The sequence below is a fragment of the Glaciibacter kafniensis genome (assembly GCF_039538945.1).
Lineage (GTDB): Bacteria > Actinomycetota > Actinomycetes > Actinomycetales > Microbacteriaceae > Cryobacterium > Cryobacterium kafniensis.
This window is the reverse complement of sequence record NZ_BAABCN010000007.1, coordinates 228,742-286,412: the sequence shown is the minus strand read 5'-3', so window position 1 is coordinate 286,412 and position 57,671 is coordinate 228,742. Positions and strand designations below refer to the sequence as shown.

At 62.1% G+C, this 57,671-nt stretch carries 53 protein-coding genes and 1 pseudogene (1 of these 54 running past the window's edge); 13 read left to right on the top strand and 41 right to left on the bottom strand.

Translation table 11 applies throughout. The annotated features are described in order from the left end of the window. The first annotated feature begins 220 nt into the window (after positions 1–220). A complete protein-coding gene (locus tag ABD791_RS12895; RefSeq protein ID WP_345067252.1) occupies positions 221–880 on the top strand; it encodes a riboflavin kinase in 660 nt (219 codons plus the stop codon). A 105-nt stretch (positions 881–985) separates the two neighbouring features. Here the strand turns inward: ABD791_RS12895 and ABD791_RS12890 are convergent, their stop codons facing one another. The 6 genes from ABD791_RS12890 to ABD791_RS12865 all read right to left on the bottom strand — a co-directional run bounded on the left by ABD791_RS12890 (position 986) and on the right by ABD791_RS12865 (position 6,248). Further along, positions 986–1,828, bottom strand: coding sequence for an NAD(P)H-binding protein (locus tag ABD791_RS12890; RefSeq protein ID WP_345067249.1), 843 nt, complete (start codon positions 1,826–1,828; stop codon positions 986–988). Between the two features lie 13 nt (positions 1,829–1,841). Beyond that, a complete protein-coding gene (locus tag ABD791_RS12885) occupies positions 1,842–3,314 on the bottom strand; it encodes an aldehyde dehydrogenase family protein (protein ID WP_345067246.1) in 1,473 nt (490 codons plus the stop codon). Further along, the gene (locus ABD791_RS12880) at positions 3,311–3,706 is read right to left on the bottom strand and encodes a carboxymuconolactone decarboxylase family protein (protein ID WP_345067243.1); all 396 of its coding nucleotides are present in this window, start codon (positions 3,704–3,706) and stop codon (positions 3,311–3,313) included. The genes ABD791_RS12885 and ABD791_RS12880 overlap by 4 nt, the downstream gene beginning before the upstream one ends. A 10-nt stretch (positions 3,707–3,716) precedes the next feature. Beyond that, positions 3,717–4,664 carry a fumarylacetoacetate hydrolase family protein gene (locus tag ABD791_RS12875; protein WP_345067241.1) on the bottom strand — a complete coding sequence of 316 codons (948 nt, stop codon included), beginning with the start codon at positions 4,662–4,664 and terminating at the stop codon, positions 3,717–3,719. A 16-nt stretch (positions 4,665–4,680) separates the two neighbouring features. Continuing rightward, on the bottom strand, positions 4,681–5,253 hold the full coding sequence (locus ABD791_RS12870; RefSeq protein WP_345067238.1) for a VOC family protein: 573 nt from the start codon (positions 5,251–5,253) through the stop codon (positions 4,681–4,683). 485 nt (positions 5,254–5,738) lie between these two features. Continuing rightward, the gene (locus tag ABD791_RS12865) at positions 5,739–6,248 is read right to left on the bottom strand and encodes a TetR/AcrR family transcriptional regulator (protein WP_345067493.1); all 510 of its coding nucleotides are present in this window, start codon (positions 6,246–6,248) and stop codon (positions 5,739–5,741) included. 43 nt (positions 6,249–6,291) lie between these two features. Between ABD791_RS12865 and ABD791_RS12860 the strand changes: the two genes are divergently transcribed. Beyond that, on the top strand, positions 6,292–7,956 hold the full coding sequence (locus tag ABD791_RS12860; RefSeq protein ID WP_345067236.1) for a 4-hydroxyphenylacetate 3-hydroxylase family protein: 1,665 nt from the start codon (positions 6,292–6,294) through the stop codon (positions 7,954–7,956). A 59-nt stretch (positions 7,957–8,015) separates the two neighbouring features. Here ABD791_RS12860 and ABD791_RS12855 read toward each other — a convergent pair whose 3' ends face one another. Then, the gene (locus tag ABD791_RS12855) at positions 8,016–8,783 is read right to left on the bottom strand and encodes an IclR family transcriptional regulator (protein ID WP_345067234.1); all 768 of its coding nucleotides are present in this window, start codon (positions 8,781–8,783) and stop codon (positions 8,016–8,018) included. Then, a complete protein-coding gene (locus ABD791_RS12850) occupies positions 8,780–9,472 on the bottom strand; it encodes an IclR family transcriptional regulator (RefSeq protein WP_345067231.1) in 693 nt (230 codons plus the stop codon). Before ABD791_RS12850 ends, ABD791_RS12855 begins: the two co-directional genes overlap by 4 nt. 295 nt (positions 9,473–9,767) lie before the next feature. Here ABD791_RS12850 and ABD791_RS12845 point away from each other — a divergent pair, with 295 nt between their 5' ends. Further along, positions 9,768–10,967 (top strand): flavin reductase family protein, encoded by a 1,200-nt coding sequence (locus tag ABD791_RS12845; RefSeq protein ID WP_345067229.1) that lies wholly within the window; start codon positions 9,768–9,770, stop codon positions 10,965–10,967. A gap of 30 nt (positions 10,968–10,997) precedes the next feature. Here ABD791_RS12845 and ABD791_RS12840 read toward each other — a convergent pair whose 3' ends face one another. After that, on the bottom strand, positions 10,998–12,281 hold the full coding sequence (locus ABD791_RS12840; protein WP_345067227.1) for a cytochrome P450: 1,284 nt from the start codon (positions 12,279–12,281) through the stop codon (positions 10,998–11,000). Positions 12,282–12,521: 240 nt separating this feature from the next. Here ABD791_RS12840 and ABD791_RS12835 point away from each other — a divergent pair, with 240 nt between their 5' ends. Continuing rightward, positions 12,522–13,784: an acyl-CoA dehydrogenase family protein gene (locus ABD791_RS12835; protein WP_345067225.1), complete on the top strand. Its 1,263-nt coding sequence runs from the start codon at positions 12,522–12,524 to the stop codon at positions 13,782–13,784. A gap of 111 nt (positions 13,785–13,895) precedes the next feature. On the opposite strand, the gene ABD791_RS12830 is transcribed toward ABD791_RS12835, so the two are convergent. The 6 genes from ABD791_RS12830 to ABD791_RS12805 form a co-directional block, all read right to left on the bottom strand. Further along, on the bottom strand, positions 13,896–15,131 hold the full coding sequence (locus tag ABD791_RS12830; RefSeq protein WP_345067222.1) for an acyl-CoA dehydrogenase family protein: 1,236 nt from the start codon (positions 15,129–15,131) through the stop codon (positions 13,896–13,898). Positions 15,132–15,192: 61 nt separating this feature from the next. Beyond that, on the bottom strand, positions 15,193–15,651 hold the full coding sequence (locus ABD791_RS12825) for a flavodoxin domain-containing protein (protein WP_345067220.1): 459 nt from the start codon (positions 15,649–15,651) through the stop codon (positions 15,193–15,195). A gap of 118 nt (positions 15,652–15,769) precedes the next feature. Further along, complete coding sequence (locus tag ABD791_RS12820; protein ID WP_345067217.1) at positions 15,770–16,840, bottom strand: cytochrome P450; 1,071 nt, start codon at positions 16,838–16,840, stop codon at positions 15,770–15,772. A gap of 200 nt (positions 16,841–17,040) precedes the next feature. Continuing rightward, positions 17,041–17,859 (bottom strand): alpha/beta hydrolase fold domain-containing protein, encoded by an 819-nt coding sequence (locus ABD791_RS12815; protein ID WP_345067215.1) that lies wholly within the window; start codon positions 17,857–17,859, stop codon positions 17,041–17,043. A gap of 24 nt (positions 17,860–17,883) precedes the next feature. After that, a complete protein-coding gene (locus ABD791_RS12810) occupies positions 17,884–18,294 on the bottom strand; it encodes a Rid family hydrolase (protein WP_345067212.1) in 411 nt (136 codons plus the stop codon). 39 nt (positions 18,295–18,333) lie between these two features. Beyond that, a complete protein-coding gene (locus ABD791_RS12805; protein WP_345067209.1) occupies positions 18,334–18,789 on the bottom strand; it encodes an HtaA domain-containing protein in 456 nt (151 codons plus the stop codon). A 232-nt stretch (positions 18,790–19,021) separates the two neighbouring features. Between ABD791_RS12805 and ABD791_RS12800 the strand changes: the two genes are divergently transcribed. The 5 genes from ABD791_RS12800 to ABD791_RS12780 all read left to right on the top strand — a co-directional run bounded on the left by ABD791_RS12800 (position 19,022) and on the right by ABD791_RS12780 (position 22,977). Then, on the top strand, positions 19,022–20,014 hold the full coding sequence (locus tag ABD791_RS12800) for a PDR/VanB family oxidoreductase (RefSeq protein ID WP_345067206.1): 993 nt from the start codon (positions 19,022–19,024) through the stop codon (positions 20,012–20,014). 34 nt (positions 20,015–20,048) lie between these two features. Then, positions 20,049–21,233, top strand: coding sequence for a Rieske 2Fe-2S domain-containing protein (locus ABD791_RS12795; protein ID WP_345067203.1), 1,185 nt, complete (start codon positions 20,049–20,051; stop codon positions 21,231–21,233). Then, positions 21,226–21,696, top strand: coding sequence for a hypothetical protein (locus ABD791_RS12790; RefSeq protein ID WP_345067200.1), 471 nt, complete (start codon positions 21,226–21,228; stop codon positions 21,694–21,696). Before ABD791_RS12795 ends, ABD791_RS12790 begins: the two co-directional genes overlap by 8 nt. A 57-nt stretch (positions 21,697–21,753) precedes the next feature. Next, complete coding sequence (locus ABD791_RS12785) at positions 21,754–22,548, top strand: LLM class flavin-dependent oxidoreductase (protein WP_345067197.1); 795 nt, start codon at positions 21,754–21,756, stop codon at positions 22,546–22,548. A gap of 123 nt (positions 22,549–22,671) precedes the next feature. Then, complete coding sequence (locus ABD791_RS12780) at positions 22,672–22,977, top strand: DUF2218 domain-containing protein (RefSeq protein ID WP_345067194.1); 306 nt, start codon at positions 22,672–22,674, stop codon at positions 22,975–22,977. 66 nt (positions 22,978–23,043) lie between these two features. On the opposite strand, the gene ABD791_RS12775 is transcribed toward ABD791_RS12780, so the two are convergent. The 3 genes from ABD791_RS12775 to ABD791_RS12765 all read right to left on the bottom strand — a co-directional run bounded on the left by ABD791_RS12775 (position 23,044) and on the right by ABD791_RS12765 (position 25,937). Beyond that, entirely contained in the window at positions 23,044–24,297 is a 1,254-nt protein-coding gene (locus tag ABD791_RS12775) for an acyl-CoA dehydrogenase family protein (protein WP_345067191.1), read from the bottom strand. Further along, positions 24,294–25,589 carry a hypothetical protein gene (locus tag ABD791_RS12770; RefSeq protein ID WP_345067188.1) on the bottom strand — a complete coding sequence of 432 codons (1,296 nt, stop codon included), beginning with the start codon at positions 25,587–25,589 and terminating at the stop codon, positions 24,294–24,296. The genes ABD791_RS12775 and ABD791_RS12770 overlap by 4 nt, the downstream gene beginning before the upstream one ends. Positions 25,590–25,718: 129 nt before the next feature. Then, positions 25,719–25,937, bottom strand: a complete 219-nt coding sequence (locus tag ABD791_RS12765; RefSeq protein WP_345067185.1) for a hypothetical protein — start codon at positions 25,935–25,937, stop codon at positions 25,719–25,721. 415 nt (positions 25,938–26,352) lie between these two features. On the opposite strand from ABD791_RS12765, the gene ABD791_RS12760 reads away from it, so the two are divergent. After that, entirely contained in the window at positions 26,353–26,925 is a 573-nt protein-coding gene (locus ABD791_RS12760; protein ID WP_345067182.1) for a recombinase family protein, read from the top strand. A 221-nt stretch (positions 26,926–27,146) separates the two neighbouring features. On the opposite strand, the gene ABD791_RS12755 is transcribed toward ABD791_RS12760, so the two are convergent. The 6 genes from ABD791_RS12755 to ABD791_RS12730 all read right to left on the bottom strand — a co-directional run bounded on the left by ABD791_RS12755 (position 27,147) and on the right by ABD791_RS12730 (position 33,045). Then, a complete protein-coding gene (locus tag ABD791_RS12755) occupies positions 27,147–27,710 on the bottom strand; it encodes a HutD/Ves family protein (RefSeq protein ID WP_345067179.1) in 564 nt (187 codons plus the stop codon). Further along, positions 27,688–28,047, bottom strand: coding sequence for a P-II family nitrogen regulator (locus tag ABD791_RS12750; protein WP_345067176.1), 360 nt, complete (start codon positions 28,045–28,047; stop codon positions 27,688–27,690). The genes ABD791_RS12755 and ABD791_RS12750 overlap by 23 nt, the downstream gene beginning before the upstream one ends. A 30-nt stretch (positions 28,048–28,077) precedes the next feature. Further along, entirely contained in the window at positions 28,078–29,349 is a 1,272-nt protein-coding gene (locus ABD791_RS12745) for an ammonium transporter (protein ID WP_345067174.1), read from the bottom strand. 95 nt (positions 29,350–29,444) lie between these two features. Continuing rightward, positions 29,445–30,683 carry an allantoate amidohydrolase gene (locus tag ABD791_RS12740; RefSeq protein ID WP_345067172.1) on the bottom strand — a complete coding sequence of 413 codons (1,239 nt, stop codon included), beginning with the start codon at positions 30,681–30,683 and terminating at the stop codon, positions 29,445–29,447. A gap of 1 nt (position 30,684) precedes the next feature. Continuing rightward, positions 30,685–31,863 carry an FAD-dependent oxidoreductase gene (locus ABD791_RS12735; RefSeq protein ID WP_345067170.1) on the bottom strand — a complete coding sequence of 393 codons (1,179 nt, stop codon included), beginning with the start codon at positions 31,861–31,863 and terminating at the stop codon, positions 30,685–30,687. Positions 31,864–31,890: 27 nt separating this feature from the next. Further along, complete coding sequence (locus tag ABD791_RS12730; RefSeq protein ID WP_345067168.1) at positions 31,891–33,045, bottom strand: tyramine oxidase subunit B; 1,155 nt, start codon at positions 33,043–33,045, stop codon at positions 31,891–31,893. A gap of 147 nt (positions 33,046–33,192) precedes the next feature. Between ABD791_RS12730 and ABD791_RS12725 the strand changes: the two genes are divergently transcribed. Then, a complete protein-coding gene (locus tag ABD791_RS12725) occupies positions 33,193–34,143 on the top strand; it encodes a LysR family transcriptional regulator (protein WP_345067165.1) in 951 nt (316 codons plus the stop codon). Between the two features lie 81 nt (positions 34,144–34,224). Here ABD791_RS12725 and ABD791_RS12720 read toward each other — a convergent pair whose 3' ends face one another. The 4 genes from ABD791_RS12720 to ABD791_RS12705 form a co-directional block, all read right to left on the bottom strand. Then, positions 34,225–35,169: a PDR/VanB family oxidoreductase gene (locus ABD791_RS12720; protein ID WP_345067163.1), complete on the bottom strand. Its 945-nt coding sequence runs from the start codon at positions 35,167–35,169 to the stop codon at positions 34,225–34,227. 14 nt (positions 35,170–35,183) lie between these two features. Next, on the bottom strand, positions 35,184–36,461 hold the full coding sequence (locus ABD791_RS12715; protein ID WP_345067161.1) for an acyl-CoA dehydrogenase family protein: 1,278 nt from the start codon (positions 36,459–36,461) through the stop codon (positions 35,184–35,186). A gap of 67 nt (positions 36,462–36,528) precedes the next feature. Continuing rightward, positions 36,529–37,698 (bottom strand): cytochrome P450, encoded by a 1,170-nt coding sequence (locus ABD791_RS12710; RefSeq protein WP_345067158.1) that lies wholly within the window; start codon positions 37,696–37,698, stop codon positions 36,529–36,531. 105 nt (positions 37,699–37,803) lie between these two features. Beyond that, a complete protein-coding gene (locus ABD791_RS12705; protein ID WP_345067155.1) occupies positions 37,804–39,480 on the bottom strand; it encodes a LuxR C-terminal-related transcriptional regulator in 1,677 nt (558 codons plus the stop codon). A gap of 246 nt (positions 39,481–39,726) precedes the next feature. On the opposite strand from ABD791_RS12705, the gene ABD791_RS12700 reads away from it, so the two are divergent. Beyond that, on the top strand, positions 39,727–40,110 hold the full coding sequence (locus ABD791_RS12700; protein WP_345067152.1) for a VOC family protein: 384 nt from the start codon (positions 39,727–39,729) through the stop codon (positions 40,108–40,110). Positions 40,111–40,284: 174 nt separating this feature from the next. Here the strand turns inward: ABD791_RS12700 and ABD791_RS12695 are convergent, their stop codons facing one another. The 5 genes from ABD791_RS12695 to ABD791_RS12675 all read right to left on the bottom strand — a co-directional run bounded on the left by ABD791_RS12695 (position 40,285) and on the right by ABD791_RS12675 (position 47,234). Beyond that, a complete protein-coding gene (locus tag ABD791_RS12695) occupies positions 40,285–41,559 on the bottom strand; it encodes an MFS transporter (RefSeq protein ID WP_345067149.1) in 1,275 nt (424 codons plus the stop codon). A 277-nt stretch (positions 41,560–41,836) separates the two neighbouring features. Further along, positions 41,837–43,384, bottom strand: coding sequence for an ABC transporter substrate-binding protein (locus ABD791_RS12690; RefSeq protein WP_345067146.1), 1,548 nt, complete (start codon positions 43,382–43,384; stop codon positions 41,837–41,839). 330 nt (positions 43,385–43,714) lie between these two features. Continuing rightward, positions 43,715–45,322: an ABC transporter ATP-binding protein gene (locus tag ABD791_RS12685; RefSeq protein WP_345067143.1), complete on the bottom strand. Its 1,608-nt coding sequence runs from the start codon at positions 45,320–45,322 to the stop codon at positions 43,715–43,717. Beyond that, entirely contained in the window at positions 45,319–46,212 is an 894-nt protein-coding gene (locus ABD791_RS12680; RefSeq protein WP_345067141.1) for an ABC transporter permease, read from the bottom strand. The genes ABD791_RS12685 and ABD791_RS12680 overlap by 4 nt, the downstream gene beginning before the upstream one ends. Beyond that, complete coding sequence (locus ABD791_RS12675; protein ID WP_345067138.1) at positions 46,209–47,234, bottom strand: ABC transporter permease; 1,026 nt, start codon at positions 47,232–47,234, stop codon at positions 46,209–46,211. Before ABD791_RS12675 ends, ABD791_RS12680 begins: the two co-directional genes overlap by 4 nt. Before the next feature lie 227 nt (positions 47,235–47,461). On the opposite strand from ABD791_RS12675, the pseudogene ABD791_RS12670 reads away from it, so the two are divergent. Then, positions 47,462–47,805 (top strand): annotated as a pseudogene (locus ABD791_RS12670) (IS21 family transposase); the annotation flags it as partial. A gap of 80 nt (positions 47,806–47,885) precedes the next feature. On the opposite strand, the gene ABD791_RS12665 reads toward ABD791_RS12670, so the two are convergent. From ABD791_RS12665 to ABD791_RS12630, 8 genes are all read right to left on the bottom strand, one after another. Continuing rightward, positions 47,886–48,506: a TetR/AcrR family transcriptional regulator gene (locus tag ABD791_RS12665; protein ID WP_345067135.1), complete on the bottom strand. Its 621-nt coding sequence runs from the start codon at positions 48,504–48,506 to the stop codon at positions 47,886–47,888. A gap of 617 nt (positions 48,507–49,123) precedes the next feature. Then, complete coding sequence (locus ABD791_RS12660; protein ID WP_345067132.1) at positions 49,124–50,671, bottom strand: APC family permease; 1,548 nt, start codon at positions 50,669–50,671, stop codon at positions 49,124–49,126. Between the two features lie 113 nt (positions 50,672–50,784). After that, positions 50,785–51,834 (bottom strand): hypothetical protein, encoded by a 1,050-nt coding sequence (locus ABD791_RS12655; protein WP_345067129.1) that lies wholly within the window; start codon positions 51,832–51,834, stop codon positions 50,785–50,787. A 1,361-nt stretch (positions 51,835–53,195) separates the two neighbouring features. After that, a complete protein-coding gene (nrdF, locus tag ABD791_RS12650; protein ID WP_345067126.1) occupies positions 53,196–54,170 on the bottom strand; it encodes a class 1b ribonucleoside-diphosphate reductase subunit beta in 975 nt (324 codons plus the stop codon). A 92-nt stretch (positions 54,171–54,262) separates the two neighbouring features. Beyond that, entirely contained in the window at positions 54,263–56,368 is a 2,106-nt protein-coding gene (gene nrdE, locus ABD791_RS12645; RefSeq protein WP_345067490.1) for a class 1b ribonucleoside-diphosphate reductase subunit alpha, read from the bottom strand. A 32-nt stretch (positions 56,369–56,400) separates the two neighbouring features. Continuing rightward, positions 56,401–56,805, bottom strand: coding sequence for a class Ib ribonucleoside-diphosphate reductase assembly flavoprotein NrdI (gene nrdI, locus ABD791_RS12640; RefSeq protein WP_345067123.1), 405 nt, complete (start codon positions 56,803–56,805; stop codon positions 56,401–56,403). Positions 56,806–56,930: 125 nt separating this feature from the next. Further along, a complete protein-coding gene (nrdH, locus tag ABD791_RS12635; protein ID WP_345067121.1) occupies positions 56,931–57,164 on the bottom strand; it encodes a glutaredoxin-like protein NrdH in 234 nt (77 codons plus the stop codon). Positions 57,165–57,594: 430 nt separating this feature from the next. Then, on the bottom strand, positions 57,595–57,671 hold the final stretch of the coding sequence (locus tag ABD791_RS12630) for an MFS transporter (protein ID WP_345067118.1). 1,363 nt of this gene lie beyond the right edge of the window; the window shows 77 of its 1,440 coding nt (coding positions 1,364–1,440); its start codon lies beyond the right edge, outside the window — the gene reads right to left on this strand; its stop codon occupies positions 57,595–57,597.

Genomic DNA, 57,671 nt, shown 5'->3' with positions numbered 1-57,671 from the left:
CACTGAACACCGTTACTCAAAATAGTAGCGCACTCGCACCCCATCGTGCCCAGCGCGCATCGAAGCAAAGTTAATGCACCCCACCCGGACCCATTCGAGAATGGTGCTGTATAATCGATTCAGTTCGTTCGAATAACGGAAAGCATGGCGAGGATGCCTTGGCCCGTACGGCCCCTCGCTGATATCCAGAGAATTTGATGGCAAGGCCGAGGAGAGACACGTGCACGTCGACGACATAATCACCATCGCAGGTGAGGTGATCCCAGGAGACCAGCGCGGTCGCCTGCTGAACTTCCCGACCGCGAACATTTCCGTCAGTCCCGACGACGTTGTGCCAGACGGAGTGTGGGCCGCAACAACCGAGATCGATGGCGTGACGTACGCCGCAGCCGTATCAATCGGGGTCCGTCCCACGTATTACGCGCCCGGCACGGGAGTGCGCCTCTTGGAAGCTCACATCATCGACTTCGACGGCGATCTGTACGGCCTCGAACTCGTCGTTCGCCTGCACGTGCTGCTCCGGCTACAGCAGCGCTTCCAAGGCTCAGAGCACCTCGTCCGCCAGCTCAAGCGCGACGTCTCCCGAACACGCAGTTGGGCAGAGAGCGTGCTTCGAGCGGCTCCGACAGAGCCGCAGCCCCATGGTCGCTGGGGACCAAACCAGCGCAAATCGCCCGGCATTAATCACGAAGCTCGCGCTGCACGGCTTACCGGCGAACGCGAGCTGCGCATTCAGAATGCTGCCGTCGAAGCGAGTCGACGCGGCGAGCTGAGCCACGACTTTGTGTCCGAACTTGCGGGCGTGCCAGCCGGACTTCTTCGTTGGCAATACCCCACCACCGATTCCTTGGCGCGTGTCGCGAGCAAACCGTCACGCTGAAGGCCGAGCTGCCATCGGCCGACGTGTGACTCCGATTGCAGCTCAGCCGGCAATGGCGAACGGGCCGCCTCGATCATCATCGAGGCGGCCCGTTCTCAGTACAGATCAGCGCAGTGCAGTGACGAGGTCAGCCGTGGGACGGCCAATCAGCCGCGTCAGATCATCGCCCGTGCGCTCAAGGAACCCCCATGCAATCGAGGCGTCGTTCGCAGCAATGAATGCTGCGACCTCGCCGGGAAAGCCATCACGAGTAAGGCGCTCGCGCAGCTCGTCCTCGCTGACCGCCACATGCCGGATCTCGGTCCCTGCGATTTTTGCCATCGCGATCGCGAGGTCCGGATATGAGAAATCGGTGTCACCAGTGAGCGACAAAGTGCGGTTGATCATCGTCTCGTCGAGAGCAACTGCCGCCAGGGCATCCGCATAGTCCTGGCGACTCGCCGCGGCAACGCGCCCTTCGCCTGTTGCAGAGACAAATTGCCCGGATTCGGCCGCGGCCATCACATTACGGCTGTAGTTCTCGATGTACCACCCGTTCCGCAGAATCATGAAAGGCACACCAGATTCGCTGACCGCGATCTCTGTCGAACGGTGATCGCTCACCAGCGGGAATCGCTCGTCGTCAGCCCGCACAACGCTGGTGTAGAGAATTCGCTCCGCCCCTGCGGCCTTCGCAGCCTCGACAACACGCAGGTGCTGCTCCAATCGGTTCTCGTCCGCGCCGCTAATGAGCACGACGGTGTCTCCCGATTTGATCGCCGACGCGACATCGCTCGCGCTATTGAGCTCGACATGAACTGCCGTGACACCGAGCACGCGCAAGGCCGCCAACCGCTCGGCATTGCGACCAGCAGCGCGAATCTCGCTCGGATCGACGCCCGCGAGCAGGAGCGCAGCGATGGCACGACGGCCAAGCTCGCCCGTGCCTCCGAAAATGACGATGCTCATACGGGTCCTACTCTCACGCTGAGATCACATTGACGGTTTTGACCCGGGTATTGGCGAGCAGGCCCTCGAGCCCGAGTTCTTCGCCGACGCCGCTGGCCTTGACACCTAGCCACGGCAGTGCGGGGTGAGGCGGCCCCCAAGCGTTCACCCACACCACTCCAACCTGAAGCTCGCGGGTGAACCTGTTGATGCGTGCTGAGTCGTTGGTCCAGAGCACCGCCGTCAGCCCGAAATCCGAACCGTTCGCCAGCAAGAGGGCCTCATCGTCGTCATCGAACGGAACGACGGTGCCCACCGGGCCGAAAATCTCCTCGCGCGCAATGGTCAAATCGTTGGTGCCGACGAAGACTGTCGGCTGCACGAAGTAGCCGGTGTCGCCGATCCGAGAACCTCCCGTTAGCAGTGTCGCGCCTTCCTCCCGTGCCGTCGCGATGTAGCCGAGCACACTGTCCAGCTGCTTCTGGCTGATCAAGGAGCCCATCTGTGTGCCGTCGCCAAGAGGGTCGCCAACCACGATCGATTCGGCGTGAGTCTTGAGCCGGCTCAGGAACTCATCAAGGATGCTCCGATGCACATAGATCCGTGACCCGGAGGCACAGGTTTGCCCCTGATTGGCGAAAACGGAGAAGGCGGCAGTGGGCACAACAGAGTCGAGGTCGGCATCCGGCCAAACGATCTGCGGCGACTTGCCGCCGAGCTCGAGCGTGACCTTCTTCAGCGCGGGGCCCGCCTGCGCGGCGATCCGTTTGCCGACGGCAGTCGATCCGGTGAACGTGATCTTCGCGATGTCCGGGTGACCGACCATTGCGTCCCCCACCACGGCGCCAGAACCGGTAACAACGTTCAGAACGCCGGCGGGCAGCCCGGCCTCGAGCGCAAGCTCGGCCAAACGCAGTGTTGTGAGCGAAGCTTCGGCGGCGGGCTTGATCACAAGCGTGTTGCCCGCAGCAAGAGCTGGGGCAATCTTCCAGGACGCGATCATCGTTGGCGCGTTCCAGGGCAGGATCGCGCCAACCACCCCGAGGGGCTGCCGAATTGTGTAGGACAAACGGTCGCCCCCGAACGGCGGCAGTGAATAGGTTGAGCCGGTGACCTTGTCTGCCCAGCCGGCGAAGTGGCGGAAGGTCTCGGCGGCGAGGGGGATCTCGCCGAAGAAGGCTTCTCCGAATGGCCGGCCGACGTCGAGCGCCTCCAGTCGCGCGAGCCCCTCGAGATCCGACTCGATGAGGTCGGCAAGTCGCCACAGAATCTTGCCGCGCTCAGCACCGCTCAGGCGAGACCACTCCCCCGTTTCGAACTGGAAGCGGGCGGCAGCGACCGCTGCGTCCACGTCATCCGGGGTACCCAACGGCAGCTCGGCAAGCAGATCTCCGGTCGCCGGGGCGTACACGCTATAGACAGCCCCCGTTGACGCTGCGCGCCACTCGCCATCGATGAGAAGCGCCTGCGGCGGAAACGAGACGCTCGGCTGAGTCGCTGTCGTCATTGCGAGGCGCCCTGTTCGGCTTCGTGCTCGGCGATGACCTCGCCGGCTATGCGGAAGGCTTCAACTCCTGCCGGGATCCCGGAGTAAACAGAGAGGTGGATAAGCGTGTCCTTAATCTCGTCGACGGTGACGCCGTTGCGCAGCGCACCTCGCATGTGGAGGCGGAACTCAGCGGTCCGCCCCAGCGTACCGATGATGGCGAGGTTGAGGAGGCTGCGGTCGCGACGGCTGAGTGCATCGCGACCCCAGGACGCGCCCCAGCAAAACTCTGTGACGAGTTCCTGAAACTCGCGGCCGAACTCGCCCGCGTTGGCGAACGAACGCTCGACGTACTCCTCGCCGACAACGGACTTGCGGATCTCAAGACCACGTTCAAAATTCGAGCTTGTCATGTGCTGCTCCTTAGCGGATCTCGTTGCGGACGGGGTTGCTCAGCGTGCCGATGCCCTCGACGGTGACATCGATGATGTCACCGTGCTTCAAGAACTCGGGCGGATTCCGCTTGAATCCAACACCGGCCGGCGTTCCGGTCGGAATGATGTCGCCCGGCTCAAGTTCAATGAACTCGGAGATGTGCTCAATGATCGTCGGGATATCGAAGATGAACTCATCAGTGTTCGCGTCCTGCTTCACAACGCCATTGATCGACGTAGTAATTCGCAGCGCGTGCGGGTCGATCCCCTCGTCGGCCAGCACAATGTGAGGCCCAACCGGGCCTGAGGCGTGAAAGTTCTTGCCACCGGTGTACTGGTTGACCCGGAATTGATAGTCGCGCACAGAAACATCGTTGAAGACGGTGTATCCGGCGACGTGTTCAAAGGCATCCGCCTTCGAGATGTGGCGGCCGCCCTTGCCAATGACAACGGCAAGCTCGCCCTCCCAGTCAACCTGGTCTGACACCGTCGGAACGATGATCGAGTCGCCGTCGGCGATCTGAGTCACCGCGAACCGGGGAAAGAGAATCGGGATCTCGGACACTTCGAGACCGGCCTCGGCCGCGTGCTTGCCGTAGTTGCGCGCCACGCACACGATCTTGGGCGGATTCGGAATCGGAACAAGGGTCTTCGTCCCGGAGCGCGGAACCAGGATTCCCGCCGCGATGGCCACGTTGGGGTCGAGTCCCTGCGCGTAGGCAACCGCCTCCTGCAACGCGAGGTAGCTCTCACGGCCGCCCTGAAAGTATGCCAAGGCGTCGGCCGGCAACACGGCCTCCACGAGGGCGCTAGCGCGCACATCGCCGGCAGCAGATCTCGACGCAACGTATGCCCTTGTCAGGTCGATGTAGTGGTCATCCTTCACCACGCCCAGCCGGTCAGAGCCCAGGTGGCGGAATCGTGCGATCTTCGTCATTGTGCAGCTTCCTTTGTCAGTTGTTCGTCTTGGTAGACAGCCGCAGCTGTTCCGCGTCGAGGTTTCCCCACGACGTATCGTCCAGGGTGAGACGAAGTCGCTCGTACTCATCGAAGTCAAAGTCGTCGAGCTCGATCTCCTGGATCTGCGGATAAACATGTACCTTCTCGTCCCAGCCGATCTGGTCGATCAGCGAGTAGAACTCAAGGATGTTTCCATCCGGATCAAGGCCATAGAAGCGCGCGTGATTGCCCGGGCCCCCGATCCGCGCATTGACGATCGGAATTCCCTCGCTTTTGAACAGGTGGTAGAGCTCCAGCAGGTCGGCGCGCGTATCGAACTCGAAGGCGATGTGGTGCAGCCCGAGCGTCTGCGCCCCTGGCGCAGGCGCAACGGGATTGCGCAACGTGAAAATCGACATCCGGTGATGGATCGTGTCTTTGTCACCGCGCACGAACGCACCGGCGAGAACGGCGGTTCCATGACCGACTTCGCTGTCGCCGTACCGGAAGATTTCCGTCAGTTTCATGCCCAGAATGCCGGTGTAGAACTCCACCGAGCGATCGAGATCCGCGACCGCGATTCCCACATGCCCCAGTCGGGCAACTTTCGCACCCATTACGCCTCCGTCCGCGAGTGACCACTGTGGCACTCGGCAAGTTTCTGTGCCAATCATATATTCCGACATTACGTTTTCGATAATCGGACTCAGCTTTACGCTAAATATACGCACTCGGATGGAGTGGGTCAAACAAGAACGAGGGAATAGGGCGCCGAATCACCGAGTGGCGCACGAAAGCAACCCACCCGCCGCCCAGTTCCCGCAGCCACCACCTCGACAAGCAGTTACACGCGCAATGAAGCGTCCGACGCGAGTACGACCGGAATTGCTTTGCGAAACCGAATATCGGGGTGACCTTCTCGGTCGCGCACGATCGATTGCCTGGGGCACTTCGATCGGGAGCATGCCTCGTCGAATAGAGGGTCGAGTCCCCTCACTACATTCCCGGTCCGATTAGGCGGCGCTAATGCGCGACGTATTGAGTCCCGGAAGATCGATTCGGCTATCGGCGCTCATCCACGAGACGAGTCGTCGGAGCAATGTGGCCGCAAGAGCGCCTCGACTTCTTCGACGCTTACAGCTATGTCGAGCATCACCGCGCGCAAGAGAACTCCTTCGATGATGACGTGGAACGCTGCCGCGCTGCGCGGGTCAGTTCGCCCGTCGAATACCCGGTCCTCAGGCCAGGTCACGGCGTCGCGCAGCGCGGGAACGTAGAGCGCGGAGAGATAGACCCTGTACTCCTGAATGAGCCGACCGCGGCCACTCCCCGTGAGTTCCGCTACATAGTGGGCGAGCCCCGTCACAATGCCGAACTCGTCGACGAGCTCGGCAATGCGTGCCGCATCTCGGGCAAGGTACTGCCCTCGCGCGTACTCGAGAGAGCTCCGCGCCAGTTCTCCTTTGTCGGAGAAGTAATAGGTGGTCAGTCCCAACGGGACTCCAGCCTCGCTTGCGGCGGATCGATGGGTCAGGCCACTGATTCCGTCACGGGCAATCACTCGAATCGCTGCGTCGACAATCAGCTGACGTCGGTCGATTCTGTCGCGCTTGTGTGGATGGGCAGTGATCGTGAGCTCCTCTGCTCGAGTCCTTGCATGTAAATCGAATTCACTCTACGCTCAGTTCCACATGTTGTACATATGTACAAGTTATCTCAAAGAGGAGTTACCACCTATGTCAGAGCCACAGCATCGAAGCGCCCCGCAGACAGGGGACGAATTTCTGCAGAGTCTGCGCGATGGCCGCGAAGTATGGATCCACGGGGAAAGGGTCGATGACGTCACGACGCACCCGGCATTCCGCAACGCTTCCCGCTCGCTCGCCGCGCTCTTCGATGCCCTTCACGACCCGAAGACTGCGCCAATACTCACTGCACCGACCGACACGGGCAGCGGCGGTGTCACACACCCCTTCTTCAAGGCCGCTCGGTCCCGTGATGACCTTCGGGCCGCGCGCGGGGCGATCGAGGCCTGGCAGCGGATGGGCTTCGGATGGATGGGACGCAGCCCTGATTACAAGGCTTCGCTCCTCACCTCGCTCGGCGCTGACCCTGAATTCTTCGGTCAATTCGCTGACAATGCCCGGCGCTGGTACACGCTCACGCAAGAGCAGGTGACCCACCTGGGCCACGCGGTCGTGCACCCGCCCGTCGACCGTGACAAAGCGGCGGATCAGGTGCGCGATGTGTTCCTCCACGTCGAACGCGAGGTTGACGGCGGCGTCATTCTCTCGGGCGCCAAAGTCGTCGCCACAGGCGCCCCCACCACGCAGTATGTCTATGTCTCTCATTCGGGCACGCCCATCACGGACGATGCGTTCGCCCTGACGTTCTTCGCCCCGCTGGACACCCCCGGCGTCAAGCTCTTCGCCCGATCGTCCTATGAGGAGAATGCGGCCAGGACCTCCACTCCGTTCGATTCACCGCTTTCCAGTCGTCTCGACGAGAACGACGCGATCCTGATCTTCGACAACGCTTTCATTCCGTGGGAGAACTTCATCGCCTATGGGGTGGAGGGGATGAACAAATTCGAGATGAACTCAGGTTGGCCCTCGCGGGCAATCTTCCAGGCTGCAACGCGCATGGGGGTGAAGCTCGAATTTCTGGCAGGAGCCCTGAGCCTCGCGCTGGACATCACGGGGGCAGGAAAGCGGCATGGTGCCCGCGCGGGCCTCGGCGAGATCATTTCCATGCGCAGCGCGGTGAATGCGATGCGCGACGGGATGATCGAGAATGCCCACCCTGCATGGGGTGGAACGCTCGACCCCGATTTCAACTATGGCGCAGCCTATGCAACCCTCGCCCCCGGATTCTTCAGCAGGGCTCGGCAGATCATTCACACCTGCGTCTCGTCCGGATTGATCTACCTCAACTCCTCCGCACTCGACTTTGAGAATCCGGAGATGAGACGCCTGCTGGATCGATTCCTGCGCGGCTCCAATGGCAATACCGCGCTTGACCGGTCGCGGACGATGAAACTGCTATGGGACGCGGTCGGCAGCGAGTTCGCGTCGCGGCACGAGCTCTACGAACTGAACTATTTCGGCCAGCCTGAATTCCTCCGCCTGGGGGCACTTGATTTCGCGGAGCAGGATGGGAGCCTCGAAATTGCACGCGATCTCGCACGGTCAGCCATGGACGAACACGACCTGAGCGGATGGACGCGGTCTGACATGATCGGAAACGAGGACATTGGCCCGCGTTCGCGCCGTTCGGTGATGCGCTACTAGTTGGTTACGTGTGGGGCGGGGACGCGTGTCCCCCGCCCCATACCTCAATTAACGAGCGGCTACGCCGCGCCGCTGCTCGAGGCGGAGAGAAGTTGGTCGGCACCACCAGTCAGCGACGGCTGACGGAGCTCGTACTCCATCTGCGTCACTGTGTTCATCAACAATCGATGCAATTCCGTCAGATTGTTCGCGCGCATCGTGGGGATCAGAACCGCGACACTGCCGACAACCCCGTCCGGGCCGCTCACCGGGGCGGCAATACCAGTGACGCCCTCCTGCAGCTCTCCGGACGTGACTGCGTAGCCAGCGCGTCGCGCCTCGGCAATACGCTCTCCCACAACGCCCAAGTCTTCGCCGGTGCCTCGCAGGGTGCGCTTCAACTCGTCATCATCCATGGCCGAAAGGATCGCGAGACCTGAGGCGCTCTGTGTGATGTCGCTGCGCGTGCCGACTTCATGGCGGGCCCGTACGTCGAAGACTGCGGACGGCACAGCTTCGTCCAGCACGATTACCGTGTCGCCGTCCACAACCTTGAAGACGACGGTCTCCCCCGTCGCCTCGGCGAGCTCTGCATCAAGGCGTCCAACCAAGGGTCGCAACTGCGGCAGCACCGCGTCGGCCATGCGCCTCATCCTCGGGGAGATGGTGTAACTGCCACCTTCGCGGCGCACGAAATCGCGTGCATACAACGTCATCAACAACCGCTGGGTGACGGTGCGGTTGATATCTAGGCGCCGCGCAATCTCCTGCGGCGTCGACGGGCCGGATGCGGCCAGCTCGGTCAACAGCGCGAGGGCCTTGTTTGCAGTCTTCGAGATCTCAGTCATTTGGAGGAGCGCCCTTCGGGTTGTGCGTTCTTGCGCTGCGCGTACCCGTCGGCGATGACGCGCGCTGTCGACAAGAGCGACGCCTTGGAAGATTCGAGCAGCTCGGCCCTCGTCTCGGGGGCGATCAGTGCGACTGAGCCGATGGCCCACCCATCTTCATCGAGGATCGGGGCGGCCAGTGCGACCATATGCGACCGTATCTGGCCAGTGGTCTGCGCATAGCCCTGAGCCCGGATCTCCTCGAGAACGCCGAGATCCTCGGGCTGTAGCAGCCGGCTGATGGCGGGGTGGCGCTGATAAGCGAGGATGGCCAGGCTCGACGCTCCACGGCTGAGTGGCTGGCGGAAACCGACTTCGTGCTCGACACGGAGTGCCCCGGTGTGCCCCAGTGCACACGCGACCACAACGCTCTGGTCACCTTCCGGGACGGAAATGATAGCCGTCTCCTGGCACAACTCTGCAAGTTCAGCCAGGGCTCCGTCCCCGACGGTGGCCAGCTCGTGCTGGAGGCCTCGCGCGAGCAGCACCAGCATTGGACCCAGCCAGTATCGTCCTCGCGGATCACGCGTCACTGCGGCGTGAACTCGCAGCGTTGCAATAATCCGATGAACCACGCTCCGACCGACATCGATCTTGTCGGCAAGCTCCGACATGGTCTGTCCGTCGTGCGCTTCCAGCTCCAGGAGCACCCTGAGGGCATAATCAGCCGTCTGTGCAGTCTCCACTGTGACCCCAACCATTCAAGATCGCCCCGCATGACGGAGCGCGCGCATCGATTACCGAGTCGCTTCTTCGCCTAATCCTAGCTGCCGTGGCGCTGAATTGTCGGGAGAGTCCACGGGTCATGAGGCGGATGCGTGCGCACACAGCGTTCGGACAGCGGAAACCCCGCGACCTCCGCTCCCGCCTGGAAGTTGCGAGCAAATGGTGATTTCGGACTCTGCTTGTCGATAACCTGAACAGGACCGAGCAAAGGGGCCTTCCATGAGTGCAGCACCGACTACCTCCGAATCACCCACGGGCGCGGCTCCCGTCGCGAAAAGTTGGTCCACCGAGGAATGGTGGCGTACCGCGCTGGGTGAATATCCGACGGGTGTGACGCTCATCACCGCGCTCGACGCCGAAGGGCAACCGGTCGGGATGGTTGTCGGCACCTTCTCCGCAGTTTCACAGCAACCCCCGATGGTCGGATACCTCGCCACGTCGACATCCGAGACCTTCGGCCACGTCATGGCCGGTGGGCGGTTCGTCGCGAGCGTCCTGAGTGCAGGGCACGAAGAGCTATGCCGGGTTTTCGCTACCAAGCAGCAGGATCGTTTCGAGCATGGTGAATGGCAGCTCACCGCCAGCGGCATTCCGCGACTCGTTGACGCGGTGGCGTGGTTCAGTGCCGACATCAACAACGTGGTCGCCGCCGGCGATCACACAATGGTCATCGGCGACGTCGAGGAGTTCGGTGTCGGAGATGGCCGTGGTGGACTGCCGTTGCTCTTTCTCAAGGGCGGCTACGGCTCCTTCCAAGTTCACTCGCTTCGCTTCGACTACCGCGAACTCGGCATCCGTCAGCGCCTCGCCGACGGGATGCGGCAATCTCTCGAGGCATTCGCTGCGCAGGAGCGCATCGGCTGTGCGCTGGCCACAGCGTCGGGTGACGCTGTCGTCATGCTCGCGGTGTGCGATTTCACTGATCACGAAGACGCGTCAACCAGGGATGGTCGCTCATTCGCCTTCGCAGCACCGGTCGCACCCGTGCTGGCAGCCTGGGCCGCACCCTCGGTACAGAAGGTGTGGATCGAGGGCGCCCGGCATTTGCTCGGCAAGGTCGACAGGCCACGCCTGGCGGAGATGCTCACCCGCGTGCGCAATCGCGGATACGCGGTCTCGTTGGGCAACGCGGTCGCTACCAGCTTCAATGCGCAACTGACCGCCAACCCCCTGGATAGGGCGACACTCGCCACCCTCTGGTCGGAAATCGACCGGGAACTCGGGAACCTCGAGCATTCACCCGCTTGGCATGAAGAGGTCAGCTCGATCCAGTTGCCGGTCTTCAACCGTGATGGCACCGCCGATATGGAACTGGTCGTGGCGTGCGAACGCGGCTTGAGCCGGGCAGACTTCGAGGCTCTTCTTGCAGGCGCGCGTGAGCTTGCTGCACGACTGAGTGCGTTGATGCCACCGGCATGACCGCGTTCGCACTGTCGCGGCGTTGACGATTCAGCGCTCCGTCAGCCGGATCTCGACGCCGCCCGTCTCGTCCAGACTGATCGACTCAATCAGGGGGAGAAGCTCCTCCAAGACGACACGAAGTTCCAGTCGAGCCAGGTGTTGGCCGATGCACTGGTGCATGCCATATCCGAAGGCGATCTGTTTGTTCGGGCTGCGAAGCAGATCAAAGGTGTCGGGATCGGTGAAGACTGCGGGGTCTCGATTGCCCGAGGGAAAATAGACGACGACCCGTTCGCCGGCCGGGAGCAACTGACCGCGCAGCACGTACTCCTGTTCGATCCGCCTCGTGAAATGCCGGATCGGCGAGACCCAGCGCAAGCCTTCGCTGACAAGCCCGGGAATACACGTGGGGTCGCGCTGAACGAGCGCGAGTTGCTCCGGCCGGGTCGCAAGAGCGAGGAGGATCCCCGCGAGCGTGCGCGAGGTCGTGGCGTGGCCCGCCGTGATCAACGAGATGTACCAGCCGTGGATCCAGGAATCCGGAAAGCGCTCCCCCGTGTGGGGATCAATTGCGGATGCGATCACCGTGGCGAAGTCATTCTTCGGCGCATCCCGACGCTCCTGGATGATGCGGTCGAACGCCGCGAAGGCGTTCCCGAAGACCTCGGCCCAGTAATCGGAGTCCTCGCCCGCCTCAGCCTCGCCGTCGCCCGGGAGCCCGCCCGCCGTCGCTGTTTCGTCGGGCATGTGTACGAGTGCGCGGTAGACCGATTCGTACGACGACGATTCACCGAGTACGCGCATGATGACGTGGAGCGGATAGGAGAAGCAGAACTCCGCGACGTCAGCGGCATCGAGTTGTGTGCCGGGCAGGAATGTCGAGATGGAGGCGTCAGCCACCTCCCGCACCTCGGGCTCCAAAGCGCGAAGCGAGACCGGGCGGAACCATGAGCCGGTCATGGACTTCATCGACGAGTGCTCGTCCCCGTCGGCGTACTCGATCGAGTCCACCGCCCTCAAGGTACCCATGGTCTCCAGGGAAAAGTCGTCCTCCGCACGGGTGATGAGGTGAGGATTGTGCGTGCCAGGGCGATCACCGCCTCCCGCGCTGAACACCTCGGGCTGGCGCTCGACCTCCAGAATCTCGTCGTAGGTGGTGACGAGCCAGACGGGGTCGTACCCGTCGAGCTCAACGCGAGCGACCGGAGCATTCTCGCGGAGCCACTCCAGGGCGGCGAGAAAGTCGGCGGTGTCCGCAAAGCCGTCGACGATTACTGCGCGTGCAATATCCTCAGGGACGACTGTATTAAATTCGTTGACAGTGGTGGGCATTGGGCACTCCTTCGTGGCATCCGCTCAAGTCCGTGCGGAGCGTCGTTCGATGACGGCCCCGCCGGCCGGTAGTCTCACATTGCGCGATTGCGATGTCAATAGTCGATAACGAACGTCCGATAACTGGGTGCACGCTTCAGCTCCTTCTCCGGGGCGGGGCGCATTTGAGACTATAATTCTGTTTAACGGACACAATCAACCGTTATTCGTGTATCTGTTCAGAATGCAAAGGAGCATCACATGTCAACCGCTCTCGAGATCGGCGTAGTTCGATTGCCTCAAGCGCTCGGTCAGCGCATCGATATAGCGCCAACGCTCGACAGCATCAGGCAGCAGGTGCTTGACGCGGGAGACCGCATCGACCGGGATCGACGTCTACCTCGGGAACTCGTTGACACGCTGTGGGAGGCGGGAGTGTTCTCCACAGTCGCACCCCGCGAAGTCGGAGGTCTCGAACTCCACCCCGCCGATTACCTCGACCTCATCTTCGAGCTGGCCCGCCTGAATGGGACGGTGAGTTGGATCTCGATCTTCCAAAAGGGCAGTCTCCCCCTTCTTCCTTCCCCCGTGATGCTCGAGCTGATCGAGCAAGCCGAGGGCCGACTTCTGTTTGCCAGCAGCCACTCTGCGGTCGGCCGGGCCGATCGAGTGTCGGGCGGCTATCGTGTCAGCGGCAGCTTCCCGTTCGCCTCTGGTCTGCCCTGGTCAACGCACGTGACGGTCTGGGTGGACGTGTTCAGCGAAGACGGCGAGCCGGAGATTGACCTGGAGACCGGGGCGCAACGTCGCATCGACGCCGTCGTGCGCTTCGACGAGGTTGAGTATTTCGACAACTGGGATGTGCTGGGTCTCCGGGGGTCAGGCAGCGGTGGGTTCGAGGTGCACGACGTGTTCGTGCCCGAGCGCATGACGACTGACGGCGTACCGCCCGAGGAATACGCCGACCGTCCCTTCCTGTCCACCCCGAACGCCGCCGAGATGGGCGCGATGGTTCTGGGCTGTGCGCATGGAGCGATCGATCGATACCTCGCTCGCGGCGAAAAGCCAGGGCGAAAAGCCGATCCGTCGATTGACGAGTTGCGCCGCATCCGTCTCGCCGATGCCGAAACCACGATTCGCGCTGCGCGCGACCTGCTCTGGCGTGGCGCTCTGATCACCAGCCAAGCCGAGGCAGGTGATGAGAATTTGGTGATCGCCGCTTCATTCAACGATCCGGCTTCGGATGCCCAGTCCGACGACTACATGATCGCTTTGGCCGAGGAGCTGGCCGCCAACAGCTACGCGGTCCGTGTCGCTAAGGACGCAGTGAACACCATCTTCGAGATCGCCGGCACCGCGGCGATTCGTGTCGATGTGGGAATCGAACGGTGCTTGCGCGATGTCTATACAGCGTCACACCATGCGGGAAACGCCTATCGCAATCTCTCGATGCGGGGGGACTACCTCATGACAAAGGACAACCCGAACGGCCCCGTCATCGCTGTACCGCCACCCCTGAGCTGAGCCCGCGAGCGCAAGCAACGAGCTGCATGGTGACTTCGTCACCGAGCAGCTCGTTGCTTTGTTCCTTCGATTCCGCGACGCTACCGAAACAGGCGAGCGACCTCACGCCACTCAGGCTCCGGGGTCGATGCCGTAGAACGAGGGCGGCAGCAGCAGAGGGTGACCTTCGAGGCGCTTGCCACCGCTGATGATGAACTGACCGAGGTAGGAATACTGTCGCATCCAGTAACCCTCGTGCTGCGTGACGGTGAGCAGATCACGGTACCGCCGCTCGATTCCCCTGCCGACTACGACGGATTTGGTGTGCGCTGCCTCGAACGCAGCGGTTGCGGCATCCTTCGCAGCCCGGCCCGCGTGGATTCCGGCGAGCCACATGTCAACCGTGAGCTGATACGTTGTGGGCGTCTCACCGAGGAAGGCATTGTCATACAGCGCCTCTGTCGTCTCGATGGCCCAGCTCCTGGCAGCGCGGATCTTTGCCATCGCCTCGGCGATCTGCACGCGGGAATACTCGCTGCTCTCATCGACATGCGGCATGCAGGCATCAAGGATTCCGTGCGCAATACCAAGGTTCACTGCCACATCGATCGCCGGGTAGAAGTGTCGGTAGAGGGCGCGATCCTGGTACGTCTCATCAGCAATGCCCATGCGAACGCCGTGACTCGCATGCACGTACGCTCCGTCGACCGTGAACCGCCCACTGGCCGTGCCACGAAGACCCATTCCGTCCCAATCGTTCACCAGGGTCACCGCGTCTCGCGGGAGCACGACATCGATCAGCAGCGTTTCACCCGTCTCCTCATCAATGATCTTGTCTCCGTGCTCGTCTTCCACATGCACGAAAGCCGTCAGGTGCGTCGCCCACGGTGATCCGCTGGCGAAGTGCCACTGACCGTAGATGCGGTACCCGTCACCATCGACGACGGCGCGCCCGACGCGGGAGTGGCTTCCTGAGATGATCCAACGGCCTCCCGCGGCCGCCTTGAGCTCCGCAATGACATCCGGGGCCGGCAACATCATGCCTCCGTTTTGCCCCAAAGCCGCCCACGCGGTTGCCGCGTCGATCCGACCCAGCTCGTAGAGCAGCTCCATCTCATCGCTCGGGTGCAGTTCCAGACCGCCTACCTCCCGCGGGAGGAAGGCCCTGAAGACTCCGACGCGCTCAAGCTCAGCGATGAGGGACTCTGGTATCCGCCTCTCAGCGTCGGCCGTCGCCTGTGCAGCGACGATGAACGGGCGCAGGTACTCGACGACCGGATGCACGTCGATCCTCTCGCCTCGACCGACCGCAAGCACGGGGACGTCGGCAGATGGCGCTGCCTGCAACGATGCGGTGGTGATGGCCATGAGATTCTCTTTCTTCAATCGACGTCGATTGTTCAGACTGCTGGGTGGTGGTGCGAACTGCTCAGGCGTGCAGGATTTGCGCGTTCGCGAGCACCCCTTGCGCCCATGCGACACCAAGCACACTCGGGTCCTCTTCTTCAGCCGCATCGTGACGGCCGTACTCGCCGACTCGCTCCGCTCCACGCTGCGTGAGGGCACGGTCAATAATCTCGCTGCCCTCGCTGTAGCTGTAGACGTAGTCGCTGTCGCCGAGTCCGTACATCGCATAGCGCACGCCCGAAAGGTCGGGAGTCTGCTGCCCGAGCGCTCGGAAGAAGGGCACAGCTCCCTCCGGAAGTTGTCCGTCGCCATAGGTCGAACAGACCACGAGGTAAAACGTGCTTGGCACAAGATCGGCTGGGTCAACCCCAGCCATATCCCGCACCGTGACGTCGCCGGCTTCTGCGATGGCCGACGCGATATCCTCGGCGACCATCTCGCTATTGCCGGATTCCGTTCCGAAAAGAATGTCGATTTGCATACTGTCTAACTCCCTGCACTGGTAGATGACGTCGAGCCGCGCCGCGTCACACTGTCAGTCGCTGTCGAATGGTGGGTTCTGTTTTCCCGCCGCCTTTGATCGGGCGGCATCGCACTGCTCAGTCGTCCCAGACGACAGGCAGATGCTTGACTCCACGCACGCCGAATCCCGTGATGACCGGAGCGCTCTGGGGGTCGAGGCGGAGATTCGGCAGCTGGGTGAACATCTCCTCAAACGTGACCTTCTCCAGCTCTCGCGACAAGAAGTGCCCGGCACAGAAATGCGAGCCGTACCCGAAGGACGCGACGGGAAGGCGCGGGCGGAACAGGTCGAACTTGTCAGGATTCTCGTACCGCGTCTCGTCGCGGTTCGCCGAGGCCAGGATGAGCTGGACCTCGTCGCCCGCGGGAATGACGACACCACCGACCTCGAGGTCTTTCACAATGCGGCGCTGCGCGAAGCCGAACGGTGCAATCCATCGCAATCCCTCGTGGATGGCTGCGGGAATCAGTGAGAGGTCCCCCCGAACCGCTGCGTACTGCTCGCGGTCCTCGAGAACGCCGAGGAGCGAAGCGGCTGCGGCGTGCCCTGGCTCTTGGAATCCGCCGAGGATCATGACCCAGATGGTGCCGATGAGGTCCTCAAACGACCGCGGCTGACCGTCCGGCGTATTGGAGAGCAGCATGTGCGCAAATGTGGTCTCGTCAGGCGTCTTCAAAAGCTCTGCGAGCCGCTCCCGCGAGAAGTCAGCCGACTCTGCCTTGGCCGTCTCTGCCCGAACGAGCACGTCCGGGTCCTGCATGAAGTTATTGAGGCCCGCATTCAGGTCAATGAACCAGCGCTGCAGGGTCTCATCGGGCTGCTCGGCAAGGCCAAGAACATTGGCAACAACACGAACCGAGACGAGCTCCAGGAGACCTGTGGTCGCATCCACGGAGCCCCGCTCACGAATGCGCGAAACGTATTCCTTGGCAATGGGGCGAGCGAGGCGCTCAATGTATTGACGCACCGTCTTGGGCTTGAGCGAGGCATCGATCGACGCGCGCAATTGCTTGTGCGGCGCGCCGTCGATGTTGAGGATGTTGTGACCGAAGTAGCGAATCGCGCCCTCGCTGAAGCCGTCGACGCTGTCGCCGGCGGCGCCGATCGTCTCGCAATCTTCCCAGCCGGTGACCATCCAACTTTGCATGTCGGGTAGATACCCAATCGGCCGTTCACGTCTCCAACGCTTGTAGGTCGGATAAGGATCATTCTCAAGATCTTCAAACGACACTTCGTCGTGTTGGTAGGTCTCTCGTACTGACATGGGTCACCTGTGTCCTTCATTGGCTCTGTGACATGCTGGCACAGCACTGAAAGTGCTGTCAACATTCGGATACTTGAACCCGATTATCGGGTGAGGGGTGCGTTTGTGCCCAGCTCAGCCTCAAAGAAGCCGGCGACGAGTCCGAGCGATGCCGCCGTTTCTAAGGCCGCGTCCTCGTGCCCCGCACCCGCTACAACGTAGAGCTGGACCTGCGCCCGTGCACGGGAGAGCGCCCGGAACATCCTTTCGCTGACGGACGCATCGATCACTCGGTCTCGATCACCCGTCACCAAGAGCATGGGGGCCGCTGCCGCCGACACCAATGCCAGCGGGTCGAGTGCCTGATGCGACGGGTCTGCCAGATCAAATTCTCCGCCGACGAGCAGGTTGACGGGGTTCGGCCCAAACATCTCCTGCTCCATCTCAGTTCCGCCCGTCATGAACCCGACATCCAGGGGGGCGAACCAAGTGACGGCCGCGTCAACATCTGGGCGCTCACCCGTTCCCGGGTTTCCAAGGGCCAGAAGTGCGGCGAGATGCCCTCCCGCGGATGACCCCCAGGCCCCTACCTTTTCGCTGACCACGCCGAACTCGGCACGCTTGCCCCTCAGCCAGGCAACAGCTGCTCGAATGTCATCGAGCTGCGCCGGGAACGGCGCATCCTGCGCGAATCGATACTGCACTGAAGCGACAAGGAAACCGCGTTCGGCGAGCTTGATCGCACGCGTCTGCTCATAGTCAATGCGGCCGCCTTCCACCCAGCCACCGCCATGCAGATAAAGCACTGAAGCGATCGGGTCGCGGCCGAGCGGCCGATAGACATCCGCCTGCAGCGACAGCCCGTCAATGGTCCGATAGGTGATGTCGCGCGAGATCTCGACTTCGAGTACGGAATTGCTCATAGTGATAGTCCTTTCAGACCGTTGTTAATTGCCGGGGGTCCATTCGGTCCACGTCGCACCACGCTGGGCCCATGCCTCGAACTCAACCTTGAAAGCGGGGTGCGCGAGCGCATTCACGGCAACAAGGGCGCCGCCGGCAGGGCGAGGGCTAGGAAGGATGCGATTGAGCACCTCGTCAAGCACAGCCGCATTGGCAATGTCGGTCACGTACGGCTTGAGAAGCACAACGTCGGAGAGCGTTGCTCCTGCCTGATTCAGAGAGAACTCGATGTTCGCGATCGCGTAGCTCACCTGCTCGGCGAAGTCGTCAGGAATCGTGAAGTCCGGCGCGAAACCAACTGAGCCCGACACGATGATCCAGTCATCGTTGGCGACCCAGTGCGCGTAGGGGTGCGGCGGAACCGGGGTGCGGTTGGATTGCCAATTAATGCTCATTTCCCACTCCTTATTGATTGCATGCTCGTTCTGGGTGTTCTATTCCGACACGTCGTGCAGCACGGGATCGTCGAACGGCGTGCCCGCTTCGTAGGGACCGAAGATCAGATCGGCCCCGTCTGCCGTCATGCTCGTGGCGACGCCGAAACGAGAGTTTCCGCGAAGGACGAACTCCTCCATCGTCACGAAAGGCAGTCGCGCGTTGACATCGTCGGGGTCCACGATCGTGAGCACGAATCCGATGGCCGTTTGCTCGATCCATGGATCCCGCAGGGGAAGATCGAGCATGCCGCCGTGCCCGCGGAGCCGCACTCCACCGGCAAATTTCGTCACTGAGCCAGTACCGGCATCCGCAAATTCTCTTCCTACGGCAGGAAACCAGAAGGATCCATCGGCGGATCGTTTCGCCGGAGTCTCGACGTCAACGACGCCGCCCGCTCGATCGACGACATAGCTGAGGAGCGATTCCTTCACCGTCCAGGACAGGTGCGCCATCGGCCTTCCCCCACTTTCATCGATCAACTTGAACCCGCACCTGGCGAAACCAGGAAAGCGATTGTGTCCTTTTATAGGACGTTAGGTAACGATAAATATAGGGTCACCCTTTCGATAGTGCAACGTTGAGGTCGAATTTGTGGTCGCAATGCGAACTAATCTGTCCTACTATCGGACGTGTGCCTTGGGTTCCAAGGTCCACTCGCTTCGACTCCATCGAGAATGAATAGGGATGATGATGTCTCTCGCACCGACGGCCACAACTGACGACTCCGTCGAGTCCGCGACGTCTGATCTGCAACTCCGTGTCACAGCGCTGATCTGGGAGTCGCCCGAGGTGCTCTCTGTGCACCTCCGCAGCCTTGACGGCTCTGACCTCCCGCAGTGGGACCCAGGTGCACACATCGACATCACGTTCGAAAATGACATGCAGCGCCAGTATTCGTTAACCGGTGACCCCGCGGACTCCAGTAGCTGGCGCCTGACCGTTGCCCACTCGACGGGGAGTCGCGGCGCCTCCCGCCACGTCCACACCGAACTCCGTCCGGGTGCCATCGTGCGGGCGAGCGCGCCCCGGAACAATTTCTCTTTGATCGATGCGCCGGGTTATGTGCTCATCGGCGGCGGAATCGGCGTCACTCCCCTACTGACCTTTGCGCGAACACTCCAGCAACGCGGAGCCGACTGGAGGCTCGACCTCGCCACACGCGGTCCAGAGCATGTTCCGCTCCGCCGCGACCTTGAGCAGTTCGGCGACCGCGTGCACATCTACGCCGCCAACCGTGGCCAGCGTCTCTCCCTTGCCGAGATTATCGATCAGGCTCCCGCCGGTTACGCCCTGTATTGCTGTGGCCCCGAGCGGATGCTCGATGAGTTCGACGAGCTGTGCGCGGCGCGCGAGATCTCCGCCCACCGGGAACGTTTTGCCGCTCAGGAGCTCTCGGCCCCCATACGTTCCGGAGCCTTCACCGTCACGTGCGCGCGATCCGGCCGAGAAATTGTGGTGGAACCAGAAGTCTCGGTACTCACCGCGCTCGAATCGGCGGGGCTGCCCGTCACGTCCTCGTGCCTGGAGGGCGTATGCGGCACATGCGAAGTGGCCGTGCTCGCCGGCATCGTCGATCACCGTGACTCGATACTCACTGCCGATGAGCGTGACGCCAACGACACCATGATGACCTGCGTCTCGAGAGCACTGTCAGACAACCTCGAACTTGATTTGTGACCACCCACTCAACGCCGAGAGAAGGAGAAACTTGATGGATACTGGCACCGCATATGGCATGACCATGGGCCGCCCACTGGAGGAACTCGCCCTGGTCGGCGCGGGGACCCCCTTCGGCGAAGTGCTTCGCCGCTACTGGCACCCGATCGCACTGAGCGAGAAGGTGACGACGAGGCCGACGAGCATCAAGGTGCTCGGAGAGGACCTCGTGCTCTTCCGCACGCGCAAGGGGGTCGCCGGCCTCTTGCACCCCCGTTGCATCCATCGCGGCGCCTCCCTCTTCTACGGCGGGGTCGAAGACGAGGGCATCCGCTGCTGCTACCACGGGTGGGTGTTCACCCCCGACGGCCAGTGCATCGAACAACCCTGCGAACCCGAGATGGGCGTGCACCGCGACCGCATGCGTCAACCCTGGTACCCCGTCGAGGAGCTCTATGGCATGGTCTGGGCTTATCTTGGCCCGCCCGACAAAAAGCCGGTTCTGCCGCGCTATGACGTCTTCGAGAATCTCGCCGAGGGCGAGATCATCATCACGAACGACGCCGGGGTGGGCGGAGGCGGTCCTATTGAGCTCGACTTCAACTGGTTGCAGCACTGGGAGAACGTCATGGACCCGTTCCATGTTCCGATCCTGCACGCACGGTTCAGCGGCGAACAGTTCACGCCCGAGATGGCCCTCATCCCCGAGGTCGAGTTCAGCTACACCCCCACCGGTGTGCGCTCGGTGCAGATGCGTGACCTCGGTGAGCGAGGCCGCCTCCGTCGCGTGACCGAAGTGATGTTCCCAAATGTGCGTGTCGTGGCATCGCCCAAGCTCAGCGGTGGCACAACGAACATGATCGGCTGGGTAGTACCGGCCGATGACACCTCCTTCCGCATCCTCACACTCGCGCGGGACACCGATCCCGACTTCCTGCGCAAACTCCGTGCGACACACGATGGAAAGCCGTGGGCGGAACTCACCGCGGATGAGCACCAGAGCATGCCCGGTGACTACGAGGCACAGAAGAGCCAGGGGGACATCTCCCTGCACAGCGAAGACCACATGACCACGACCGACCAGGGCATCGCGATGCTGCGCCGGATGATGGCCAAGCAGGTTCGGGCTGTTGCTGCCGGAACGGACCCCGCCGGAATCATCCGCGATGAGAAGCTCGCCGTCGTCCAGATCGAGGGCGGCAACTTCTTTGAATCCGCACCGGAGTCGGTCCGTGCCTAAATACGAGCCGCTACCCCCCGCCCACCCGGAGCGGCCGATCATCGCGATCGGAGTCAACGATGTGATCGCCGTCGAGGATCCGCACGCCCAGGGAACGCTTCGGCGCATCTCTGCACGAGGCAAATGGGCACGCGAGCTCGTCATCCCCGATGGCGTCGCCGAACTCATCCGGGAGCTCGGCGAGCACTACAACATCGTGTGGGCATCCGAGTGGGGCCCCAACGCCCACTATGCCTTCGAGAATGTGTTGGGCCTGCCCCACGAGCCCTGGCCCTACCTCCCCGTGCAGTTCGACAAGTTGAACACGATCGTCAGATATTCCAAGGACGCACCGTGGATCTGGATCGACAGCCCGCTCGTCGACCTCTCCGCCCTGCCCGAATCTCCCGGCGGCATGATCATTCGCGTCGATCCTGAGAAGGGCCTCCAGCGCTCGGATGTCGATTTCCTGCTGACGGCATAGAGCCGGAAGCCCGAAGAAACCAGCCTCAGCCACTTCTGAATAATGAAAAGGAAAACAATGGAAATTGGAATCAACGTCGGCGGTTTCAACGCCGATACTGAGCGCCCCGACAACGTAGCTCGCAAGATCGAGGACGCCGGCTTCGACGCCCTGGTTCTGGGCGAGCACATCCACTCCGTCGGCAACTTGGAGCAGCACCCGCCGTCGAGTTTCGAACTATTTACTGTCTTCGCCCTCGCCGCCAACGCCACCGAACGTCTGCGCGTCGGCTCCGGCATCATGCAGCTCGGAATGCGCGATCCGATCCTGACGGCCAAACAGGCGGCGACCATCGCCGCTCTGTCAGGCAACCGCATCGACCTGATCGTGGCGACGGGCTCAGTTTCCGAGGAAATGCGCAACCACGGTACCAACCCGGAACAGGTGCGCGACGTTCTCCGCGAGCGCATGCTCGCGATGCGCGAGATCTTCAACAACGAGACCTCATCGTTCAACGGAGAGTTCGTCAAGTTCGACGAGGCCTCGGTCGGCCCGCGCGACACCGACGGCCGCATCCACGTTCCCGTGCTCCTCGGGGCTGGCTTCGATGGAATCGGAGAGCGCGTCGCCGAGGCCGCCGACGGTTGGGCGATGTGGCCGTGGGACGAGAGCGGCGTTGCACAGGCCAAGGAGTTCAAGGCGGCGCACCCCGACAAGCTGCTTCACGTGTACGGTGTCGAGTCCGCTGATGACCTTGCTGCATACCGTGAGGCGGGTGCCGACCGCGTCAACCTCGGCCTGTGGGACCTCACTCCGGGCGCCGTCGACGCGCAGCTCGCAGATCTGCGCACCTTGGTTGACTCGGCTTCTTAGACGATCTTCCAACCAACGGGGCATCCCATTGCATCAGCAGCGGGATGCCCCTCCGCATGTCATTGAGGTCGCCAGCTCGGATGCGACCGACGGCGGCCTGCTTCCCGAGATAAGGACACATCGATGATGAAACTCAGCTCAACGAGCATCGTTCACACCCCGCTCGCCCCGCGCTATGCCAAGCAATTCATCAGCCACTGGGGTCGACACACGGAACCCGAGGTCGATGGCGCCGTCACGAGGATGCATTTCGACGCGATGGGCGATTTTCCCGCGACCGGCATCAGCGTCGAGGTGCGTACAGACGAGCTCGTGCTCGTCGCATGTGCAGATGACGACGCGGCGCTCAGAGCCAACTGCGACTCTGTGGCCGAACACCTTCACCGTTTCGCGGGAAAGAAGGAGCAGCTCTCCATCGTGTGGAGTTGAGCGGTGCAAGTGCCGCAGGGCGATCACCCTGCGGCGCTCGGCGCACCGCCGCTTGCGAACGGCGCTTTATTCGCCCCTCGGGGGGAGCGGCATCAAGAAGCTCTCATCGATATGTACGCCCTCCGGGGAATCCTTGCTGAGCAGGTACTGACCGATCGGCTGAAATTGTGGCTCCAGGAACGCGGTGTGCTGTGATCCGGTGAGGGTGTCCCGAAAAGCACGTGAAAGCCCACTGTCGCGCGGCACGGCATCTGCACCGGCAAGGCCGAACAATGTCAGGGCGATCTCCTTGGCCACGCGCCCGGCGTGCAGGGGTACTGCTTGCATGGCAATGACGCCGTCCTCGTACGGCAGCGTTTCGCCGCGCAGGGCCGCGTCGTAGTCCCGGGCGCCCAGTGCACGCGCCCACTCGACGACAGCCCTGATCTCGGCGTGCGCCTCGGCAATTCGAATCTGGTGCAGCTGCTCGCGACCCATGCGACCGGCGCGATTCGTGAAGGAGAATCGCTCACGACGTAGCGCCGCAACCTTGACGAACTCGTCTACCATGCCCTGCACACTGCCGAGCATCATTGCGGCGATGTGCAGCTGACCCGCCCATCCGCTCAGGTTATAGACCGCACGATCCCGGTACGCGTCCGGGATGTCATCGGCACCCATAGTGAAACGCTCCTCCAGGAACTCGTCTTCGACTGTAAAGCCGCCGCTGCCGGTTCCGCGCATGCCCATGGGGTTCCACTCATCGAGCACGGTGACGTCAGCTTTGGCGAAAAGCCCGTCAATCATCGCTTCCTCGCCTGTTACCAGGTCGATGATCGGGTTGCCCTCATCGTCAACGATTTTGGCCCATCCGGTGAGGTACTGCGCCCAGGCTGAGCCACTGCAGAAGCGCCACTCACCTGTGAAACGGTAGCCGCCTTCCACCCGATGTTCGGTGCCGATGCGCCCATGGCTGCCCGCAGTCAACCAAGGCTTCTTGCCAGAAAGCTCAGCGAAGACCTCCGGCTCGACCATCGGGTAGCCGCCGGTCTGGATCATGGCACACCAGCCCACCGAGCCGTTGATTCGGGAAAGTTCGAAAATGAAGTCGAAGTGATCGACCGGATGCAGCTCACGCCCGCCGTACTCGCGGGGCAGCAACGTTGAGAAAACGCCGGCGTCGTGCAGGATGTCAACGAGTTCATCTGGCAGGCGTGCGTCGTCCTCAATGCGCTGCTCGTACTGCTGAATGATCGGCCGCAGATAGTCAATCACCGGAGTAGTGTCGATCCGCTCTCCCAGTGCGACCGGGAGTGACGGCTTGGCTGAGCGCTGATTCACCGTGATGCACCCTCTCGCTGTGGCGAGTGCTGGTCATCGGCCGATGGCCCAAAGTGGTGGCGCGGACTCGGCATGTCGGCCGAGAAACGCACGCCTGGAGCCGCCCGCACGATATCGGGGATACGGGCGATCAGAGCAAGGTCGGTGACCTCGGTCGTGATCGGCCCGAACGTGACGCGCAGGGTCGACTCCCCCTCGATCTCGACGATATTCTCCGAGACCTCGTCACCGCCAGGCATGACGGCGACGACGCCCTCGATGTCGAACCCTCGATCGGTGCTGCATGTGGCCACCTCACGAATGCCTTGTACGGTGCCGGCCGGAATCAAACGGTCCCCGCCGATCCAGTAGTAGTCGGTGTCGCCGACGACGGGATCGAACGACAGCGTCATGTCACCGGCCGTTGCGCCGAACATGCGTGCGACCTCCCGTACGGGGCCGGCCACCACTGACTGCTCGCCTTCGCCCTCGAGGTCGTCCGGGCCGCCGTCGGGCCCGCCCTGCGCATCGTCACCCATGTCAGCAGGGTTTCCGAGGCCGATCTGCTCCAACAAGCCGAGAGAGAGCACCTCCACCGGAACGATATTGGTCAGCGTGATCTTGCGGATGTCGGCGACGGCGGCGCTCGCGAGGCGGATGAGGTGCAGCCAAGCGACATCCTGCACGCCGACACCCATGAAACTGGCACCGCCGGCTTTGGCGGCGGCATCGAGCTCAGGCACCCAGCTCTCGTCGAATGCAAAAGCCTCGTGGTCGAGGGTGACGACATTGATGCCGTGCGAGGTCAGTTCGGCCGCCCACGGACGCGTCACTGCCAGCGGAACAGAAGCCGCGAGTGCGACGATGTCGAGGTCGGGGTGGGCTGCGATGAGCTCGGTGACGCTACCCAGCACTATGCCGTCGCCCACAAAACCGGGCACGAGCTCGTCGATGCGTTTGCCGACGCGGTCGCCAATGTCGACACCCGCGACAACGTCGTGGCCGAGCTTGTTTAGCCGACGCGCGATTCCGGAGCCTTGTGCCCCGAGTCCGACGACGGCGGTGGCGTAGTGAGCGGCCCCGGCGGCCCTGTGAACGACATGCACGCGAATACGATCGCGATCGACCCAACCGTGGTCGTGCGCATAGGCGTACATGTCAACGAGGCCTTGTCTCCACGCGGAATCGCGTAACAGGGGCCCGGCCCAGCGTTCGAGTACATCGGTCGGGATCCAGGCGTTGATGCCGTCAAGACTCGCCCCGACCGCTTCGAGCGCTGTCTGCAGGGCGCTCGGCGAGATCCGACTTTCCACCGAAAGCGAGGCGAAATGACGCGGCCTACGTAAAACAATGCCAGTTTCGTCAACATCGATGATCATTTGGGTCTCCCGTTATCGGTAGAGGGTCAACTGCCAGTCGCGGCCGAGGATCGATCGCCATGGTCAATCGACAAGAAAATGCGCTCGCCAACCATTCGACATATTACCAATATTCGACCAATAGATATCAGATATCGAACACATGTCGCCGTTTTTCATTTTGGCACGGTCGAGTCTGCTGTACGTCGGGACAATATTGAGATAGGCGCTGCCGTCGTTTCCGGCCGACATTTCGCACGGAGGGGTGCGCAGATGAAACAGTGCGACGTGCGTGTCCGTCATGCGGACTCCTTGGACGATGCGTCAGCCCTCCACTTGTCATTTTCCGAAGTCGCCTGCGCAAATTTCCTTTCTCGCCTGCACAACCGATTCCGTGATTGCCTGACGAGGTCTTGTCTGCTCAGTTGACCTCTGGATCGATCGCCCCGTCGTGGGGGCTTTGCTGGGTTCGGGTGTCCTGACGGACGCGGGACGAGCTGCGTCGTCCCCTGCTTGTCAGAGTTGGTGAGGAGGGGTGGCTTGTGAATTCACCGAAGTATCCGACGCTAAAGCGTGTAGGTGTGGCGTTCGGTAACGATCGTTCGCAAGACACTTCGGGACAGGTTCAGTAAGTCCCGGAAACACGGGGCATATTTTGTAATGCTTGTCGTGTACGCGCCTGTGTAACGCGATACCGTGTTGGTGATACGTTGCTGGTATGCGTATTGGATATGGTCGGGTCTCTACCCGGGACCAGCACCCTGAGGCCCAACACGACGCCCTGACCGCGGCTGGCTGTGAGAAGGTTTTTCTCGACTCGGCTTCGGGAACACTCGCCCGACGGCCCGAACTCGACAAGGCTCTCCTCTCGGCCAACCGGACCGGCGATCAGCTCGTCGTGACTAAACTCGACCGGCTCGGCAGGTCGCTGGAGAACCTCATCGACTTATCGAACACCCTCCAGGAGCGCGGCGTTGATCTGGTTGTCTTGGATCAAGGCATCGATACGTCCAGCATCACCGGGCGGATGTTCTTCCAGATCCTTGGCTCGATTGCCGAGTTTGAACACGCCCTAATGTCCGAACGCACCCGCGATGGGCTGGCCGCGGCCCGTGCCCGGGGACGGACCGGCGGACAGAAACCCAAGCTCGGGCCTCGCCAGGTCAGACTGGCCCGCGACATGTATGAGGAGAAAGACGCCGACGGCAAAAGGGCCCACACCGTCCAGCACATCGCCGAGGAATTCGGAGTCACCCGCCCCACGATCTACCGGCACCTGGCCAAACCATGAGCCTCGAACATCCGCAGCGGCACGAGTCAGCAGCCTATCGACATTGAGCAGCGACATGCGCGTTGGGGCGTACCCCACCTGAAAATGTCGATCGGGGTGGCCTCACGAAGCGTGAGGCGTAGTTCTTCCAGCATCGCTCACTGGGTCGAGGACGTTGAGGTTTGTGCAGCGGAGTACGAAAAGACCAGTGTTCACACTCGCCTGCACAACCCGTGAAAGCTCTAGGGCTGGTTTGCAGACGACTTCGAAAAATGACACCACCGGAGCAACGCCACGCTACCCGTCTCAGAGGACACGGTGCGGGGCTCTGCTGCCCGGAGGATCACGGTTCCCTGGGGCAGCCAACCGGCTCCCGCCGAGACCTGTCCGCCGAGGACAACGAATGCGTCGACGTCTTCGGCGTCCATACCCGGCCCACGGCGGATCTCGCAGTCCAACCGAGCCCTCGAGCGACGCGTCATGACGTTGACCACGGTCGTCCGTCTCAGGCCGGTCTGCCCGATGACGCGATCTTCTCCGCGGAAAGAGACGGCCGAGTGCGCACAAATCCAGTGGTGATCGTCCTCGATCTCGAGCGCAACTCCCCAGGCGCTCAGCGGGACCAGAACCCGATCCACCCCCGGGAAGAATGAGAAGGGCATTCGCCCCTCGATCTCGGCGATACTGATCCGCCACGCGGGCTGTGCTGCCATCACCCGCGTGGCCCCCAAGCCGTTCGCCCACTGTTCCGGTTCGACATCCGAGGGGCGAATGATCCCGAGTTCAGTTTGAGTGCGGTGCGACATGGATCGCGGTCGGTCCTGTCTCGCCGGTGCGAACGCGGATGACCTGAAGCACGTCGGTGACCCAAATCTTTCCGTCGCCGATCGCACCCGTGCGGGCGGCATCCTGGATCGCGTGGAGGGCGTCGTCGAGCACCTCGTCGGTGACGACCATCTCGATGTAGATCTTCGGGAGAAAGTCGACCTTCACTCGTTGCGAGCGGTAGACCTCGACCTTGCCTGTCTGGGTTCCGTGCCCTTTCGCGTCGAGGATCGTCATTCCTGCGATGCCAACCTCGGCGAGGGCGGTCTTCACTGGTTCCAGCGCGCTGGGCTGCACAACGGCGGTGATGAGCTTCATTGTCTTCGTCCTATCTCAGAGAGGCGGCGCTCAGGAGCGCACGTCGTCCAGGTCGTACGCGGTCTCGGCGTGGAGAGTGATATCGAGCCCGATGGTCTCAGTGTTGTCGGTGACGCGCAGCCCGACGGTGATTTTGAGGAGCCAGGCGATCAGTGCGGTCACTAGGAAGGTGTACACGAAAACCGAGACGATAGCTACGGACTGCGTGCCGAGCAAACCCCAGTCGCCGCCGAAGAGAATTCCGCGAGCACCCGCCGGCGAGGCCGGGTCGGCGAGGAAGCCGATCGCGAGCGTGCCAAAGATGCCGGGGAACATATGGATCGCCACGGCGTCGAGAGCGTCGTCATAACCCAGCTTCTCTTTGAGGCCGAGGGCGGCGAACGCCACAATCCCGGCGAGGAAACCGATACTGAGCGCGCCGCCCGGCGAGACGGAATTCGCGGCTGGAGTGATGCCGACCAGGCCGCCGAGGATACCGGAGATCGCGCCGAGAGAAGTCGCAGCCTTCCGCACAATCCGCTCGACGACAAGCCAACCCAGCAATCCGGCGCACGCCGCGATGAGCGTGTTCGCGACCGCGATACCGGCGCTGTCGTTGATGCCACCTGATGACCCGCCGTTGAAGCCGTACCAGCCCACGAGCAGCAGGCCACCGCCGACGATCGCGATCGGCAGGTTGCCGGGGCGTCCGACGTTCGGGAAGTGCTGGCGCTTGCCAAGGAACAGGGCAAGCACGAGCGCCGCGACACCCGCGTTCATGTGCACAGCCGTTCCCCCGGCAAAGTCGATCGCGTGCAGGCTATTGGCGATCCAACCGCCCGTCGTCGCCCCGTCTGGGGCGTCGAAGGCGAAGACCCAGTGCGCGACGGGGAAGTAGACGAGCGTCGCCCAGGCCCCGCTGAAGATCAGCCAGCTCGAGAACTTCATGCGACCTTCGACGGCCCCGCCGATAATGCCGACGGTGAGCCCGGCGAAGATCAGCTGGAACACGGCGATGAGAATCGGCGGAACCGCACCCTCTGGCGTCTCGGCGCCGAGCAGGGCCTGCATGCCGAACAAGCTGGTCGGATCGCCGATCAGGCCAGCGCCACCGACGGAGTCGCCGAGGGTCAGGCCGTATCCGAACAGAACCCAGAGCACAGCCGTGACGGCGAACCCGCCGAACACGATCATCATCGTGTTGAGGATGTTCTTCGTTCTGGACAGGCCGCCGTAGTACAGCGCGAGTCCGGGCAGCATGAGAGTCACGGCGACGGTGGCTGTGAGCATCCATGCCGTGTTCACCTGCGAGGTGATATCCATATCGATCTCCTTTCGTTGTGCGTGCAGTCGTGATTCCGGCGCGCTCGGATGCGCCGAAAGCGGGTAGTGGGGCCTTGCCGTGATGTGGCGGGCGGTCAGCGGGTGAGCAGGTCTTCGAGCACGTCCGCCAGCGCCTCGACGCCCGCGGTCACATCCTCGGGCCCGGCGGTTTCGACTGGAGTGTGCGAGGCGCCGGTGGGATTGCGGACGAACAGCATTCCGGTGGGGATGACATCGGCGAGGATGCCCGCGTCGTGCCCCGCACCGGTGTCGAGCACGGGGGCATCAGTGAGCACCTCCTGCATCCGGTCGCGCAGTGCGGGATCGAACGAGATGGTCGGCGAGAACGATTGCTCCGTCACAGTGACGACGCATCCCTCGTCTTCGGCCGCGCACTGCGTGGCTGCCGTGACGTCGCTCACGATGCGCTGCACCGCTTCTTCGGACCGGTGCCGCACATCCATCCAAAGGTCGACCGCCGACGCGATGACGTTCGTGCCGCCGGGGGTGACCAGCACGCGGCCGACCGTACCGCGCGCGTCGTCGACCGCGAGTGTGTGCTCCCGGAGCCTCCGTATCGTCTCGGCCGCGACCACCACGGGATCCTGCCGATCCGCCATTCGGGTGGCGCCGGCGTGATCGCCGCGCCCCTCGATGCGGACGTGCCAGCGGCCGTGCGCGATGATGGCACCGGCCAGCGCTACCGGCTGACCGAGGTCGATGAGCCCGCGTCCCTGCTCCACATGCAGTTCTACGAACGCCGCGATGCCGGCGAGGCGCCCGGGATCCGCGCCGATCAGCGAGGGATCGAATCCGGCGTCGGACGACACGTCGGCGAAGGAACGTCCGGTTTCGTCAGGTAGCGCGCGGACCCGCTCTGGGTCCACCGCCCCGGCCAAAAGACGCGAGCCGAGGCACGCAATACCGAACCTCGACCCCTCTTCCTCGGGGAACACCGCCACGGCCAGTGGCCGCGCCGGTTGCACGCCACGATCGCGCAGCAGGTCCACTGCTGCGAGGGCGCTGGCGACGCCGAGTGGTCCGTCGAAATTGCCGCCGCCGGGAACGGAGTCGAGGTGCGAGCCCGTAACAATCGCGCCGTGGCGGCCGTCGGCGTCGGCCGACGCGCCGGGTACATCCCACCATGCCCAGAGGATGCCGTTGCCGTCTTTCTCGACGGCCAGCCCACGTTCGGTGGCGTGGGCGGAGAACCACACCCGCAGCTCGAGTTCCGCCGCGGAGAACACCGGACGCGAGTACCCGCCACGCTTCTCGTCAACGCCAATGCCCTCAATCTCTGCCAACAAAGCGTTCGCGTCTGCATGCGTGCTCATGTCACACCTCCGCGAAGCGCTGGCCTGCGGCGCGGAAGCGTTCCGACGTCTGCCGGGAGTCGACTACGAGATCGAGGACCAGCTCACCGAGCAGCGGGGCGAACTTCGCACCTTGCCCCGAGCACGGCGAGAGGATCGTGATGCCCTCGGCGCGGTCGATGATCATGTCGTCGCGGGGTACGTTCGTGAACAGGCAAGTCGTCTCCGCGTAGGGCTCTGGCACCATTCCCGGCGTGTACCGCTCGACGAAGTCCACCACGCGCTTGCGGTTCTCGGGGTCGAGTTGTCCGTCTTGGTCGCGCGCCGAGGGGATGATGCGGCCTGCGTTGTATTCTGCGATCTTCTGGCCGCGGAACTGCGCGTCGCGCCCGCCGGGCAGGCTGTAGGTCTGGATATCCTGCCCCTTGTAGATGAACGTCGGCCACGAGGTGGCACCGCCCGGAGGGGTCTCCCCCTGATCTTGGGGGTCGCGGTAGGGGAAGTGGTACGCGTTTTCCTGGCGCACCTCGAACTGCGGCAGGGCGTTCACGAAGCCCTCCGGCAGCTCCAGCCCGCTCAGCAGCGTCGGCAGCCACCCACCCGCGGCGACGATGACTTGCTCCGCGTGCACCGTGTCGCCGGTGGATGACGTCACCAGGTAACCCGATGACGCCCGCCTGACGGATACAGCTTCCCAGCCGAGACGCACTTCGGCGCCCGCGGTCTTGGCCAGGTGGACCATCGCCTCGACTGAGGACTCGGGGTCGATCACCCCCGCTCCCGGGTGCCACAGAACGTCGCTGTCGAAGTTCAATTGTGACCACTGGGCCGCGGCATCATCGCGGCTCAGAAGCTCGTGTTCGATTCCCTCGCGCTCAAGGACCCGTGCGAGCCCGTGCGGGTCGCGCACGACGCCGAAGTCGAGGGATCCGCTGGGGGTGATTAGCCGCTCGCCGCTCGCCGCCTCGAGCTCATCCCAGCCGCGCTTTGCCTGCACGACGAAGTCCACGTAGAACGGGTCGGGGTAGGCGTAGCGGAAGATGCGCGCCGAACCGTGTGAGCTGCCCTGGGCGGATGCCGGCACATCGCGCTCGAGCACGATCACTTCCGCTCCCGACTGCGCCAGGCGCCAGGCCGCGGCCGCACCGCTGAGTCCTGCGCCGATGATCGCGTAGCGTGCGGATTCTGCTGTCTTCTGCATCGTCTCGTGTTCTCTCCTGCTCATGGGTCAGGCCAGATCCGGGGTGTTCCAGAGGTTGAGCTTCGTGCCGATGCCTAGCTCGACCGCATTCTCGTAGACGGTCTTCGCCCAGGCGACGTCTTCAACCCCCATGCCGCCGACGCTGAACAGCACCGGCTGGTCGTCGAACTCGCGCCCGGCCTCACTGCCGTCGAACACGTCGCCAATGTTCACTACCCGGGACTGGTCAAGCTCACCCGCATCGATGAGGTCCTGCCAGTACAGTCCGATCATGCCGAACGCCGTCTCGTGTGACGGCGCCGGGTATTCCTCGGCCCATGCCTCGTAGATGCTCTTCGCATCGGCGATGAGCCGCGCCTTGCCCGACAGCGTGTACTCCTTGTCCATGCGCAGATTGGCCGGCAGGCTCAGGAATGCACCGGGCTTGATCCAGTCGCCGTCGATGTACGGGTAGTTCTCCGAGCCGACGAGGCCGGTGACCGCTTCGGAGACGATGTCGGAGTCGCGGACGGCGGCCTCGACGGTCTCGGCGATCTCGATGCTCGTGAATTGCGGGTAGTGCTCTCGCACGTAGTCCGCGAATGCCTCGGAGGTCGAGCGGCGGCGACCGTTGATGCGGATTGTGTCGAGCGTGGGGCGCGCCGCCGTCATCGCGTGCAGGGCGCTCTTGTTCATCGCGCCGGGGCCGACAATTCCGAGCGACTTCGCGTTCAGCGGGGCCAGCTTCTTTGCCGCAGCGCCAGGGACCGCCGCCGTGCGATACGCGCTCTCGAGGTTGCCCGACATGATCGCGAAGGGCGCGCCCGTCTCCTTGTCGTTCAGCACGATGAGGTGGATCGAGCGGGGCAACCCCTTGTCGCGGTTGTCGATGTTCGAGCCGTACCATTTGACGCCGACGGTGTCGAAACGTCCGCCGAGGTAGGCGGGCATCGCCATGAACCGGCGGTCGGCCGCGTCCAGAGGCATTGCGGGGAACGGCGAGGACTGCGGGAAGCTGATCTGCGCACCGTGCGAGTTGGCCGAGTTGCCGGCCATGCGATAGTCGCCCTTGGCAACGAGGATCAGTACCTCCTCCATGACCTCCATACAGCGATCCATGTCCTTCATGCCGGCGGCAATCACCTCGGGCTCGCTGAGGTAGAGCATGTCGATTCGGGTGCTGGGGGTGAAGTCTGTGGTCAAGGGTGGTCCTCCATCTCGGGGTGCGGCGGGACCAGATAACCATTGATACAACCTCAGTTCAAATACGATTTCCGATGCGGATTGATAGCGTTTTGCTCGCAATATCCCCGTAACAGAGCGGTAACACGAAGCCCGTATCGTTCGGGGATGGAACTCCGTCAACTGCGCTACTTCATGGCAGTCGCGGACGAGCTCCACTTCGGGCGCGCGGCGCAGCGGCTGCACATGTCGCAGCCCCCGCTCAGCGTTCAGGTCGGGCGTCTCGAGCGTGAGGTCGGCATCGCGTTGTTCGAGCGCAGTACGCGACGGGTGAGCCTCACGCCCGCCGGTCGACACCTTCAGGAGAGAGCGCGACGGATCCTGGACGAAGTCGACGCGGTTCGTGCCGAGATGCGCGACTACGTTTGCGGCCTTACTGGCCAGCTGACCGTGGGATTCGTCAGCTCTGCGAACTACACCGTGCTCCCGGACGTCGTGCAGATGTTCCGCGCGCGCCGGGCGAACGTGACGCTCACCCTCGTGCCCCTCACATCGGGCGAGCAGTTCGACCGCCTGCGCGAGGGCACAATCGACGTCGGCATCGTGCGCGACGAGTTCCCGCAGGCGGGTCCGTCATCCCCGCCTCTGTCGACCGAGGTCGTCTTCGAGGAGCGCCTCGTCGCATGCCTGCCGGTCAACCACCCGCTCGCGTCTCGCACCGAGGTGACACCGGAGGAGATCATCGAGGTGCCGATGATCTCCTATCCGCGCTCGCTCATGCCTGGCTACGTCGACCGAGTAACCGAGGTGCTCGCGACCGCCGCGGGAGCCATTCACGTGGTCGAGGAGGTCGTGCACCAGGAGACCGCGCTTGGCTTCGTCGCCGCCGGCGTCGGCACGAGCATCCTGCCCGAATCTGTCCGACAGCTGGTGCCACCATCGATCGCCGTCGTGCCCCTCGCCGGATCACCAACCACGAGGCTCATGGCTGCTTGGCAAGTCCGCGACGACGAGAGCGCGATCTGCGCCGCTTTCATCGAATGCCTGCACGAGGCTGCTGGCACTCAACGCTCGGTTACATCACGCCGCTCAACGCCCACTGGAGTCCCACGGGACTAGCAAACGAGATCGAGCGATTGATCTTCGTCAGAGTGATTGGTCACAGCCAGACGGAATCGACACGGGGCTTCCCTCCGCCCCTCAGAGGTCGATGACGACCTTGTCGCCGACAGCGCGCGAGACGCACGGGAACATACAGCTGTTCTCTGCCCGCTCAGCGGCGTCGAGGATTGAATCACGGTGGTCCACCACACCGGAGAGCACAGCGACCTCGCACGAGCCGCAGTAGCCCGAGCGGCACGAACTCACGATGAAGACGCCAGCTGTCGACGCGGCATCAAGAGCAGAGATACCCGCCGGCACTCGAATCGTCCTGCCCGAGCGTGCGAGTTCGAGCGAGAAGGTGCGGTCGTGATCGCGCGTAGCGACACCGGCAAAGCGCTCAGTGCGAAGTTTGAGCCCGTGCCTCACGGCTGCGACACGGTGAAGCTCGTCTAACATCGCCGTCGGTCCGCAGCCGTATACGGCGACCTCATCGCCCAGGCCGGTGAGGTGATCGGCGAGGTCAAGGCGACCACGCGACTCGCTGGCCCACAGCACCACGCGCGGGTCGACGGCGTAGCGCTCCCTAAACAAGTGCGCTCCGCGCTCACGCGCCGAGTAGATCAACCGCCATGGCACGCCATCCCGCTCCGCCTGCGCGACCATGGGCGCAATCGCCGTGATTCCGATGCCACCGGCGACGAAGAGGTATTCGGGTGCCGTGCCAAAAGGAAAGGTCGTGCGCGGGCCGCGCACCATGAGCTCCGCTCCGGGTAGTGCATGGTGATGGAGCCAATCCGATCCGCCGCGCCCCTCAGGCTCGCGCAGTACCGCGATTGTCCAGTGTGGATCGTCGGCAGCGCCGCACAGCGAGTACTGGCGTACGCCGCAACCGGTTTCGATCTCGACATGATCGCCGGGCGCCCAGCTCGGCCAAGGTGAGGCATCGGTGCGGCGCAAACGCAGCACAGCGATGCTCCCCCGGTCCACCCGCTCTTCGACGATCGCTGGCACGGTGAACGGGACCTCTGCCACCCCGTCCACCGTGCGAGTCAAAGTCACTCTGACTCGGGCGGCGGCATGATGAGAGAGTTCTCCAGGTCCATGACGGGCCCGCCGTCCCAATCTTTCGTCAGGTAATACTGACCGACGGGTCGTAGACCGGTCTCGATGACGGCTGTGTGGTTGCCCGCCGTCATCGCATCGCGGATCGCGCGCTGGAGCGGGCCCGGACGCACAGCATCCGCTCCGGCGATCCCGAAGAGGATGTCTGCAACCTCTCTGCTGACAACACCGGCAAACATCGGGATGTGCTGCATCTCGATGCTGGCCTCCTCATAGGAGAGCTCGTTCCCGCTCTCTGCAGCGTCCATCGCCCGTACAGCGAGCGACTTGGCCCATTCGAGCGCGGAGCGAACCTTGGCTACCGCGGTCGCGAGGCGCACCGCGTGCAACTCACCATGCCCCATGAGCGCTGCGCGGTTCGCGAACGAATTGTTGGCGCGCTTGGTCGCAGCCACCTCAATGAACGCATCGATTGCACTCTGGGCGCAGCCCAGGATTGTGGCGGCGATCTGCAGTTGGCCGTTCCAGCTGGGATCACGGAAGAAGGGGCGGTCGGAGTATGCGCGATCTGCACTGTCACTGCCGGTGTACTTCTCCGGAACGAAAAGGTCGTTCACCTTCCATTCGCCGCTGCCCGTGCCTTTCAGCCCAAGAGCGTCCCAGCGGTCCAAGTACTCGACGTCATCCTTGAAGAACAGCCCGTGGATCATCAACGGTCCGCCCCACACCGGGTCATCTTCGGGAGTGCCGTCTGCACCGAAGACCTGAGCGTACCCGCAGAAATAGTTCGCCCAGGCGGAGGCGCTCGAGAACACCCAATGCCCGGTGAACCGATAGCCGCCGTCGACCCGTACCGCCGTGCCGTGGCGCCCGGACGAGCTCGCCGTGCGCCACTGCTCATCGCGGGACATCAGTTCTCGCTGGACCGTCTCCGGAAAGAGCGGGTAGTTTCCGGGGATGATCATCGCCACCCAGGCAACTGATCCGTTGATGCGCCCGAGTTCGAACAACAACTCGACGTGATCGGCGGGGTGGATCTCTATTCCGTTGAACTCTCTCGGCAGCTGCGCGTCCAGGGTGCCCGTTTCATACAGCGCAGCGATCACCTGCTCGGGAAGTCGGCGGGTGACTTCCATCTCCTTCTCATGTGCACGAATCAGCGGGCGCAGTGCATCCACGACGGGCCGGATGTCGATCCGTTGGCTCAGGGCCTGGGGTAGGCGGGGCAACAGTGTGGCGGATTCCACAACGGTGGCGGTGTCAATGGTCATGTTGTTCTCTCTCAATGCTCGTGCGGGCTCAGTGGTCGTGCGGTTCGGAGCGCGGCGTCTGCGCAGATCATGCGTCCCACACTGCGGGGAGACTCTTCACCCCCCGGGAGAGCCAACCGTGCGGAGCAGCCTGCGTGTCGGGGGCAGGCCGCAGACCGGGGAGCCGTGTGACAACCTCCTCGATGACTGCAGTGCCGATCCACCGCGCAATCGCGTGTCCGGCACAGTGGTGTGCACCGTGTCCGAACGCGGCATGCGGGCTCGGCGGACGGTGCAGGTCGAATTTCTCAGGGTGCTCGTACCGAGACTCGTCGTGGTTGGCCGAAGCCACCGAGATCTGTAGGACCGCACCCGCAGGAATAACGACACCATGCACCTCGATGTCGTCTCGTACCGTGCGCTGCGTTGCGCCGATCGGCGACATCCAGCGCAGGCCTTCTTCCAGTGCGGGCCCGCTCAGCTCGGCCGGATTCGCGACGAGCTCTGCCAGCTGCTGACGCTCGCTGAACAATGCGAAGAACGTGTTGGAGATCGAGTTGCTCGGCTCGAGGAAACCCCCGAGGAGGATGACCCGCACCGTCGGCATGATGTCATCGAAGTCTCGTGGCGGCTGCCCCACGTCGAGACCGTCATGGAGCATGTGCGAGATGACGCTGTCATCCGGCTCATTTCTCAACCTCGCGATCTTCTCGCGAAGGTGGCTCTGCATCTGGTCGAGCGTGACGACTGTGGCGTCGTCCGGCTCGTTCATGAGCGCGTAATACCAGCTCAGAAGCGTCTCATCATCGATGTCCGCCAGGCCAATGTAATCGCCGACAATTCGCACACTGATCCGCTCGAATAGCTCTGTGACAAGGTCAGCACGTCCCAGCGGGCGGATCTTCTCGATGTACTCGATGAGTACCGGCCGGCTGGCCTCGATTCTGGATCGCAACGCACGCGGCCGCAGCGTCGCATCGATGCCCACGCGCATGCGGCGGTGTTCATCGCCTGACATGCTCATCACGTTCGGAGTGCCGAAGAACTCGTCCGTGATCGGATCCCGGTGTTCAATCGCCGGGTTGGCGTCAATAGATGCGCAGTCGTCCCAGGTCGAAACCACCCATGACTCCGCGCCAGGGAGGTAGGCGACGGGGGCTTGTTCCCTCAGCGTGCGATACGTCGGGTACGGGTCTACGTCGAGCTCGTCCCAGGTGACGGACTCCAGCTCGTTCTGGTGCAGGACGATGTCGGGCACAGCAGCTCCTTTGCATGTTGGCGTTGCGCCCCATCCTTTCGCGCGCTCGCCGCGTCATCCATAGTGGAAAACCCTGATGCCCCTGAGATACCCCCAGGTTGGAACTCAGCGCCGGGCGTTCCCGGCGGCGACTACGACGGCTACCTGGGCGCGCGACCCGCAGTTGAGCTTCTCGAAGATGTGGGAGATATGCGTCTCGACTGTGCTGATGCTGACATGGAGCGCGAGCGCGATTTCCTTGTTTGCCTTTCCTCGGGCGACGAGGCCCGCGACCTCGGACTGACGGTCCGTCAGAGTAGCGAGCAACCGCGCTTGCGAAGCCGTATCCCCCGCGTTCGGCTCGTCACGGTTGATGACATGCACGTAGTGCCCAATAGGCTCGCGACGGCCGCGATGGAATTCTCGCCAGTAGGCCGGAGCGCCGAGTCGACGCTCAAGCTCCGCAACGACCTCATCGTGAAAATCCTGCATGCCCCAGAAGATTGCATCGACACCTGTGGAGGTGCGCACCGCGTCGATGGAGCCCAACATTCGAACAGCCGTCGTCGGATCACCGCGCCAGGCCTCATACCACGCGACGACCTCGAGGCAGAGGGCACAACTGCGCCAGTCCTCGACACGAGCAGCCTCTACCGCGCCCTCGCAAGCGACGACGTATCCGCGATCGCGATCGCCGCTGCGCCACAAACTGATGGCGAATGTCCAGAGGATCGAACTCTTAAACCACAGCTCACCCTGCGAATCACAGAGAGCGATCGCCCGCTCACAGTAGTCACGAGCGGCCCCGTCGTCCATGGCGATGTGCGCGAGTTGGGCAAGGTAGGCGAGTCGCAGGAATTCTTCAGCCGGCTGACCGACCGGTAGGACCGGGGCGGCGAGGGCGTCGTCGAGGAGGATCCGTGCGTGGTGAGGATCTTCCATCGTCTCAAGCGCGATGCTCTGTTGAAGAAGTGCCAGTCGTGCTGGGTCCGCACCAGGAATCTCGGACGCGTGGGCAACGGCCTGGCGAGCCATGCCGATGTCGAAGAGATGAAGTGAGAGCCAGGCGATCGCCCAGAGGGCGGCGAAGCTATTCTCATCGTCGATGTTGGCTGAGCTGGCCAGGATGCGCCCAATCCATTCCCGCGCTTGTTGACTGCGGCCGCGTGCCGTCCAGAGCGGCCACAGCCGGGCGAGGATCTCAAGGAGTTCATCTGCGTCCTCACCACTGGACGTCTTCACGAGCGATTCGAGAGTGGCCAATTCGCGATCGAGCGCCGCGAAGAGCAGAAGCTCTTCTGCCCCGAACCACGTGGACCCGAAACTGCGCGCCGTCGCCAACCACCATCCCCTGATGCCATGACGTGCATCGCGAGAGGCCCTGTCGTCGCCCCGAAGAGAGCGGATCGCCGGGCGCCGATAGAGAGGCCGGACTCTGAGGCCGAATCCGACGCCGAGGCCGATGCGCTCGAGAATCCCGTTTGCGACGAGCGACCTCAGAAGATCGTCGGCATTTCCAATCCCTGCTGCCTCCAGAACATACTCGGCCTGCTCGGGGCTGAACCGCGCGGGAAAGACGGCGAGCAGACGCCATGCCGCCCGTTCCTGCTCGGGCGCTGCGTCGAATTCACCAAGGCAGAAATCGTCGAGAGCATGGATTCCGCTGCTGTCATCGTGCTCAAGCCAGTTGCGAAGTGCATCAACAGGTCGGGCCTGCAAGACACCTGCGGCAATGTCGAGAACCTCTTCGCGCTCACCCAATGCACGCACCAGTTCGTGCAGGTCGTCGGTGCCCACCGCCACCCCAGGAAGCGTGGCCAACGCAGCTGAACGGAGGTATTCAACAGCGACACGGAAGCCCGAGTCCGCGCGAGGGCCCGGGCCATGGTGCGGAGTCACATCGAACTCACGGAGGTGCGGAAAACAGACTTGACGAAACGATTGATTGTGCACGAATATCGGAATGCAGATACCGAATAATCAAAAGCTCGAGGTCTCATCGCGCGCATTCTGCGAGCACGGATCGCGATGCCCAACAGAAAGGCGACCATGCCCGTCACATCAGTTCTCGTTTCATTCAACGTCCCGTCCCCCCTGGAGACCGGCAGATTCTTTACCGAGCATCTCGACTTCGAGCCGGTGATGTGGGAGGAATCGGGCGCCGTCGTCGCCGAACCAACGACGGGCTTCAACCTAGTATTCATCGGCGCCGGCGAATCGCCGGTCTCCCCCCAACCACACCCGCAGGATCTCGTGGCGGGATCGATCGTATATCTCACGCTTGAGACCACGAAAAACGTCGATGCCGAACACGACCGCCTCATGACACGGGCCGTGCCGGTGACGACACCACTTCAGGATTTTGATGGCACACGCATGTTCCAAGTGACGGCGCCCGGCGGCATCGTCGTTGAGTTTTCGGCATTCGAGTAGAAACGAACCGCGCGCTCTGATTTTCTGCGGATGCCTCATCGTAGCCAACAGAGATCGGCGAATCAGCTATCTGTGGGTGCGCTGCAGAGAGATCGCCCACAACCCAGCGCGACCGTGGAGTGAGAGCCACTCCACGGTCGCACTGAGCTGAACGCGCGCTTGCGACGAAGCGCGCTACTTGATGTGCTTGGTGAAGAGCATCCAAATCGCACCCAGGATCGTTACCCCTACCGACAGGTAGATGACCGGCATCATGTTCGTGGGATCCGACGCAATCAGCAGCGACGCCGCGATCGGGCCCAGCACTGCTGACATCATCGTGACGGTGTTGTACATGCCAGCATCGCGACCCGCGGTCTCGGTCCCCGACACCTCGGCAAGAATCGCGAAAGCGAAGACACCAATGACTCCGTAGGCGCCGTACTGCAACGCACCGGTAAAGAGAATCATCGGCACGCCCTCGATGAACGCCTGCATCAGCATGCCACCGGCCAGCACAATTGAGGAAACGACGAGGAACAGTCGCCGATGCCCCAAACGGTCAGAGATCACCGCCGTCACCGCACCGGCAACGATCGACACGATTCCTCCGATGCCAGCGATCCCAGTCATGACGGCGGGGGCATCGGCCTCTGAAACGCCATTATGGAACATCAAGATGAAGTACAGGTAGATAGAGAAGATGACAAAACCGGCACCATTCAGGAACATCACGATCATCAGCGACGTAAACCCCGGGCGCCCCATCGGATTCACCCAGTAAGCACCCAGAAGTTCCGTGATTCGCAGTGGCGATTTCGCTCCGGTCAGCCGGTTGTCGGGAGTGATCAGCATCAGCAAAGGCACCAGAACCGCAGCGGCAATCGCAGGAAGCAGAAACGGCCACATTGTTGACTCCGGGAACAGCGGAATGATGGCCGCTCCGAGTGCGGCTGCGATTCCGTATGCCGCGGACATGCCGAAGCCCATCACGCCACGATGACGTTCCGGGGTCTGCTCGGTGAGAATCGCGAGCGGAAGCGTCGACGCCATGCCATAGCCGAGCGAGGCGAGACCCCAGAACACGAAGATCCAGGCCACGTCGGTAGAGAACGCGACTCCTGCGGTGCCGACCAGGCCGATAAGCACGCCGGCGACTACCCAGGGCCGACGCATTCCGAATCGAGAGCGCGTACGGTCCGAAAGCTTGCCCGCTAGGGGGCTAATCAAAGCCGCAGTGAGCATGCCAACCGCAACGAGCGTTCCGACGATCGCGACGGCACTGATTGGATCAACCTCCATCAACTTCATTTGCAGAGTGATGATGGTCGGCGTGGTCAAAGCGGCGGCGATGAAGAGGCTCGAGAACGTGAGCGCGATCCAGAGGAACAGCAGTTTTCTCGGGGAGAGGCTTTCCGGTCCGTCTGCATGGACCCCTTCAGCAGCGTCTTGGGTGATCGGATTGGTCATCGTTGACTCGTTTCGATGTAGGTGATGTGGACAACAGTAGTGGAACCCCAACAGGCTTCAACCTATTAAAAGGCACAAATGGTCGTTATTCGGGTATGGTGCTCGGAATCTAACACGGGGCAATCCGTCCGTCAACGCTGAAGCTGCCCGATAAACAAACACCTCGCGATTGACTGGGAACGCGCCACAACCGCTGTGGGCGGATGGCGCCGTTCTGACAGCAGGCACGCGGGGAGCGCGATACCAAAAGGTCACGGCTCCCCACGTCGATCGGGCGTCAGGAGGTGAAGCTCACGTCCTTCAGCGCACGGTAGAGGCCAAGACCGCTCGGGTCGCCCGTGGGCCAACCGGTCGTATTCGCCGGAACCGCTGCGAGTGTGCTCCCGATGGCGGGGATGATGAATCCACCGCGTTCAAAGAGAATCTCCTGCATTGTGCTCAGCGCTTCTGTGCGAACGTCGGCATCTGTCGACGCCATGGCGCTCTCGAACGCCTCGTTGAACTCGGCGTCGTTCATGTGGGTATAGGGAAGCGAAGCGCCCGGGGCGTCGGTCATCGAGGCAACGTTCAAGATCGTCGATCCAGGCCAGTTGTCCACCGCGAACTGGTAGTCGAGGTATCCCTGCGCGTAGAAGGTCGTGTCGTCCTTAACCTGAACCGTGACATCCAGGCCGATCTCCTGCGCATTCTGGGCGACTATTTGTGCGATCGGCTCGACGCTGGCGAGCGTCACGAGGGTGAGTTCTGCGCCCTCGACTCCGGCTTCTTTGATGAGCTTCTTTGCGGCGTCTACGTCGCGTTCGCGCACCAGATCGGATCGGAACGCGGGGTCGTCAATCCCATAGAGGTCATTGCCGATTCGGCCAAATCCACCGAAAGCGACGTCGAGAACACGCTGGCGGTCCACGCTAAGTCGTAGCGCTTGGCGAACACGGGCGTCCGCTGTAACCCCTTCGTCCACCCGCATGGTGATCATCTGGATTCCCCCGGCGGGAAGCTCGAGCACGCTCAGCTTCTGTAGATCGTCGAAGCGGGCTACCTGGCTGGGCTGCAGGGAGAGATCCGCATCAATCTGCCCCGTCAGGAGCGCATTCGTTCGGGCATCGTCGTCGGGCAGCGCCACCAGTTCGAGCCCGGCCAGAGCCGGCGCTGTTCCGTGATAATGCTCAGAGCGGGCCAGGACAAGCATTCCGTTCGCGCCGAAGGATTCGAACACCCACGGGCCCGTCGACACTGGGTGCTTCGGGTCAAAATCGGGTTCCACAATCCCCATGGCATTGGCGGCGGCGATGATCTCCGGGAAGCTAGCAACCGGCCGGAGGAGGTCAAATCGGACGGTGAGGTCGTCGATTTTGGTCATCTCTTCGATCACGGCTGTCGCACTGAGGTTGACGGCAGCCGTCGCCGGATCCATGACGCGCTCGAAGGAGAAGATGACATCCTCCGAGGTGAGCGGATCACCGTCGTGGAAGGTGACGCCATCCTTCAGCGTCAATTGCCAACTCGTAGCGTCGTCGTTCGGAGTGAATGACGCCGCCAACACGTTCCTATACTCCCCGTTCTCGTCGAACTCACCGAGCTGCTCGAAGAAAGTGTTGGCAAAGACCGTGCCGAAAGTGTCGTAGAGGGCATGGGGATCGAGGGTGGTTCCCGCGGAGTCACCCGCGATACCGACCTTGAGTATGCGGCCGTCAGTTCCGGATGCGGGATTCTCAGCTTGAGCTGAGCATCCCGCGCTCGCCGTCACTACCACCGCTCCCACCGCGAACACCCGCAGCAAGCGCGAGAGTCGGCGCGTCTTATTTGTACCAACAGGGATCGTCATGTCACTCCAGCGTGTTAATTAACGAACTTGAATAGGCGAATAGTGGAATCCTAGCGACTTGCTCCAGTCGATGGCTATGACCCAAAGGTCTCATTTCGGTCACCAACGCATGTGTGTGACAAGCACCAACGCAGCTCCGGCACCTCGTGCTACGCACGATGCTGTCCGCTGGCGATGCCCAGTTTTCGAGTGCGACGCCGGACACATGCCGCCGCACCATACGCTCGACCTCTTCGGCGCCGGCCGGCGCGTCCAGCACGATCGCGAGCCGCTATAGGCCCTCGGTGAGGATGCAAAATGCCAGCGCCTCTGGCACGCGCCGACGAGTTGTCAACGGGCTGCGAGGGCACCCGAGATCGACAGCGTGTTTTCCATGAGCGAGACCGTGTATGGATGCTGTGGCGCACCCAGCACCGCTTCCGTCGGTCCCTCTTCCACGATCGTTCCGCCGTTGAGCACTATGACGCGGTCGGCGAAGGACCGTACGAGCGCGAGGTCGTGTGTGACGAAGACCATCGAGAGGCCCTCGGATTTGCGCAGCTCATCGAGCAGATTGATGAGAGAGGCTTGCACGAGCACATCAAGCGCGCTGGTCACCTCATCGCAGATGAGGAGCCGAGGCTCCGTCACCAGTGCGCGAGCGATGGCCACACGCTGGCGTTCACCTCCGGAGAGCGTGTGCGGCATCTCTTCCGCGAGGGAGGCGGGGAGCTGCACCTTGGAAAGCACCTCATCCACGGCCCTCTTCCGGGCTTTCGCATTCCCTCCAACGGTGAGGTCGTAAGCGAACTCGATGCTTCCCCGCACCGTCTTGCGCGGGTTTAGAGCGGTGAACGGACTCTGGAAGATGTACTGCAGCTCACGCCGTTGGGCACGTGACCGTCGGCTCGCTTTCGAGGCGAGCGGCTCGTCACACCAGCTGATCTCACCGCGATACTCGCGATGCAAACCGATCAGGATGCGGGACAGCGTGCTCTTGCCCGAACCCGATTCGCCGACCAGAGCCACACATTCACCCGGCAAGACGTCGAAACTGATGTCGCGAAGCACCGTGTTGCGACGGAAGCCACCACTGACATTGCGCACGCGCAGAACACCACGCGTGGTGCCAAAATCCTGGGCCGGCACCGGGTGCGGCCTCCGCGCTGCCACGTCGGGAGACGCGGCGAGCAACCTCTTGGTATATTCCGCAACGGGGGCCTCGAAGACTGTCTTCAGCTCTCCCTGCTCAACAACCTCTCCATCGTGCAGAACGAGCACACGGTCCGCGAGCTCAGCGACGGCGGCGAGGTCGTGCGTAACGTAGAGCGCGGCGATACCGTGTTCCTTGCACAAACGCCGCACCAGCCGAAGGACTCGGCGCTGTGTCTTCACATCCAGCCCCGTCGTCGGCTCGTCGAGCACGACTACCGGCGGTTCGGTGACAAGTGCCATCGCAATACCGACACGCTGAAGCTGGCCACCTGAAAGCTGGTGGGGAAAGCGAGCCAAAAACTGATCGTCCATGGGCAGACCGGTCTCTGCGAGCGCCCGGCGCACGGCGGCGATTCTTTCACTTTTGGGTCGCCGTCGAGTCCCAAACTCCATCACTTCCGCGATCTGGTCGCCGATGCGGACGGTAGGATTCAGTGACGCGCGCGGATCTTGCGGCACATACGACACGAGCGAACCGCGCATCTCGCGAACGCCGACACCGTCGAGAGATCCGAGCTCGACACCCGCGATCTCCACGCGACCCTCGGTCACCCGTGCGCCGTCCCGCGCATAGCCCAAGAGCGCCATGCCCACTGTGGTCTTGCCAGACCCGCTCTGACCCACGACGCCCAACAACTCGCCCGCAGCGATCTCAAAGCTGACATCGTTGACGATGGCGACGCCGCCGTCGATCTCGACACGGAGATTTTCGACCCGCACCACTGGATCTTGGATACTGCTCATGCGACTTTTCCCTTCGCCCCGATGTGCAATGTCCTTCCGATTCCCTCGGCGATGAGGTTGGCTGCGAGCGCATACATCGAAATGAACAGCAGCGGCGCGACGACCGCCCAAGGCTGAAGCGCGAGCCCACCTCGGTTCTCGTTAATCATGAGTCCCCAATCCGCTTGCGGAGCGGACACTCCTTGACCTAGAACGCTCAGCCCGGCGATTGCGATGACGGACCACACGATGCGCAGCCCATACTCCACCATGATCGTGCCCGTGATGTTCGGAATGATTTCGGTCACGGCGGTCTTCAGAGACGATGCTCCGAGTGCGATCGCTGACTCGACGTATTCCCGTTCTGCGACGTCCGCGGTGACACCGCGCACGATCCGGGCGACGCTCGGCGCGTGGGCCAGCCCGACGAGCGCAACGATTAAGAGAAGGCTCTTGCCCAGGAGAGAAATGAACAGGAGCGTAAGAACAAGCGCGGGCATGGCCATCGTGACATCCGCGAGCCGCATAATGACCTCGTCAATCCACCCCCGCTTCAATCCCGCGATCGTGCCGAGCACAACCCCGAGCACCATGCCGATCGTTGCGGCGCCCAGCGACATCCAGACCACGGTGAATCCACCCCGCAACACGCGCGAGAGCACATCCTGTCCCATCGAGTCGGTGCCGAGCGGCGAACCGGCCGATGGGAGCGCGTAGGGCAAACCAACGTAATCCGTGCTGGTGTATGGAGCCAAAACCGGGCCAAAGGCCACGACGAAAAGAACGATCAAGAGAAAACACAGACCCGTGAGCGTGTGTTTGTCTGCGATCACACGGCGTAGCCGCGAGTGTGACGCCACCCGTCCACCGCGCAGCGTTCTAATCGCGAGAGTGTTTTGTGCGTCTGTCATCGGGTCCTCAGCTTCGGGGTGGCGAGCACGGTCAAGATGTCTGCGATCAGGTTGAACCCGACGTATCCGGCAGCCATGACCAGCACGAGGAACTGGAGCACCGGAATATCACGTTGCGTCACAGCAGATGTCAGGGCGAGACCCATGCCGGGGTATTGGAAGAGAAACTCCACCACCACGCTCCCCCCGATCAAAAACGCGATACTCAGCGCGGTCGCCTGAATCGACGGGATGAGGGAATTGCGGACGGCGTGCCGGAACACAACTACTCGTTGCGGAAGGCCTTTGAGTTCTGCCATCGTCACGTATTCACTCGAGAGGCTCTCGATGAGCGAAGAGCGCATCTGTTTGATCAGGTACGGCACCGTAATAATGACGAGGGTTGCGATTGGCAGTACCAACGCGGCAGGGAAGGAGATCGGACTGGCCCCCGGAGCGAGTATGACGACGGCGGGAAGAACGTGGAAGAGTCCGGTGGAGAAGACCACCACAAGCAACAGTGCGACGACGAACTCCGGCAGCCCCGCAAGAATGATCGTCACGGTGTTTACGATTCCGTCCCACCAACGCCCCTGACGCACCCCGGCAGAGATCCCGACGGCCAATGCCAGCGGAACCGCAATGACGGCGGTCAGCCCGACAAGCAAAAGGGTGTTGAGAACGCGCGGCCACATCGCGGCGGTGACGGGTTCGTGCGAGATCAGAGACTGGCCGAAGTCTCCGGTGACAACCCCGCCAAGCCAATTGAAATACCTCACGACAGGGGACGCGTTGAGGCCGAGCTGCTCTCGCAGCGCTGCGAGGGCCTGTTCCGAGGCGTTGCGACCAAGAACAGCCTGTGCGGCATCTCCAGGAAGGAGAATGGTCGCGAAATAGATCACAAACGACACGATCAAAAGGGTGAGCACCGCCAGCGCGACTCGCGACACAATCCAGCTGTATCTGCGCCAAGCCCCCACCAGCGCCGGGCCCCTCGGAGCGGCCGCTACGAGCGGCGCCTCGACCGTATGCGCATCCGTCATTCTTGCCTGTCCGTTCCTTCATTGGAGCCCTCAATGTGCGTACCGGTAGAGCAAGCAGCAACCGTGTGGCAGGTCATGTCGTTGACGTCACTGCGCGCACTTCTTGCCAACCGTCGTTGTCCACGTGAACCGGACGGAAGCACTTTGTCATTATTATCGAATTATTCAGTCCGACTATAGGGCATCATTCGACCGGCTGTCAGCTGATCTGGCGGCGAGACGGCGATGGGTACGACAGGTGCTGCAAGAACTACCAGCAGCATGTCCTCGTCATGGGGGCTGCTTCCCGAGTGGGTCACACGGAGGGCGGACGGTCGAGGTCGACTGGTCTGGGCCGACGATGCAGCTAACCGACCCCGTGGCCGGGCAGCTGACCCGGGTGTTCTTGTTCGTCGGATGCGTGCCGTTCTCGAGATACGCGTTCGTGGAACCAACCCCGTGCAGCAAGGCACCTGGCTGCGCGCAGGTGGCGATGTTCGACTGGTTCGGCGGCAGCGTGCCCCGGGTGATGCCCGACAATCTGAAGACCGGTGTGATCAAACATCCCGAAGAGGGCGAGGCGGTGCTCAACAAACATCCTCACCCGCTCGCTAGCTAGCTCTCTCGATGTCTTGCGGAGCAGTGGCTACGGTGAATGGCGGCCGCGGTCAATCAAACGCGCCGCGAGATCTCGACGCCGTCACATAGCCAGGGGCCGAGGGCGAGCGTTACCAACTCCCGCTGCCGCCGTGGTTGCGCCGTCGAGGCGCCGGGAAGCAGCCATTCCATTTGCAATCCGAAGACGAGCACAAGCAACAGCTCACTGAGATCGACCGGTGATGCGTCAGCCACGACCTCCTGATCGTCAATCGCTTCGCGGATGTGGTCGCGAAGCAGTCCGAACCACTTCCGTTCCATCTCGAGCTGAATCCCGTTCATCTCCGGATAGCGTTCGCTGTTGAATAGGTAAGAGATCGCGGTCGCACCTTCGATTTTGGATTGCTCGCTCGCCGGTAGCAGTTCGTCAAGAATCGCAACCACAGCTGAAAGACCGCGAAGCTGCATGCTCGCGGACTGGATGCGCTCGTTCAGGGGCGCGAACGACAAGCGGAAGCTTTCCAGGACGACTTCGTCGATGGTGTCGAAGTAATTCCAGAGCGCACCCGCCGACATCCCGGCTTCCTTCGCCAGCTCCCTCGTTGTCGCTTTCATCAGCCCGACACGCGTGACAAGCTCGATGTGCTTGTGGAGAATCTCTTGTCGGCGTTCTTCCCGATTGACGATTTTGGGCATGCGCTCATTCTCCCAGCTGAGAACTTCTCCCCGAGGCTCCGCCGCCGAACTTCGTACGGAAATGACGGCGCCCCAGAGCATCTTTCAGCACGAGCTTCAGCCGAACGGCTGCGGCTCGCGTCAACGCGGGACGGTGCTTCCGGTGTTCACTGAAACGCCATGTGCACAAGCGACGAACCTGCGAGCCACTTCTGCATTCCCCCCCCTATAGCCGCGGTAGGCCTTCACGTCTTCCGTCAAGACTGCGGTTGCACACGATCGAGGAGGCCGACGCAGCCTTCGTGTGGATCCGCCCGACGATCAATCTGTGGACCGATGATTTACCCGGTGAGGCGCTGTCCATTGCGATGGGCGACAAGACCGGCATCGACGTTGCGCGGGTGCAGGCCATCGAGGCGGCGGTTCCCACGATCCTCACCGCTACGTCTACGGATTCGGAATCGGAATCGGAATCGGATTCGTCGGCAAGGCACTCGAGAAGCGCTGAACGACTCGACCGCCGGTCGTATCGGCGAATGCGGAACGCCCCCGGCTGACGCCGGGAGCGTCCTGCGTTCGCGGGTACCCAATCCGTCCGCGGGACACCCGGCCGGCACCTCTGATATCGCGCTTAGGAGTCAGGGAACCGGGTCGAAGTCCCTGTCCGTTGCCGCTGACCTGTCGACGTCGTCGTCCGAGCGGCTCTGGATGCGCGCCGACCGCAAAGCGGCTGCTTCCTCTGGCGAGTCGCCAGCGGCAAGGTCGAGATATGTGCGTGGCTTGTTCTTCTTGAGCCAGAACCCAAATGCGATTCCGAGCACCAGGGCAGCCAGCACCAGCACCGGTAGAATCATCGTCCAGCTGGCCTCGACCCCGGTGATCCATTGAATGCCGAAGATCTCGATGACTGTCGCCAGAACCAACAGCACCCCTGCGAGCGCAGGCGCCATGAATGTCTTCCACCAGTGACGCTCCGATGCCGGACGCCTCATAAAGAATCCGACCACCGCCCAAGAGGCCATTGCTTGCAGAGTGGTCGCCGCAATCGCGCCGACACCGAAGGCCACCGATGAAAGCTGTGTGTACGGATCGATCCCAACCATCGCTGATACCAGGGGAACCACCAGGCCGAGACCCAGGAGGGTGAAAACCGCGGAATACGGAGCCCCGTAACGATTCAGTCGGCCCAAGTAGCGCGGCAGCAGCTCTTCGCGAGCAAGGCTGTTGTAGTAGCGAGACATGAAGTTCGTGATGGAGATGGCCACCGCCATCTGGGCGAACAGGGTGAACAGCGAGAACAGCCAGAGGCCAACCGGCCCGAGGTAGTCGGCGACCACTGCGAGCACCCAGGCTCCCAGGCCATTCTCAAGGATCACCTCCATCTGCCCTTCGACTCCCGAGACCGAGGTGAGCGTCCAGGTACTCAGAACAAGCACTGCCACGAAGAGCACCAACGCGCCGTATAGGGCGCGAGGAACCGTCTTCTCGGGCCGCTTGGCCTCCGGCGCATAAAGGGCGCCGGCCTCGTAACCCTGGAAGCAGAGGAAGGCGAAGATCAGGGCAACCGACCACGTGCCGATCCCGAAGACTGAAGGTTGGATGACCTCGACGGGAAAGGCTGCGATTCCGTTGCGTGCGAAAATCGCGATGGCCAGGACCACAAGCAGAACGACCTCACCGATGACAATCACACCAACCACGTAGGCGCTCAGATTGATTTTTCGATACGCCAAGAAACCGACGATGAATACGATGATCACCAGCAGCACCTGCCACGGCGCATCAATACCGAATAGGGACTTGATGATCTCGTGAGCCAAGAACGCTTGAATCGCGATAGCGCCAATGAACCCGAAGACGTAACCGACGACAGCGACCATGGCACCTCCCACTCCGGCGGGTCGACCGAGGCCACGAGCAATGTAGCTGTAGAAAGCGCCCGGCCGGGTGATGCGACGCACCATCTGTACGTAGCCAACGCAGAATAGCGCGATCACGGCCCCCGCGATGATGAAGGCCAACGTTGTGGAAGGTCCGCCGAAGGCGAACGCGAGCGGGACGGTACCGGCCACAACTGCGAGCGGCGTGAATGCGCCGACGATTAGTGTAATGATCTTCCACGTCGTGAGTGTTCTCGGCGCGATCGTCGTGGTCTCATCCTGGCGGATTGGGGCGTCAAGAGACATTTGAATTTCTCCACTTCTTTGAGGAGTTGCAATGGGGTTTGAGGAGTTGCGATGGGTAGGGTGATACGTCTGAACAGCGAAGCAATGTGTCCCTTCGGGAGCGCTGCTCGTCTTTAGCGCTCCCTACTGAACTGTGGTGAGGCAGCAGGCATCTCTGCGGGGAACAACATGCCCGGCTCAGCCCTTACGACGTCAGGGATCCGCGACACGAGAGCCACATTGGTGATGTCGTATCCGGGAAACGGCTTGTAAACGAGGTGGTGGCTGGGCGTCCCGATCACGTCGAGGCTGTCGAATGCCTCCTCAATGGCAATCGGAAGAACCTTGATAATGCCTTCGAAACGGATGCCCCGATCGGTTTCGAATGCGACCGTTTCAACCAACCCCGTAGTCATACCCTGATCAATCGGCATGTTCCCTGCCTCCCAATGGAAGGTCCGGTCAGCGATCACTGGTTCGACGTCCTTCGTCACGATGCCTGTGATGAGGCCCATCCGCCGCGCGGCCTCGGTCATGGGCGCACCCAGTACGGACGGGTAGTCCTTCTGCCCTTGGGCGTGCCTAGAGAACTCCTCTGGAGTAAGTGGGAAGCCGACCTCTTCTCCGACGGACTTCGACAGCTGCTCGATCGAGAGCACGCTGGTGATCCGAACGGTGCTGATGTCGAGGCTCGAGGCTGCCACCATGGCGGGCATCTGTACCCACCAGCTGTCCTGCACCCCAGATGCCATGAAGCTGGCACCACCTCGCATGGCACGTTCGTGCATACGATCAGCCCATGCGTGGTCCCGTGTGAGCACATCTTGCTGCAGCGTTATCGCGTTGATGCCGCGGTCGAGCACCGAAGCGGCAAGGTCGAGTATCGGTTCCAGGTCGAGGGCCAGCGAGAGAACGACGATGTCGGGCTTCTCGACCAGCGAATCAAGGAGCGCATCAAGGGATCCACTGACGAAGATATCAGGGGCCCGCGGTGCTGTGATCAACTCACCGAGCGATTTGCCAACCTTAGCGCCGATGTCGACGACGCCCACGAGTTCGTGGCCGAGCTCGCACAGGATCGAGGCGATACCCGCGCCCTGACTCCCCAGCCCGACGAGGACGATGCGATACACGTCCTGCGTGTTGAGCGGTTCAGCCGACTTCGCCAGGGTTTCCAAGGTCACGACGGCATCCTTTCGATGTGTGCCATCACGGCGCTGCGGTCTGTCGTGAGCCATGATTTCCGGGCGGCATCGTCGGCGCGTACCCCGGCAGTTTGACGAAGGAAGGAGGCGTTGACGCGAGACTGACCGTCTTCAGATATTCCCCCGATCCCCGTGTCTCCCCGCGCAGCGCCGACTTCCGCGAGTGCTGCGGCGATCTGCTGGCCATGGATACCAAAGCCCTCAATGACCGCGGTGCATGAATTCAGAACGACCTCCTCGTCGTTTATTGAGCACTTGCTCATTTGTAGTTTATGGAGTGATGGGACCGGCGTCAACAGACGTCAGTAGTCACCCACACATCCGATTTCCGGCGGGGATCGGGCCGGCCGCATGCCAGCGGGTTAGTGAGCCGAACCTCGAAAGTGCCTGATGTCGTCGGCATTCACGATGTCAGCACGGGTGCAGCCATGGACGTCGCACTCCGACTTACAGGTCTGAACGAGGTCACGCGCATCAGCGAGTGTTCCGTCCGCCTTGGCGATTTCCAGCGATCCGATCCGGTTGAACTCCGGGTTGCCAAAGTAGCTCAGCCCGTACAAGTCATGGGGAGCAGCGAATCCACGCTCGAAATTCGGGTCGACACTTCGGCCCACGCGCTTTCGGTGGCTGTTTCAATCATTCCGTCGCGCATGACTTCTGGGCCATTTCCGGATCATGGAGTGCGTCGCAGAGGGAGGCGAACTCGTTCACTGTTAATCCAGATTTCCCGATCGTTCCGCAGGCTTTCCAGGAATTCACCCCGGGTCTGGGGTCGCAATCACAATTTCCGAACCCGAAACGGCCATCAAAAACTGCTTCTTGCGGGGCCTCAGTCGGCCGAATGTCTTGGCCAGAGAGACGAATTCAGGCCCCGTTCAAGGTTCGTGATGGTCCACGCGTCAGCCCACGTCCGTCCTGCAAGAACGTTCAACACAGTCACGTGGCTGAGGCCACACCCCGTCGCGACGGATCTAACGCTCCGCGATCCAATTGCCCGCTTCAGGTTCATCGCGAACTGCCGCGCGACCTCCGCGCTCGGGTCAACCGAAAAATTATCCGGCCAACCCTCGCAGAGGTCACGAGGCAGCGGCCGTTTCGAGTTAGCCACATGTGCCCCCTGCGCTATTCGTCACGAACCGCACACCTCGAGAAACTATCGGAGGCAAACGTGTTGGATTCGGCTACTGATTGATCAGATGCGGATGAGGCCAAGTCAGATGCGAATATGGCCAACTAGATTGCGAAACGGCAATGAGTTGGAATCGGCTACTGACACGTCAGATGCGAAAACTGCCAACTAATTTGCGAAACTGCCAACTAATTTGCGAAACGACAGAGACCTAGAAGTCCCAGTCCTCGTCTTCGGTGTTCACTGCCTTACCGATGACATACGACGAACCAGAACCCGAGAAGAAGTCGTGGTTCTCGTCGGCGTTCGGCGACAGAGCCGACAGGATCGCCGGGTTCACGTCGGTGACGCTCTTCGGGAACATCGGCTCGTAGCCCAGATTCATCAGCGCCTTGTTGGCGTTGTAGTGCAAGAACTTCTTGACGTCTTCGGTCAGACCGACCTCGTCGTAGAGGTCCTGCGTGTACTGGATCTCGTTCTCGTAGAGCTCGTACATGAGGTTGAAGGTGTAGTCCTTCATCTCATCGCGGCGCTCCTGGGTCTCGTTCTCGAGTCCCTTCTGGAACTTGTAACCGATGTAATACCCGTGCACAGCCTCATCACGAATGATCAGACGGATGAGGTCGGCCGTGTTCGTGAGCTTGGCTCGCGACGACCAGTACATCGGAAGGTAGAAGCCAGAGTAGAACAGGAACGACTCGAGCAGGGTCGAGGCGACCTTGCGCTTCAGGGGGTCATCACCCTGGTAGTACTCCATGATGATCGAGGCCTTCTTCTGAAGGTTCTGGTTCTCGGTCGACCAGCGGAACGCCTCGTCGATCTCCTTGGTGGAGCAGAGCGTCGAGAAGATCGACGAGTAGCTCTTGGCGTGCACCGACTCCATGAACGCGATGTTCGTGTAGACAGCCTCTTCATGCGGGGTGATCGCATCCGGAATCAACGAGACAGCGCCGACGGTGCCCTGGATGGTGTCGAGCAGGGTCAGACCGGTGAACACACGCATGGTGAGCTGCTGCTCGGCCGGGGTCAGCGTGTTCCACGACTGGATGTCGTTCGACAGCGGGATCTTCTCGGGCAGCCAGAAGTTATTGACCAGGCGGTTCCAGACCTCGACGTCTTTTTCGTCTTCGATCTTGTTCCAGTTGATGGCGTCAACGTGGGAGACGAGCTTGAGCTTGTCAATCATTTGAGTTCCTTTTTACGAGCGTGGGTCGAGCGTGTCGAGACCGGTTTGCGTGGTCTCGACAAGCTCGACCACCGAGAGAGCATCCAGAAAGGCTAGAGCATGCAGCTGACGCAGCCATCCACTTCAGTGCCCTCGAGCGCGAGCTGGCGCAGACGAATGTAGTAGATCGTCTTGATGCCCTTTTTCCAGGCATAGATCTGAGCCTTGTTGATGTCGCGGGTGGTGGCGGTGTCCTTGAAGAACAGCGTCAGCGACAGGCCCTGGTCGACGTGCTGGGTAGCCGCCGCGTAGGTGTCGATGATCTTCTCTGCACCGATTTCGTAGGCATCCTGGTAGAACTCCAGGTTGTCGTTCGTCATGAACGGCGCCGGGTAGTACACGCGGCCCAGCTTGCCTTCCTTGCGGATCTCGATCTTCGACGCGATCGGGTGGATCGACGAGGTCGAGTTGTTGATGTACGAGATCGAACCGGTCGGCGGCACGGCCTGCAGGTTCTGGTTGTAGATGCCGTGCTCGATGACGGATGCCTTCAGCTCGGCCCAGTCAGCCTGGGTCGGGATGGCGACGTTCGACGTGGCGAACAGCTCGGCGACGCGAGCCGTGGCCGGCTCCCATGCCTGGTCGGTGTACTTGTCGAAGAACGCACCGGTTGCGTAGGTGGAGTCCTCGAAGCCGGCGAACGCACGACCGCGCTCGATGGCGAGCTTGTTCGAGGCACGCAGCGCGTGGAACAGCACCGTGTAGAAGTAGATGTTCGTGAAGTCGATGCCCTCGTCGCTGCCGTAGTAGACACGTTCGCGGGAGAGGTAACCGTGCAGGTTCATCTGGCCGAGGCCGATGGCGTGCGAGAGGTCGTTGCCGTCTTCGATCGAGCGCACCGAGGAGATGTGGCTCTGCTCAGACACCGAGTTGAGGCCGCGGATGGCGGTCTCGACGGTCTGGCCGAAGTCGGGCGAGTCCATCGCCAGGGCGATGTTCATCGAGCCGAGGTTGCAGGAGATGTCCTTGCCGATCTCCTTGTAGGAGAGGTCCTCGTTGTAGGTGGTCGGTGTGTTGACCTGCAGGATCTCCGAGCAGAGATTCGACATGTTGATGCGACCCTTGATCGGGTTCGCCGCGTTCACGGTGTCTTCGAACATGATGTACGGGTAGCCAGACTCGAACTGAATCTCGGCGAGCGTCTGGAAGAAGTCACGCGCCTTCATCTTCGACTTCTTGATGCGCGGGTCGTCAACCATTTCCTGATACTTCTCGCTGACGGAGATGTCAGCGAACGGCACGCCGTAGACGCGCTCGACGTCGTACGGGGAGAACAGGTACATGTCCTCGCCCTTCTTCGCCAGCTCGAAGGTGATGTCGGGGATGACGACACCGAGCGAGAGGGTCTTGATGCGCACCTTTTCGTCGGCGTTCTCTCGCTTGGTGTCGAGAAAGCGCATGATGTCGGGGTGGTGCGCGTGCAGGTACACCGCACCGGCACCCTGACGGGCGCCGAGCTGGTTGGCGTAGCTGAAGGAGTCTTCGAGAAGCTTCATCACGGGGATGATGCCGCTTGACTGGTTCTCGATCTGCTTGATCGGCGCACCGGCTTCACGGATGTTGGAGAGCAGCAGGGCGACGCCGCCGCCACGCTTCGACAGCTGCAGCGAGGAGTTGATGCCGCGGCTGATCGACTCCATGTTGTCTTCGATGCGCAGCAGGAAGCAGGAGACGAGTTCGCCGCGCTGGGCCTTGCCCGAGTTGAGGAAGGTGGGGGTGGCCGGCTGGAAGCGGCCGGCGATGATCTCTTCGACCAGGTTGACGGCGAGCTTCTCGTCGCCGGAAGCGAGTCCGAGTGCGGTCATCACGACGCGGTCTTCGAAGCGCTCGAGGTAGCGCTTTCCGTCGAAGGTCTTCAGCGTGTAGGAGGTGTAGTACTTGAACGCGCCGAGGAAGCTCTGAAAGCGGAACTTCTTCGAGTAGGCCAGGTCGTTGAGCTTGGTGATGAACTCGAACGAGTACTGGTCGAGCACTGCCTGCTCGTAGTACTCCTTCTCAACGAGGTAGTCGAGACGTTCGCGCAGGCTGTGGAAGAACACCGTGTTCTGGTTGACGTGCTGCAGGAAGTACTCGCGTGCTGCCTCGCGGTCTTTGTCGAACTGGATTTCGCCGTTCGGACCATAGAGGTTGAGCATGGCGTTCAGGGAGTGATAGTCCATTCCCGTCGCTGAGGCGTCAAGCGGAGAAACCTTCACGGCTGTTGCTTCCAAAATGAATCCAATCCTTCGTGGACGATGCGCACATCATCCGGTGTTCCGAATACTTCAAAGCGATATAGGTGGGGAACCTTGCATTTCGCAGCAATGATGTCCCCGGCGAGGCAGAATGCCTCCCCGAAATTGGTGTTGCCAGCGCCGATGACGCCGCGGATCAGTGACCTGTTCTTCTCATCGTTGAGAAACCTGATCACTTGTTTCGGTACTGCTCCCCCGTCGATGCCGCCGCCATAAGTCGGCAAGCACAGAACGTAGGGTTCTTCGACGCGAAGCGGTTCTTCGCGTGCGTAGATCGGGATGCGCACGGCCGGCCGGTCGAGCTTCTCCACGAATCGGTGCGTGTTACCCGAGACACTCGAAAAATAGACGAGATCGGTCATCAGACACCCCTTTCTTTCGCGGGACGCGACTCAGCTGGCACGCACGCACTGCGATGAGTGCGGCTGCCGAGCCAGATCAAACAGGCCAAACAGATCAGACGTGAGGCAGGTGAATCAGGTCACGATCAAGCGATGCGCGCGGCCAGCTCGTTGATCTTGTCGGGACGGAAGCCCGACCAGTGGTCTTCGTCGGTGATCACGACGGGGGCCTGCAGGTAGCCCAGAGCCTTGACGGCTTCGAGTGCGTTCTCGTCGACCGAGAGGTCGAGAACTTCGTATTCGATGCCCTTGCTGTCAAGAGCGCGGTAGGTGGCGGTGCACTGCACGCAGGAAGGCTTGGTGTAGACCGTAATTGCCATGTCGTTGGACCTTTCTGGTCAGTTGAGAAGTGCTGAAATTTGGGAGCTGAGGGACCTGTATCAGGTGCGAAACCAGCCAAGGTGCCCCCGCTTGAACTGGTACTTCAATACTACATCTAGTGATTTCAAATAGGAACGGCCACTACATGCGGTAATTACAATTATGTAGTTATCCACCGACATTCCACCGGTTGTCCCCAGGCTGTGACTTCAAGAAGCCCTGTATTACGCGGGAGTAGCGAGAGTTATCCACAGCCTCCTCTTTGCCTTAATTTTTGCCTGTGGAAAGTCGCCGGGCGTGTCGGATTAACCACTAGATGTTGTGTTGCGCCGACCACTCACGCACAAGACATTCGTACTCTTGTCAGCCTCGCACCGACCACCGACACGCGGCAGCAGTCGCACGAATTTCAGGCGGATGCGGCGTCGCTTATGCCGCATGCGGCGCCACCGAGGCCCGGCCGCTGGTCACGGCGGCCAGCAGGCCGATCGCCGCAGCCAGCGCGA

Excerpts from the sequence above, each read along its gene's own strand:
- ABD791_RS12890 (WP_345067249.1), bottom strand. The coding sequence starts at position 1,828 with ATGAGCATCGTCATTTTCGGAGGCACGGGCGAGCTTGGCCGTCGTGCC.
- ABD791_RS12885 (WP_345067246.1), bottom strand. The coding sequence starts at position 3,314 with ATGACGACAGCGACTCAGCCGAGCGTCTCGTTTCCGCCGCAGGCGCTT.
- ABD791_RS12880 (WP_345067243.1), bottom strand. The coding sequence starts at position 3,706 with ATGACAAGCTCGAATTTTGAACGTGGTCTTGAGATCCGCAAGTCCGTT.
- ABD791_RS12875 (WP_345067241.1), bottom strand. The coding sequence starts at position 4,664 with ATGACGAAGATCGCACGATTCCGCCACCTGGGCTCTGACCGGCTGGGC.
- ABD791_RS12855 (WP_345067234.1), bottom strand. The coding sequence starts at position 8,783 with ATGACTGAGATCTCGAAGACTGCAAACAAGGCCCTCGCGCTGTTGACC.
- ABD791_RS12845 (WP_345067229.1), top strand. The coding sequence starts at position 9,768 with ATGAGTGCAGCACCGACTACCTCCGAATCACCCACGGGCGCGGCTCCC.
- ABD791_RS12840 (WP_345067227.1), bottom strand. The coding sequence starts at position 12,281 with ATGCCCACCACTGTCAACGAATTTAATACAGTCGTCCCTGAGGATATT.
- ABD791_RS12835 (WP_345067225.1), top strand. The coding sequence starts at position 12,522 with ATGTCAACCGCTCTCGAGATCGGCGTAGTTCGATTGCCTCAAGCGCTC.
- ABD791_RS12830 (WP_345067222.1), bottom strand. The coding sequence starts at position 15,131 with ATGGCCATCACCACCGCATCGTTGCAGGCAGCGCCATCTGCCGACGTC.
- ABD791_RS12825 (WP_345067220.1), bottom strand. The coding sequence starts at position 15,651 with ATGCAAATCGACATTCTTTTCGGAACGGAATCCGGCAATAGCGAGATG.
- ABD791_RS12820 (WP_345067217.1), bottom strand. The coding sequence starts at position 16,840 with ATGCAAAGTTGGATGGTCACCGGCTGGGAAGATTGCGAGACGATCGGC.
- ABD791_RS12815 (WP_345067215.1), bottom strand. The coding sequence starts at position 17,859 with ATGAGCAATTCCGTACTCGAAGTCGAGATCTCGCGCGACATCACCTAT.
- ABD791_RS12810 (WP_345067212.1), bottom strand. The coding sequence starts at position 18,294 with ATGAGCATTAATTGGCAATCCAACCGCACCCCGGTTCCGCCGCACCCC.
- ABD791_RS12805 (WP_345067209.1), bottom strand. The coding sequence starts at position 18,789 with ATGGCGCACCTGTCCTGGACGGTGAAGGAATCGCTCCTCAGCTATGTC.
- ABD791_RS12800 (WP_345067206.1), top strand. The coding sequence starts at position 19,022 with ATGATGATGTCTCTCGCACCGACGGCCACAACTGACGACTCCGTCGAG.
- ABD791_RS12795 (WP_345067203.1), top strand. The coding sequence starts at position 20,049 with ATGGATACTGGCACCGCATATGGCATGACCATGGGCCGCCCACTGGAG.
- ABD791_RS12785 (WP_345067197.1), top strand. The coding sequence starts at position 21,754 with ATGGAAATTGGAATCAACGTCGGCGGTTTCAACGCCGATACTGAGCGC.
- ABD791_RS12780 (WP_345067194.1), top strand. The coding sequence starts at position 22,672 with ATGATGAAACTCAGCTCAACGAGCATCGTTCACACCCCGCTCGCCCCG.
- ABD791_RS12765 (WP_345067185.1), bottom strand. The coding sequence starts at position 25,937 with ATGACGGACACGCACGTCGCACTGTTTCATCTGCGCACCCCTCCGTGC.
- ABD791_RS12760 (WP_345067182.1), top strand. The coding sequence starts at position 26,353 with ATGCGTATTGGATATGGTCGGGTCTCTACCCGGGACCAGCACCCTGAG.
- ABD791_RS12755 (WP_345067179.1), bottom strand. The coding sequence starts at position 27,710 with ATGTCGCACCGCACTCAAACTGAACTCGGGATCATTCGCCCCTCGGAT.
- ABD791_RS12750 (WP_345067176.1), bottom strand. The coding sequence starts at position 28,047 with ATGAAGCTCATCACCGCCGTTGTGCAGCCCAGCGCGCTGGAACCAGTG.
- ABD791_RS12745 (WP_345067174.1), bottom strand. The coding sequence starts at position 29,349 with ATGGATATCACCTCGCAGGTGAACACGGCATGGATGCTCACAGCCACC.
- ABD791_RS12740 (WP_345067172.1), bottom strand. The coding sequence starts at position 30,683 with ATGAGCACGCATGCAGACGCGAACGCTTTGTTGGCAGAGATTGAGGGC.
- ABD791_RS12735 (WP_345067170.1), bottom strand. The coding sequence starts at position 31,863 with ATGCAGAAGACAGCAGAATCCGCACGCTACGCGATCATCGGCGCAGGA.
- ABD791_RS12725 (WP_345067165.1), top strand. The coding sequence starts at position 33,193 with ATGGAACTCCGTCAACTGCGCTACTTCATGGCAGTCGCGGACGAGCTC.
- ABD791_RS12715 (WP_345067161.1), bottom strand. The coding sequence starts at position 36,461 with ATGACCATTGACACCGCCACCGTTGTGGAATCCGCCACACTGTTGCCC.
- ABD791_RS12700 (WP_345067152.1), top strand. The coding sequence starts at position 39,727 with ATGCCCGTCACATCAGTTCTCGTTTCATTCAACGTCCCGTCCCCCCTG.
- ABD791_RS12695 (WP_345067149.1), bottom strand. The coding sequence starts at position 41,559 with ATGACCAATCCGATCACCCAAGACGCTGCTGAAGGGGTCCATGCAGAC.
- ABD791_RS12690 (WP_345067146.1), bottom strand. The coding sequence starts at position 43,384 with ATGACGATCCCTGTTGGTACAAATAAGACGCGCCGACTCTCGCGCTTG.
- ABD791_RS12685 (WP_345067143.1), bottom strand. The coding sequence starts at position 45,322 with ATGAGCAGTATCCAAGATCCAGTGGTGCGGGTCGAAAATCTCCGTGTC.
- ABD791_RS12680 (WP_345067141.1), bottom strand. The coding sequence starts at position 46,212 with ATGACAGACGCACAAAACACTCTCGCGATTAGAACGCTGCGCGGTGGA.
- ABD791_RS12675 (WP_345067138.1), bottom strand. The coding sequence starts at position 47,234 with ATGACGGATGCGCATACGGTCGAGGCGCCGCTCGTAGCGGCCGCTCCG.
- ABD791_RS12665 (WP_345067135.1), bottom strand. The coding sequence starts at position 48,506 with ATGCCCAAAATCGTCAATCGGGAAGAACGCCGACAAGAGATTCTCCAC.
- ABD791_RS12660 (WP_345067132.1), bottom strand. The coding sequence starts at position 50,671 with ATGTCTCTTGACGCCCCAATCCGCCAGGATGAGACCACGACGATCGCG.
- nrdF (WP_345067126.1), bottom strand. The coding sequence starts at position 54,170 with ATGATTGACAAGCTCAAGCTCGTCTCCCACGTTGACGCCATCAACTGG.
- nrdE (WP_345067490.1), bottom strand. The coding sequence starts at position 56,368 with ATGGACTATCACTCCCTGAACGCCATGCTCAACCTCTATGGTCCGAAC.
- nrdI (WP_345067123.1), bottom strand. The coding sequence starts at position 56,805 with ATGACCGATCTCGTCTATTTTTCGAGTGTCTCGGGTAACACGCACCGA.
- nrdH (WP_345067121.1), bottom strand. The coding sequence starts at position 57,164 with ATGGCAATTACGGTCTACACCAAGCCTTCCTGCGTGCAGTGCACCGCC.